This window comes from Marinobacterium sp. MBR-111, assembly GCF_040547585.1.
Lineage (GTDB): Bacteria > Pseudomonadota > Gammaproteobacteria > Pseudomonadales > Balneatricaceae > Marinobacterium > Marinobacterium iners.
Window position 1 is genome coordinate 1 of sequence record NZ_JBEPQA010000009.1, and the last position, 55,617, is coordinate 55,617.

A 55,617-nucleotide genomic window follows, 5' to 3' on the forward strand; every position below is an offset into this window, starting at 1 on the left:
GGTACGGATCTGCGGATGATCACCGGCGAGGATGTCCGCAAGGCAGAAAAACAGTTAAACCTGAGGCCTCGCAAATGCCTCGGGTTCAGGCAGCCTGAAGGTATTCCAGGAATACCTTCAGGCTGCATAGGCGGGTGTCGCACTTCGGAGTTGAATTCGCGCGCCCCTAGCTAGATAGCGGGGCACTTCTTAACATTTTTAAACTTTATCTTGATTCAACAACAGCTGCAGACCTGCCCCTGTATTGGAAATCGGCGCCACATAATTGCGGTGCACTTCCTTCACGTTACCCAGCAAACAGCCGCGCATGGCCAGCCACATGTTCAGCTCGACGCCCTGAGCACCGGCAATCTCGACCAGATCGTCGTTGCTGTACTTGGTCAGAGCTTCTGGATCGCTTACCAGCTTGTCCATACACTCCAGATCGAAATCGGAGTTGATGATACCGGCACGCTCGCCATCCAGCTGATGTGACAGACCACCGGTACCGAATACCACCACCTTCTGATCACCGGCGAAGGACTCAACCGCACGGCCGATAGCCTGACCCAGCGCGAAGCAACGGGAGGGTTTCGGCATAGGATAACGTTCGCAGTTGATGCACACCGGAATCACTTTCAAGTGCTTGTAGTTGTGGCCCGGATACATGATCGACAACGGCACGGTCAGTCCGTGGTCGACTTTAATATCCTGACAGATGGTTGGATCAAAGTCGTTCTCGATCAGTTCGTTGGCGATGTGCCAGGACAGCTCGGTCTCACCGGTTACCGGCGGGATGGTGGCGATACCCCAACCTTCATCGGCATTTTCATACTTAGGCGCACAGCCAAGTGCGAAGGTCGGTTTCTTGTCGAGGAACATTTCCAAACCGTGGTCGTTGTAGAACACGATAGCAATGTCCGGCTGCTGTTCGTTCAGCCACTCACGTACTGGCGGGTAACCGGCAAAAAAATCCTTCCAGTAAGGCGTGTCTTCCAACCCCTTGTCCATGGCGATGCCGATCGCCGGAATATGGGATGTGGTGATGCCGCCGATAACCTTAGCCATTGTTTTTCCCCCTGCCCTGACTGTCCAGGTATGCCTGAAACTCTTCTTTGGTACGTCCGGTCTGCATGCCACCAATATCCTGCATATTCAGGCCCAGAAGACCGGCGAACTTGGCCAGATAATAAACACTGCCACCCAGACGCAGCAGTTCGTTAAGGTCACGCTTGAGAATCGCTTCTTTCTGGGCTTCGGTCAGGCCGAACTTTTCACAGTACCCCGCTTCATCGGCCTTGAAAGCCTCACGGGCGTCAGCGTTGTTGAAGGAGTAGCACATTTTGTTCAGCGGATAGCCCTTGGTGGACATGGGGCCGTCGAAAAAGATCGTACCCGGTATCTCGCGGTGCGTTGAGCTCATGATCAGTTCTCCTGTCAGGACCAGTAAAGTCGCATCGGGTTGTCGACCAGCAGCTTCTGCTGCAGTTCGGCGGTGGTTGCGATCTGCGGGATAACGTCCACCAGTTTGCCGTCATCAGGGGTATGAGACTTCATATTGGGGTGCGGCCAGTCGGTGCCCCACAGGCAACGATCCGGAAACTTTTCGACCAGCGCCTTCATGAACGGCACTACATCGCTGTAATCCGGTGGCGTCTGGGTCAGGCGTTCGGGGCAAGTGGTCTTCACCCATACCTTTTCATTGCCGCCCATGAAATCGATGAAACGTTGGAAATCAGGGTGATCGACGCCCTTGGTCACATCCGGACGCCCCATATGGTCGACTACGATGGTGGTGTCGAGCTGATTCAGGAAGGGGATCAGATCTTCCAAGTCTGGTGCTTCGAAGTAGACCACAATATGCCAGCCCAGTGGCTTGATCTTCTCGGCAATCGACAGGAATACTTCTCTCGGCGTGGTGTCGACCAGACGCTTGACGAAGTTGAAACGCACGGCACGCACCCCGGCCTTATCCATCGCTTTAAGCTCTTCCACGGTGATCGCAGGATCTACGACGGCCACACCGCGCGCCAGCTCACCGGCGCTTTCCAGTGCATCAACCAGCGCAGCGTTGTCGGTTCCGTGGCAGGATGCCTGCACGATGACGTTGCGCTCAAAGCCCAGGTAGTCACGCAGCTCGAACAGCTTTTCCTTAGGCGCATCACAAGGGGTGTACTTGCGCCTGGGGTGGTAAGGGAACCTGTCCGCCGGCCCAAATACGTGGCAGTGCGCATCAACGGCTCCGGCAGGTGCCTTGAACTCAGGCTTGCTCGGGTTGGCGTGGAAAGGAAGGTAGTCAGGATCCATCATCTCATTACACCTGTTTGGAATCAGTTATTGTGGGTAAAGACTTCACCGTCAAAAAGCTTGCGGGCCGTTCTCAGAATCGCGGCGGAGGCAACTTGGCCTCTGGCATCCATGTCCAGGATCACGCTCATCTCGCCGATCGGATGTTCAACCGACAGCATCTTGCGTGCACCTTCCGGCACTTCGGCAATCGCTGAGACGGGTGAACCAGGCAGTACCGCCGCAGTCGCTACGCTGACCGCACCCAGTACACCGATGGAAGCGTGACAGCGGTGCGGAATGAACGTACGCGTTGACAGAGCACCGCCGTTGGTGGCCCGGCTGACCATGCTCATCTTCGGTACCGATTTTGCGCTGACATCACCGAGATTCATCAGCGGACCGGCTTTGAGACGGATGGCTTCCAGCTTTTCACGCAGCACAATGTTGGCTTCCAGATCTTCACGGGATTCCGTGCCGCTGATGCCCATGTCTTCGGCGCGCATCACCACTACGGGCATGCCGTTATCGATCAGAGTGACTTCGACACCGTCTATCACATCAACCGTATTACCGGTGGGCAACAAGGCACCGCAACTGGAACCGGCGGTATCTTCAAATGTGATCGGCACAGCCGCGGAACTGCCGGGCACGCCATCAATGCAGGCATCGCCCACATAGCTGACCTGGCCTTCAGGGGTGCTGACACGGGCGCGGGCGATCTGGCCGGTATTTTCCATGAAGATACGCACTTCGGTCTCGCCGTTCTTCGCCTCCACCAGGCCACGCTCGATGGCAAAGGGGCCAACACCGGCAAGGATGTTGCCGCAGTTCTGTGCATCGGTAACGATCGCCTGATCAACGAATACCTGCAGGAACAGATAATCCACATCGGCATCGTCCCGGTCGGACGTTTTGACCACGGCGACCTTGGAGGTCAGCGGATCGCCACCGCCCATGCCGTCGATCTGACGCAGGTCGGGCGAACCCATGACCCGCAGCAGAAAGGCGTCGCGTTCGGCAGTGTCGGCCGGCAAATCAGGCGCGAGGAAGTAACCGCCCTTGGAAGTCCCTCCTCGCATCCACATGCAGCGGACGCCATCAGACATACTTCAGTCCCTTCTCTTTCAAACGCGGGCGCATGTCATAGATGTCCAGGCCCAGTTCTCCGTTGGCCATGCGTACGCGCTTGGACTCCTCCAGCGCCATGCGATTGCGCGACAGTTCCAGCACCTCGGCTGCCTTCTCGCGACGGACCACAACGACACCGTCGTCATCGGCGACAATCACATCACCCGGGTAGATCAGTTGATCGGCACAGGCAAGCGGGATGTTTACTGAGCCCAGAGTTTCCTTGATCGTACCCTCGGCGAAGACGGCTTTCGACCACACCGGGAAGTTCATCTGGCGCAGGTCGCGTGTATCGCGTACACCGCCATCAATGATCAAGCCCACCACACCACGTGACTGAGCCGATGTCGCCAGCAGGTCACCGAAGAAACCATGAACAGAGGGAGAGGTCGGTGCGAACACCATCATGTCGCCCTTCTGACACTGTTCGATCGCCACATGCATCATCCAATTGTCACCGGCAGCGCCGGAAATGGTCACGGCAGAACCGGCCGCAGCCACGTCCTGCTGGATCGGACGCATATAATGCGCCAGCAGACCGACACGGCCCTGAGCCTCGTGAATGGTGGCCACACCACATTCAGCCAGACCATCGATAACCGCCTGATCGGCGCGTTCAATATGTTGAACGACTACATTTTCTCTCATGACAAAAAACTCCTGTCAGGCCGGAATTTTCAGACGGCTGAATACACGACGGCTGTTGTGCTCGAAGATGTCCTGCTTCTGCTCGACGGTCAGCACCTTGTTGCCATCGATGTAACGCTTGGTGTCATCGAAGAAATGACCGGTTTCCGGGTCGATACCCCGCACGGCGCCGATCATTTCAGAGGCGAACAGGATGTTCCTGGTCGGCACGATATCCAGCAGCAGGTCGATACCGCGCTGATGGTAGACACAGGTGTCGAAATAGATGTTGTTCAGTACGCGCTCTTCCAGTTCAAAGCCCTGATCCAGGGCCAGACCGCGGAAACGCCCCCAATGGTAGGGAACGGCACCGCCGCCGTGCGGAATGATGATTTTAAGATCCGGGAAGTCCTTGAACACATCGGACATCATCAACTGCTGGAAGCCAGTGGTGTCGGCGCCCAGATAGTGGGAACCGGTGGTGTGGAAACAGTCGTTGCAGGCGGCACTGACGTGCACCATCGCCGGGATATCGTATTCGACCATTTTTTCGTAGATAGGGTAGAAGGAGCGGTCCGCCAAGGAAGAGCCATTCCAGTGCCCCCCGCTGGGGTCAGGATTCAGGTTGATGCCGATGAAGCCCATCTGCTCAACGGTACGGATAATTTCCGGAACGGACTTGGCCGGATCAACACCCGGAGACTGCGGCAGCTGGGCAACAGGCGCAAAGTTGTTCGGGAACAGATCACACACACGACGGATCAGATCGTTCTGGTGTTCTGTCCAGAACTGGCTGGTGTGTTCATTGCCGATGTGATGACCCATCCAGCTGGCACGCGGAGAGAAGATGGTCAGGTCGGTACCACGCTCCTGCTGCAGACGCAGCTGGTTCTTCTCAATGGTTTCACGGATCTCGTCATCACTGATGATGATCTGGCCTTTTTCACCGATGAAGTTGGGGTCCTTGGCAACGGCTTCTTTCTGCTTTTCGCGGTACTCACCCACCTGCGGAGGCGTGGTGGTGTAGTGACCATGGCAATCGATAATCATCTCGGGCACCTTATAAATCGCTTCTAACGCTCAATTTAAGTGCATCTAGTATTCGCCTGCGTGACAGGACTGGCTATTTCAATTTCACCACAATACTATTGATTTTTGAGAACGCCCTATCAGGACACACCCTTTCTAGGAGGGACCATGCAGTTCACCATGCCCAACTTGAGACACCTGCGGGTATTCATGGAAGTAGCCAGATGCCGAAGTATCAGCAAAGCGGCACCACTGGTTTTCCTGTCTCAGCCCGCAATCACCCAAGCGATAGGAAAACTGGAAACACAGCTTGAAACCGACCTGTTTGAACGCCATTCCAACGGCATGTTTCCCACTCCGTCCGGCGAAGCCTTGTATAACCGTGTCAGCCGCTGCATGGGGTATCTCGAGCGTGGTATCCGAGCCGCTCAAAAAAGCAACCAATCCCAGAATGGCGGCCCATCAAGCCTGCTTCCACTGCTGACAACGACACAGCTGAGGGCCTTGATCGCCATCACCGAAAGCCACAGTTTCAGCGTTGCCAGCCGCAACCTGGACCTGTCGCAATCATCTTTGCACCGCGCCGGGCGCGAGCTGGAACATCTGCTGGGTATCACATTATTCGAAAAGGCCAGGACCGGCATTACTCCCACGCGCGCCGCCGAACTGCTGGCTCGCGCCGCCAAACTCGGATTTGCCGAAATCAAGCAGGGCCATTATGAAATCAGCGCTCTGCAGTTCCGTGAAGTCGGCAGGATCACCATGGGTAGCATGCCCTTGGCCCGTACCTCTATCCTGCCGGATGTTATCAACCGCTTCAGCATGGCTCACCCGGATATCGGCATTAACGTGGTGGATGCACCCTATGACGACCTGCTGTTTCACCTGCGCAATGGTGATCTGGACCTGCTGATCGGTGCACTGCGCTTTCCGCCCCCTGCCGATGACATTATTCAGGAAGAGTTATTGGCCCCACCGCTTGCCATCATCGGCCGCAAAGATCATCCACTTCGGCAACACCGTACGCTTACACTGGAGGATATTGGTCAATACGGTTGGGTTGTGCCTCGTACCGGAACGCCCACACGTGCATTTTTCGACACCCTGTTCAGTGATCGCGGCGCCAAACAACCTACACGACTCGTTGAAACCAGTTCACAAATACTTATTCGAGAGCTACTTAGTGGCAGCGACCGACTGACCCTGATTTCGACCCACCAGGTAGAGCATGAGTTGCGCCAGGGCATTCTCGGGGTTATACCCTACTCTCTAAGCCATACAAGACGGCCCATAGGGCTTACACTACGCCGTGACTGGCAACCCACACCGACACAAAGCCGTTTTATCAAAATGCTGAAAGAAGCGGCCTCACGCTATTCCGACATCTAAAAAACTCATCGCTTTGCAAAAATTGAATAGCACAAGAGGTTATTCAATTACTCAACTGCGTGGGCCGGTGGTAGATTTTGGTACAAATGCAACGCACCGGCGCAGCATTCCCTTATTTGATTTTTGGCTTCAGTATCAGGAGATACATGCATGAGACTGTGTGTAGCGGGCGCAAGCGGCGCCTTTGGCATGAAACATATGGACGCAATTGCTGCTATCGATGGCGCAACTGTTACTTCGGTTGTAGGCACCAAGATCGATGTGATCCGCCAGTTCGCTGAAGAACGCAACGTTCCCCACTACACCACTGATCTGGCCGAAGCTCTGGCGCGTGATGACGTTGACGGCGTCATTCTGGCCACTCCGACTCAGTTGCATGCGTCTCAGGCGATCCAGTGCCTTGAGGCCGGCAAGCACGTCATGGTGGAAATCCCCATGGCTGACAATATTGAAGATGCCCGCAAGTTGGTTGAAGTGCAGAAGAAAACCGGTCTGGTTGCCATGGCAGGCCACACCCGTCGCTTCAACCCGAGCCACCAGTGGATCCACAACAAGATCCAGGCCGGTGAACTGAAAATTCAGCAAATGGATGTGCAAACCTACTTCTTCCGTCGCACCAACACTAATGCCAAGGGTCAGGCCCGTTCCTGGACCGACCACCTGCTGTGGCACCATGCCTGCCACACAGTTGACCTGTTCCAATACCAGACCGGTGAAAAAACCACCAAGGTGCAGGCGATGGAAGGTCCGCACCACCCGGACCTGGGCATCGCGATGGACATGAGCATCGGCATGAAGGCCGAAAACGGTGCGCTCTGCACTCTGTCTTTGTCATTCAACAACGACGGTCCTTTCGGCACGTTCTTCCGCTATATCTGTGACAACGGCACCTACATTGCTCGTTACGACGACCTGTACGACGGCAACGAAAACAAGATCGACCTGACTGGCGTGGCTGTCTCCAACAACGGTATCGAGTTGCAGGATCGGGAGTTCATCGCCGCCATTCGGGAAGGACGTGAGCCGAATTCCAGCGTGGCTCAATGTCTGCCTGCGATGGAAACCCTGCACCAACTGGAACAGTGCCTGCAGGCCAAGAGCTAATCATCCTGATATCGATGGAGATCACCACATGAGCACAACGCTTAACAGCCACTTCAAACAGCCCGGCATCGGCCTTGGCTGTATGAATCTGTCACACGCCTACGGCACGCCGTTGCCTGAAGCGGATGCGATTCAGGCATTACATCAGGCGTTTGACATGGGGTATCGCCATTTCGATACCGCCACCCTTTATGGTGGCGGGCGCAACGAAACAGTGGTCGGCAAGGCTCTGAAGGATCAGCGTCAATCGTTGTTCCTTGCCAGCAAGTGTGGCATGGCGATAAGTCAGGAAAGCGGCAAGAAAGAGATTGACGGTCGGCCCGAAACCCTTCGCACCCAGTGCGAAGCCAGCCTGCGTCGTCTGCAGACCGACCACATCGATCTCTATTATCTGCACCGTCTCGACCCCAATACTCCGATCGAAGACAGTGTCGGCGCCCTGTCAGACCTTGTACGCGAAGGAAAGATCGGCGCCATCGGACTGTCCGAGGTTTCTGCCGTGACATTGAAGCGTGCTCAGAGCATACACCCGATTGCAGCCCTGCAGACCGAGTACTCGCTCTGGTCTCGCAACGCTGAAATTGCGGTTTTGGATGCATGTCGTGAATCGGGCACGGCCTTTGTCGCTTTCAGTCCTTTGGCGCGTGGGTTCCTGACCAACACCCTACTGGACGTTGATACGCTGGTCGAAAAGGATATCCGCAACAACATGCCCCGCTTTCACCGGGAGAACTACAGCCAGAACCTGAGCCTGTTGGAGGGATATGTCGCCATCTCTGAGGAGGTGGGCTGCTCACCGGCACAGTTGGCACTGGCCTGGGTTCGTTCCAAGGGCGACTTTATTGTGCCTATTCCGGGCACCCGTTTTGTTTCACACATGGAAGAAAACCTGGCTGCCGATAGCGTCAGTCTGACTGCAGATGTGGTCGCGCACCTGGATCAATTGATCAACCAGAATACCGTTCACGGCCCTCGCTACAGTGCTGTACAGCAGGTCGAGATCGATACCGAGGAGTTTGTCTGATAAGGCCCCTCCGACACCCTCTACACAATCAATAACAACATCGCAGAGAGCATAATAATGAAAACAACACTCAAGAAAACCGTTGCTGCTTTAACCGCATCCATTGCCATGACATCAGCTGCACAGGCCGCCGATGTTACGCTGCGTTTTGCGCATTTCTGGCCAGCAGTTTCGCCAATTCACAAAGAAGTATTCCAGGGTTGGGCGGATGCCGTAGAGGCTGACTCCAATGGCCGCATTGAAGTTGAAATTTATCCCGGCGCCACTCTGTCGAAGCCACCTGCCCAGTATGATGCTGTCATAAACCGTATTGCCGATATGACGGCTACGGTGCAGGGCTATACCGCCAACCGCTTTCCACTGACTCAGGTTGTCGAGCTGCCGGGGGTCGTCAAGACCGCTGAGCAGGGGTCCTGTGTCATTCAGTCACTCTATGAGGAGGGCCTGATTGCCGATGAGTACAAGGATACCCGTCCACTGTTTCTGTTCACCCACGGTCAGGGGCATCTGCATCTGAAGGGCAAGGAGGTACGTGAACCCGCTGATCTCGCGGGCTTGCGTATCCGTCGCCCCACTTTGGTAGTCGGGTCAATGCTGGAAGGCCTTGAAGCTCAGCCCGTAGGCATGCCTGCGCCGAATTCCTACGAGTCCATGCAGCGCGGTGTAATCAATGGTGTGTCTCTGCCCTGGGAAGGCGTGAACTCTTTCCGCATCAACGAACTGGCAGACTCTCACACCGAAATCGGACTGTATAGCCTGTCGTTTATGGTGACCATGAACAAGTCCGTTTACAACAGCATGCCCGATGACCTCAAACAGGTTATCGATAAGCACTCCGGCCTTGAGCTGGCCAAGCAGTCCGGCAAGATCTTTGATCAGGTTGACGAGTTGGGCCGTGCCGAAGCTGTTGAATTGGGCCACACCATGATCACTATTGAAGGCGGTGCAGAAAACCCGGCATGGAAGCCGGTTTTGGATGCTACCACTGAGAACTACCTGCAAGAGCTCGAAGACAAGGGAATGCCGGCGCGCAATGTTTACAAGCGTGCCCTCGAGCTTTCCGAGCAGTGCCTCTAAACCCTGCGTTCAGGTAGGAGTATGTAATGTCTGGATTTGCCCGTCTGGTTGATACCATCTGTCGAGGCATGCTGTGGATCAGTGCCATGATGCTGACCGTAATGATGCTGGTTGTACTGGCTGACGTTATCACCCGCGCACTGTTCAGGCTCACTGACGGCAGTTTCGATCTCACCTTCAATGGTGGGATCGAACTGGTCCGCTTTGCGCTGTTGTTTGCCATTCTCTACGCCTTGCCCTGGTGCGTTGATCGTTCACAGGTAGTGGTTGACCTGTTCACAGAAAACCTCTCCGATCGTTCTAAGGCAGTGCTCGACACTCTGTGCTTTGCCGGCTACGCACTATTGGCACTGGGCATGAGCATCCGCTTCTGGCATGCGGTCGAATCATCGCACATCAGCGGCGAAACCACTCAGGATCTGATGTTTCCGATGTCCTACATTTTTGTTGCCACCCTGATCGGCACTGCCATGCTGGCATTGCGCTCACTTATGCTGACCGGCTCACAAATCGGTAAGGTAATGGGGTGTAAAGCATGAGCAGCTCCACTATAGGTTTTATCTGTATCGGCCTGATGCTGTTCATGCTGGCGATCCGCATTCCTATTGCCTTGACCATGGCTATTGCAGGATTTGTAGGCTTCGCATGGATCATCGCCTTTGACCCAGCCATGGCCATCCTCGAAAGCGCTCCTTTCGAAACATTAACCAATTACAACTTCAGCCCCATCCCAATGTTCATTCTAATGGGTGTGCTGGCCTCACGCTCGAACATGTCGAATCAGCTGTTCTCGGGGGCCCGGTCACTGTTTGGCGCATGGCGCGGCGGTATTTCGCTGGCGGCCCTGATGTCCTGCGGTATTTTTTCGGCCATATCCGGCTCCTCTGTCGCTACGGCGGCCAGTATGTCTCGTGTGGCACTGCCCGAAATGCGTAAGCACGGTTACGCCGACTCGCTGGCAACCGGCACCCTGGCCGCTGGCGGCACATTGGGCATCATGATTCCTCCTTCTATCGCCCTGCTGCTGTATGCGTTGATTACCGAGCAGTCTGTGGGTGACATGTTTATGGCAGGCCTGATTCCAGGCCTTCTGGGACTTGTGCTGTACTGCGTCACCGTTACCGTTTTGGTGCGTCTAAAACCTGAACTGGCTCAGCCGGGCGAAGCAACCTCCCTGATGCAAAAGCTGGCAGGGCTCAAGGGTCTACTGCCATTTACCAGTGTGTTCGTTATCATCATCGGCGGGATCTATCTTGGCCTTTTCACCCCCACTGAGGCAGCTGCAATAGGTGCGTTCTGTACTCTGATGATTGCCATTCAGCGCGGCATGCGCTGGACTGGTTTTGTCGATGCATTGAAAGAAACACTTGTCACCTCCGCCATGATCTTCTTCATGATTCTAGGCGCAGAGATTTTCGGCTTTTTCCTGAGTGTATCGCGCATCTCGTTTGAGTTGGTGGAGTATGTGGATGCTCTGAACCTTTCTCCCTTTATGGTGTTGTTCGCCGTTCTTGTGCTGTTCATGCTGCTCGGTTGTGTTATGGACAGTATCGCCATGCTGCTGCTGACCGTTCCTGTTGTATTCCCGCTGATACAGGCGGCTGGCTTTGATCCGGTATGGTTCGGTGTGGTTGCTGTCATCACCGTTGAGCTGGGGTTAATCACTCCCCCAGTTGGGATGAATGTGTTCGTAATCAAGGCCTTTGCCAAGGATGTGTCGATCGGATCCATATACAAAGGGGTAATGCCGTTTGTGCTGTCAGATCTCGTTCGCCTTGCCTTGATCATAGCCTTCCCTGTGCTGGCTCTGGGGCTGGTGTAACAGAGCACCCTGGGCTTGAGGCTACCAATAACGGCCTCAAGCCCCTGTACTTTCAACCGGAGGCCTCACATCATGCATACGGCGGCTTCGTCTCGCCTATCCGGCATATCGACCTATTCACTCTACAGCGAGGCGCCCTCTCTCAAAGATCCCGAGTTTTTCCATATCGAGGATATCAAGTCCCGTGCGCGCCTTTTCAACTGGAACATCGGAATTCACAGCCACCCGCGCATGTTCCAACTGGTTTACGTGCACAGCGGTGCTGTTCGCGCTCACCTTGACGGCCAGGAGCATGCCTTTGAAGGCCCCTGTCTCTTTACCATTCCTCCATCGGTCGCACATGGCTTTGAGTTCGAGCATGATGTTACAACCGGCTTTGTAATTACATTATCGCGGCTGTTAATAAGCGAAGACCGTATGGGGCGAAGCTTAAACCTTCAGGAAGAGCTGATGCGCTCTGCACACGCAATACTGTTATGCGATCACCAGGCAGATCAACTGTTCATTGACCAAACACTTGAACAACTCGTGTATGAATACAGTCATAACCAGCCGGGCAAACAGCAGTTGTTCGAGTGTCTGCTATTCTCGATCTTGATCAAGATGGGGCGTCATTTACATGCCGACCGTCGTCAACGCAGTGTTAGCCAATATGAAACCCGTTATCAGCAACTGTGTGAACTGATCGAAAAGCACTACCGGGAACACCAGCCCTGTCAGTTTTATGCAGAGGCTTTATGTACAACCACTATTGGTCTTAACCGGGCATGCAAGGCGGTTGCCGGCAAGAGCGCCGGAGACTTGATTCAGGATCGTTTAGCGCTTGAAGCCCAGCGCATGCTGATCTATTCATCGGCACCTGTGTCATTGATTGCCTATGAGCTGGGCTTTTCTGACCCAGCCTACTTTTCGCGCTTTTTCAAACGTCGTATCGGCACCACTCCATCCGTGTTCCGTGAACACCGCGAACAAAGCTGAAGCGAACTCACCCACACATTGCGACGCTAACTCAGTGTTTGAAATGTACCTGCAAGCGTCGACTTTCTCCATTCATCGAGAGTGCTCTGTATTGAATCATAGTGACTGGGTGAACACCCCTTTCAACATGATCCAATATTATAAGAGAACGCCATGAAAACACTTCAGACTCAGGTAGCTATAATTGGTGCGGGCCCTTCCGGCCTGCTGCTCGGACAACTTCTGGCGCGCAAGGGAATCAGCAATATCATCGTAGAACGTGTAACTGGCGATTACGTCCTTGGCCGTATTCGTGCTGGCATTCTGGAACAGGGGTTTGTCGACCTGGTACGTGAAGCCGGTGTAGCCGAACGGATGGATAGTGAAGGCCATGTGCATGAAGGTGTTGAACTGGTTGTCAACGGCGAACGCACCCGTATAAATCTGAAAGAACTGACCGACGGTGATGTGGTCGTCTGCTACGGTCAGGTCGAGATTACGCAGGACCTGATGGAGGCACGGCAGGCTGCAAAACTGGACACCTACTACGAAGCCAGCGACGTTCAGCCCCATGATGTAAAGGGAGACAAGCCTTTCATTACCTTTACCCACAACGGTGAAGAATATCGTCTGGACTGTGATTTCATCGCTGGCTGTGATGGCTTTCATGGCGTGTCACGTCAGACCATTCCCAAAGATGTGCGCATCGAGCATGAACGTGTATACCCGTTCGGTTGGCTGGGATTGCTGTCCGATACCCCACCTTGCCATGATGAATTGATCTACGCCAAGAGCGAACGAGGTTTTGCACTGGCCAGCCAGCGCTCCGAGACCCGTTCACGCTACTACCTGCAGGTACCGTTGACCGACAAAATCGAGGACTGGTCTGACGAAGCTTTCTGGGATGAGTTGAAGAAGCGCTTGCCAGACGAAATCGCCGCCAACGTAGTCACCGGCCCCAGCATCGAAAAGAGCATCGCTCCTCTGCGCTCTTTCGTCTGCGAACCCATGCAGTATGGCAACCTGTTTCTGGTAGGTGATGCTGCTCACATCGTCCCGCCCACCGGTGCCAAAGGTCTGAACCTGGCGGCATCCGATGTAGCCACTCTCTATAAAATTCTGACACGCGTGTACGAGACCGGTGACCGCCGTTTCATCGAGCAGTACTCTGAAATAGCACTGCGCCGTGTGTGGCATGGGGAGCGTTTCAGCTGGTGGATGACCAACATGATGCACAACTTCGGTGACGAAGTGAGCAACAGCGGTGTTGATGGCCTGATGTTCACACGCTTTATGGAATCCGAGTTTGATTACTACCTGAACTCCGAGAACGGTCGCAGGGTTATTGCCGAACAGTACGTAGGCCTACCCTACGAAGAGCTGAAAGAGTATTAATAACAACGAGCGCATATCTGAAAGCATGCCTTTCAGAACTTATTTTTCATGAAAAAAGGGGGGCAGGATAGTAATGCTATCCTGCCCCCCTTTTTCAATTACCGGCAAGGGTCCTATTGCTGAAATCAGGCCTCCAGCAACACATTGCTGAAGAAATCACAGAACCCCTTGTAGTCATCCAGTGGCAGTACCTCCGCCACATATTGATCCGGGCGTACAATCACTACACACCCCTGCTTTTTGTCGATACCGCGCATATCGTAGATGTTCTTGCCGCCGCCAGAGGATTCCGGACGGTTGTCGACGCAAAAGACCTTCTCGAAGTCGCGCAGACCGTACTTGCCCTTGCGCGGTGCCAGCACCGGGTGCAGGGTGTCGGTTTCAACCGCCTGATGGTGCTGCTGGAACACGGCACGCACATCAATGACGGAATCCGCGTCGGCACCGGCCGGGGTGTACTTCTTCAGCGGCGAATTGGCGTCGTTGGCCAGAAACTCGCACAGCGCCCTGACGCCGCACTGATCGGACATCGGTTCAGCATTGCCGGCAAAGGCGTACACGCGGTAGGCACCATCAGCCAAGTGGCAGTGACCCAGCTGCATCGGCTTGGCATCACCCTGACGCACCACCGGCGCGGAGTGGAAACGCTTGCCGACGGTCAGACCAGTTGCCAATGATTGATGCGCACCTTCGCTGACTATGATCGACGGACGGTACTGAATGGAAACACCTGCGGTGTACTCACCAAACAGCTGGAAGTAGCGCTGGAACTCGGCCGGATCAACACCGTCCGGGTTCTCGGCCGACTTCGGCTTGGCGCTAAACATGCGTGAAAACTCGCGGTCGAAATCGATCAATGCCTGACCGTACTCGCGACGCTCGTCGGAATAGGTTTTGAGGATATCTTCATTGGCCAGACCGGTCAGCACGTGCGCCAGTTTCCAGCCCAGATTCCAGGTATCCATTACCGAGGTGTTCAGACCCTGACCCGCTTTCGGGCTGTGGGTGTGGCAGGCATCGCCGGCCAGGAACACACGCGGCATGTGGCCTTCGTCGGAATCGTCAAACGCGGTGGTGATGCGCTGACCGATTTCGTACACGCTCCACCAGGCGACTTCTTTCACGTCCAGGGTGTAGGGCTTCATCACACGGTTGGCAGCGGCAATAAGCACATCAGCTGTCATCTGATCACGGGCTACACGCTGGTTTTCGTTCAGCTTGTCCAGCTCGATATACAGACGCACCATGTAACCACCCTCACGCGGGATGATCAGCATGTTGCCTTCGTTGTTGGAGTGAATCAGTGACTTGAGACGGATATCCGGGAAATCGGTGTTGAGCAGTACATCCATCACGCCCCAGGCCTGGTTAAGCGCATCGCCGACCAGTTCCTTGCCAATGGCTGTACGCACGCTGGAGCGAGCACCATCACAGCCGACCACGTACTTGGCCTTGACGGTTTCCACCACTTGGCTGTACTGGGAGAAGTTCACCAGACGCTCGACTGTCGCGGTTACCGGATACTCACCGCAGTTGTGATCAATCTCCAGATCCAAAAGGCGACGCTGATAATGCGGCTCAACCTTGCTCGGGCTCTGGCGCATCACATCCAGGAACATGTCGTGCACGCGTGCCTGGTTGATGATCAGATGCGGCATTTCAGACAGATCATCGGCCACATCCTGTACCTTGCTGCTGCGAGCGATCTGATCCGGATTGTCAGCATCCGGTTTCCAGAACGCGGCCTCATTGACCTGATAGGCTTCCTGGATGATCTGATCGGCAAACCCGTAAGCCTGGAACATCTCTACGGTACGGCAGGCGATACCATCAGCCTGACCGACCAGCAGACGATCATCTTTCTGGTCAATAATGGCAATATCGAGGCCGAACCTGGACAGTTGAGCAGCCAGATTCAGACCGGCAGGGCCACAGCCTACGATCAGGACATCAACCTGATCCGGCAGCGGACGCTTGATCGGTGGCGCCACGACTGCATCCTGCGGATCATTGAAACGAGGGTCGCCTGGATGAAAACCATTAAGATGAAACTGCATTGGATGTTCTCCTCTATTTATTGTGCGAATCACTTTAAACAGATTCATCTATCAGTAAAAATAGGTTTTTAATACCAGACTAAAAGAAAACGCATATGAACCCCAATTTGCTGCAGCAACTGGCGATAGTCGTCAAACAGGGCTCTATCAGCCGCGCCTGCGAACAGCTGTACATTACCCAACCTACCCTGACACGCAGCATCAAACAGCTGGAAATGAAAGTGGGCGCCCCTTTACTCATCCGCACCCGCTACGGCGTCGAACCCACTGAGATAGGTGCACGACTGGCTCAGATTGGCGAGCGCATACTGGCGGAGTCGGAACATGGTAAAGAGATAATCAGGCAGTGGCACAGTGGTTACCACCACGAGTTCGTCATCGGCATCGATCCTTTGCTTGAGTTCGCGGCGGTCAGTCGACTGACATCCGAGCTACTGCGTGAGAATCGGTTTGTGTTTCATCTGCGCACCGCTTCCGCAGCAGCTCAGATCGAGATGTTACAGGAAGGCAAGCTTGACTTTCTGATTTCACACGCCCACCTGTCGGTGGCACAAAGCGCACTACAGCGCGAAATTCTGTTTCGCGACCGTACTGGCATCTTTGCCGGAAAGCTGTCAAAGCTGATAGGACGTCAACTGCCGGTCTCTCGTGAAGAAATGGCACAGCACCGCTGGATGATCGCCGGTGCAAGTGCTGGCTTTCTCGATACCCAACGTGCACTGACAGAACCACAGGCCGCAAGAATGGCACTGACCGGAAGTATCCGCTCGCTGCTGCACCTGCTCAACACCACCGATCTGCTGGTGCGTCTGCCAGCACGACTGACGTTGATGACCGGTGAGGTAGCACCGGAACAGATGATCAAGGTAGAAGGCCAACCCGGCCCCCGGCGCGACCTGGCACTCTGGTCACGAGCCGAGCAGGAGGGACGCCCGGAAATGCTCAGGGTTCAGGAGCTACTGAGCCGGCTGATCACTGAGCTGGACCACGATACCCCCTGCTACGGGCTGGACCTTTAACATCATTAATTATCACAGCGTGTTCGATTGGGTTCTGCAGCTCACGAGTATTGCCCGCACCAATATCCTGTCGCGGATCCAGGTACCTTTATCATTTTGCTGCCGCTTTGCCACTCGAACGATTCCTGTTACCCTCAGCACGATATTTCTGCGCGAGCCTACCATGTCTGCCCCCTTTCCCCTTGAACCCCGCAACCCCGAGCAGTTCCGTCAGGAAACCCGCAAGAGCAACCTGATAGTAATGGGCACTTTTGCCGTCACCGCCATGATCCTCGCCACGCTCAGCGTGAAAGTTTTTGGCAGCCCTGAAGGGGGTAACTTCCGCTGGAATCTGGCCGGCGTGATTGCCGGTGTCGTTGTGACCAGTGCGATTTTCAGGCTGGTTTATCTACAACAGCCCTGGATGGAATCAGCCCGCTACAACTGGCAACTCAAGCGTTGCCTGATGAGCCTGACCAACATTATGCACCAGCTTAAGGCGGGCGTTGAGGCACAAGACCCGGTGGCAACGAAAGCGATGCGTTTCTATCACCAGGGTCTGGAGCAGATGTATCGGCTCGAAAACCACGAAAGCGCCTTGGCCGATCTGCTGCCAGAGAGCCGAGCACACGCAACCCGACTTGAAGCGCTGGGTATCGACACCGATCAAAGCACCTTTGATCCCGAGTGGGTCGAACAGCTGAAAGCGGCCTATAAGAAAAAGCCCTGATGCTGGGCTAATGTCATTCAGTTGCCTTTTCACCCACGCGCAAACACCCGTGAGTTGCGTTCGTTGCGGAAGGTGATCGGGGTGTCCTCGCCGCTCTGCTCGGCAGCGGCACGGGCATCGAGGATCGTCTGGTGATGCGGTGATTTGCTGCACACCGGGTCCGCCGAGTTCATGTCACCGGCCAGCATATAGGCCTGACAGCGGCAGCCGCCCAGATCCTGCTCCTTCTCGTCGCAGGAGCGACACGGCTCCTGCATCCAGTCGTCACCGCGGAAGTGGTTAAACCCGAATGACTCGTGCCAGATATGCTGCAGGGTATTGTCCTTCACATTGGGGAATTCGATCGGCAGCATGCGGGCACTGTGGCATGGCAAGGCGGTGCCATCCGGCGTCACGGTGAGGAAGATTTCGCCCCAGCCGTTCATGCACTTCTTCGGCCGTTCTTCGTAGTAATCGGGGGTCACGAAGATCAGCTTGATCGGGTTGCCCTCGGCGGCGAGTTTTTCACGGTATTCGTTGGTGATGCGCTCGGCCCGTTCCAGCTGTGCTTGCGTCGGCAGCAGCGCTTCCTTGTTCTCGTAGGCCCAGCCATAGTACTGACAGGTGGCCAGTTCGACAAAGTCCGCTTCCAGTTCCACACACAGCTCGATGATGCGGTCGATCCGGTCGATGTTGTGCTTGTGGGTAACGAAGTTGAGCACCATGGGATAACCCTGGGCCTTCACTTCGCGGGCCATCTTCAGCTTCTGCTGGAACGCCTTGTCGGAGCCGGCCAGCATGTTGTTGACCGTCTCGTCCGAGGCCTGGAAGCTGATCTGGATATGGTCCAGCCCCGCCTCACGGAAAGCCGCGATACGGTCCGCGTTGAGGCCGATACCCGAGGTGATCAGGTTGGTGTAGTAGCCCAGCTTGCGCCCCTCGGCGATCAGTTGTTCCAGATCCCGCCGTACCAGCGGCTCGCCACCGGAGAAGCCCAGCTGCGCCGCGCCCATCTTGCGGGCCTGACGGAACACCTCGATCCACTGATCGGTGGTGAGTTCTTCGCCATGGGCGGCAAAGTCCAGCGGGTTGCTGCAGTAGGGGCACTGCAGCGGGCATTTGTAAGTCAGTTCCGCCAGCAGCCAGAGCGGTTGGCTCGGGTGCTGGGGCGTCTGCTGTTGTGTGGACGCGTGTTCAGACTTGAGCTCAGACATAGCCGATCCAGTTCTGCTCATGGGCGATGGCCAGAAACTCCAGCACGTCCGGCCCCAGTTCACCGGCGTCGGGGAAGCGGGTTTCCAGGGCCTGGATAATGGCGGCACAGTCCTGCTCGCCATTCACTTCACTGAGGATGGCACCCGCGCTGTCGTTGAGCTTGATCATCCCTTCCGGGTACAGCAGCACATGGCAGTTCTGCGCCTCTTCCCACTGGAAGCGGAACATGGCGTTCAGCTTCGGGATTTGGTCCAGCGCCGGTTTAGTCATTGAACAGGCCTCGGTGGTAGATCTTCTCTTGTGTGACCGTGTGGTATGGCGGGCGTTCCAGTTCGTACGCCATGGTCATGGCATCGAGCATACTCCAAAGCACATCCAGCTTGAACTGCAGGACCTCCAGCATCCGCTCCTGCTGCGCGCGGGTGGTGTAATGATCCAGGGTGATCTGCAGGCCGTGTTCCACATCGCGGCGGGCTTCGGTGAGGCGGTTGCGGAAGTACTGGTAGCCCTCGGCCTTGATCCACGGATAGTGCGTGGGCCAGGTGTCGAGACGCGACTGGTGAATGTGCGGCGCAAACAGCTCGGTCAGCGAGGAGCTGGCCGCTTCCTGCCAGGTGGCACGGCGGGCGAAGTTGACGTAGGCGTCCACTGCGAAGCGTACTCCGGGCAGAACATGCTCCTGCGACAGGATCTCCTCGCGGGACAGCCCCACCGCCTCCCCCAGCTGCAGCCAGGCTTCGATGCCACCGACGGCACCGTCGTACCCGTCATGGTCCATGATGCGCTGCAGCCACTGACGGCGTACATCACGGTGCGGGCAGTTGGCCAGAATGGCGGCATCCTTGAGCGGGATATTGACCTGATAGTAGAAGCGGTTGGCGACCCAGCCACGGATCTGTTCCGGGGTGGAGTGACCGGCATACATGGCCACATGGTAGGGGTGATGAATGTGGTACAGATCGCCTTTGGCGCGCAGGGCCTGTTCGAATTCGCTGCGGCTCATCGGTTCACGGTTGCTCATGTCGGATCTCCTCAGAGTTCAATGCTCATGCCGTCAAAGGCGACCTCGATGCCGTGTTCGTTCAGCACGCCCCGCTCGGGGGAGTCTTCGATCAGGATCGGGTTGGTGTTGTTAATGTGGATGAGCACCTTGCGCGGTTTATCCAGCGTATCCAGGTAGGCGATCATGCCCTCTTCCCCTGACTGCGGCAGGTGCCCCATGTGCACGCCCAGCTTGTCACCGACGCCGGCGTGGATCATCTCGTCCTCGCGCCAGAGGGTGCCATCCACCAGCAGGCAGTCGGCGTCTTCCATAATCGGGCGCAGATGGTCTTCGATCCGGCCCAGACCCGGTGCATAGAACAGGGAACGCCCGGTGGCGTCATCCTTCAGCAGCATACCGATGTTGTCACCGGGGTGCGGGTCGTTGCGGTGCGGCGAGTACGGCGGTGCGCTGGAGCGCAGCGGTACGGCGGTCAAGGTGATGCCCGGTACTTCGGCAATGGTAAATTCGTTGTAGGTCTCGGTGCTGGGGATCTGGTTCCACGCCAGCCCACCGTTCCAGTGCTCCAGCATGTTGAAGACCGGGAAGCCGGTGCTCAGGTCCTGCTTGACCATATCGGTGCAGTAGACCTGATGCGGGCAGCCTTCACGCAGCATCAACAGGCCGGTGGTGTGGTCGATCTGGCTGTCCATCAGTACGACCGCCGCAATGCCGGTATCGCGTTTGCCCTGCTTGGGCTGCAGGGGCTCGAAGCTTTCCAGCTGAGCGCGGATATCCGGTGAGGCGTTGAACAGAATCCAGTCGGTGCCGTTGAGGCTGGCGGCGATGGAGGATTGGGTACGGGCCCTGGCATTGAGGGTGCCGTTGCGCAGGCCTTTGCAGTTGTCGCAGTTGCAGTTCCATTGCGGAAAGCCGCCCCCGGCGGCGGAGCCCAGTATCTGTATTTTCATTATTGTGTGTGTCCGCTGGGGTAAAAAGGATCGGTAAGCAAAAGCGGCCCCGAAGGGCCGCAGGGTGCTCAGCGGTTGGCGAAGTACATGGTGACTTCGAAGCCGATGCGCAGATCAGTGTAGGCAGGTTTGGTCCACTTCATTTGGTTTCTCCCTTGTTGCGTTGTTCAAGCTCTTGCAGAGTTTGGTGTGCACGATGAATCACATAGGATTTGATCGCCTGTGCATCCGTCGCATCGATCACATCATCAAACGGCACCATGCCCCTGTTTTTATAAAGGCCATCCAGCACGATGGATTCCCAGTTTTTGAAGGTCCATTCTGTAGCGTAGCGAAGGTCAGGCAGAACTCCCCCGCTCACCGCCGAATCACCGTGGCAGGTGGTACAGAACTGCTGGTAACGCAGCTTACCCAGCGCCACTGTTTCATCATCAGCCGTGTCAGCCGGCGGACTCAGGGGCTTATCAACCTGTTTGAACTGCGGCAACTGCGCTTTGCCATCCAGGCTGAACACCAGCAAACGGTTGGTTTTGGATGCCAGTGACTCTGACACCAGCTCACCCACTACAAGCGGTACAGCACCGCCCCAGCCGGCCATCACTGCCACATATTGCTGTCCGTCAATACTGTAACTGATGGGCGCAGCGACAACACCGGTCTGGGCAAACCACGACCATTTTTCGTCACCAGTGCGAGCATCAAACGCCTTGAAGTAGCCCTTGCCATCGCCCTGGAACACCAGACCACCCGAAGTACTCAGGGTACCGCCATTCCAGGGAACCGGTTGGTCTACACCCCAAGCCTCTTCCTGTTTCACCGGGTCCCAGGCCACCAGTCTTCCCTTGGTGGCCGCCTTCACGGCTGCCTTGATGTCAGGATCCTGTGGCATCGCGGCAGCGTGCAGGTCAGCCCCAAGGTTCACCTTTTTCGGACCGGGGTCGAAGTTGGTATCCGGTATATAGGGGAAGCCCATCTCGCGGGTCGGGAAGTAGACCAGCCCGGTTTCAGGGTTGAAACTCATCGGCTGCCAGTTATGGCCACCAAAGGGTGATGGTGATGCCATCCAGGGCGTACCGGTCGTGCCATAACGTGCTTCCGGTACGATATTGGGACGACCCTTATCGTCAAAGCCGGTCATCCAGTTGACGGCCACATAGTTTTTTCCGGAGATAAATTCGCCGGTTTCACGGTCCAGCACATAGAAATTGCCGTTTTTCGGCGCCTGCATCAGGACCTTGCGCAGCTGCCCATCAATCTCCAGATCCGCCAGGATCATGTGCTGGGTGGCGGTGTAATCCCACTCTTCGCCGGGTGTTGTCTGATAATGCCAAACGTATTCACCCGTATCCGGGCGCACCGCGACGATGGAAGACAGGAACAGGTTGTCACCCTCGCCATTGCTGCGAATTTCACGGTTCCAGGGCGAGCCGTTGCCAACCCCCACATACAGAAGATCCAGTTCCGGGTCATAGGCCATGGAGTCCCAGGCGGTACCACCGCCACCCAACTTCCACCACTCGCCGCTCCAGGTAGAGGCTACTTCCTTCAGGATCGGACTGGTCTCTTTGGCAGGATCATCCGGCACTGTGTAAAAACGCCAAACCTGATCACCGGTCTCGGCATCGTAGGCGGAGAAGTAGCCGCGCACACCGAACTCACCACCGCCGTTACCGATCAGCACCTTTCCTTGCACCACGCGAGGCGCGCCAGTGATGGAGTAATACTTGTCCGGATCGGTGGTCTGAACGGTCCAGACCGGCTTGCCGGTATCGCGATCCATTGCAATCAGGCGACCATCCAGCGTCCCCATATAGAGGTTGTTGCCCCAAGCCGCCAGACCTCGGTTGACGGCATCACAGCACAGTTTGATCCCGACCGCTCGATCCACTTTCGGATCAAAGTCCCACAACAACTCACCACTGACTGCATCGAACGCATATACATGGTTCCAGTTGCCGGTGGTGTAAAGTACGCCATCAATCACCAGAGGCGTCGCTTCCAGTCCACGGGTAGATTCAAACTCGTGGTACCAGCTCAACCCAAGCTGATCGACGGTTTCAGTATTGATCTGCTGCAAAGGACTGAAACGCTGCTCACGGTAATCACGCCCATGGGTCAGCCAGCTGCCCGTTTCCGAGGCGGCTTCAACCAAGCGATCGGCGGTAACCGGTGCAGCAAACACAGGCTGAAATGAAGCCCCTGCCAATACCGCAACCAAGGGCAGTGTATGTAATACAGAATGAATACTGCGCATAGTCACCTCCTCAGAACGGGATCGCCAGGCGAAGGGTCACGCCATCGGTTTCGAAGCCGTTTTCGACACTCAGATCACGGGTATATTCGGCCTGCAGCTGGAAGTCCTGACCCACCCAATGGGTATAACCGATGCTCATGGTGTCGGTATCCATTTTGTTATCCAGTGACACACCGTCAACAGACTCTTCACCACCAATCTGTTTCACATAGCGGCTCCAGACATAACGCCCCGGCCCCACGTCGTAAGACAGCATGGTATTGAAGCGATAGGCTTCGTCCTTGGACAGGGTAGAGCCACCCAGGTAGTCATCGTTGTCACCATACCATTCCACTTCACCGACCACGTCCAGATACAGTTTGTCAGTCAGCCCCTTGGTATAACCGGCCTGCAACACGTAGCTCCAGCGGTTGGCGCCCACATTCACAGCCTTGTTGGAGTCATATTCACCGGTCGGCATATAGATGAACGGGGTTATGCCGAACCACTGCTTGTTCTCGTTATCTGCCAGCGGCCAGAAGGTAGAGCCGAAAAAGATATCGCCCACACCCTGACTGTCCTGTCCTGCCATACCCACATCAACATCGACTACAGGTACGATGACCTGAGGATCTGCCGGCATGCCCAGCAGCTCGGTATAATGGATGAAACGCTGGATCAGGGCATTGGCCTCAAAGCCCGCGTTATTGGCTACAGTGTTGCCATCCGCATTTACCTTATCGGCACTGCGGTGGTCCAGATAGGTCACTGACAGATTAACCCCTGAAGGTGCAGGGATATAGTCACGAGGATGAACCGTCTCGGCAATGGCCATAACCTGTTGGGAAACGAACAGCGAGCTGGCCAAAACAGCGCCGGACAACAGTGTTTTCTTATAATGAGTCATGCTTTCACTCCAGTATGTTGACTGAAGCAGATTAATGAATCCTTAAGGCCGCTTAAATATTCTGTTTCCAACCTGTTTGTAACAACTTGAAACGCAATGTAACAAAGTATTTACATTTGATTAAGCCTGAAACATGGTATAGCATTGCATCAATAAAACAATGAAAATAAGCCATGACAAAAGATCGCATAATATCTCCCAAAGGGCGACTTGAGCTTATTCCTTTCAGCCCTACCAAAACCAATTATACTCATTCTTCAGGAAAAATTCTGATTGAAGAGTACTCACCCCTGCCTCGCGTTGATCTTACTATTCCCGAGATGGACCATCATGTTCTTATTTTAAATAACCAGCCACCTGCATGCGAAGTGCTGTATAACTGCTCGGGTGAGCACTACAGGGGCGTCTGGCAGAATAATGACTTTGCACTCGTTCCGGCTTTCAGTGAAAACGAATGGGTAATCGATGAAGAGAACTCAACTTGTATCCACTTCCTAATTCCAACAACAGAAATGAAGCTTTTTGCAGAAGAGGAAGCTGAAATAAATAGTGGTAATATCGAGATGGATCTTTTCTTCAATCGCCAGGACGAAGTATTGAAAAGCCTTTCGACACTGCTTTACCATGAAATGCAGCAGAGTTATTACCACGGTACAACCTACGTTGAAAGCCTGGAAAAGGCGCTGATTTCACACCTGATACAGCACTATACGAACACATCTCTGGCACTGACCAACACCCCTGATATCCCATCCCACCGCTACACCAGGGTGACTGAATATATTGATGCCCACCTGGGACAGAAAATCACATTGAACGAACTGGCAGCCCTCTGTCACTGCACACCTCATCACTTTTCGCGTGCATTCAAGCGTGATATGGGCGTCACCCCCCACCGCTTCATTATCAGACGCAGGGTGAACGCTGCCATAAAGCTGATTCGATCACAGGGAAGAAGTGGGTTGTCGCTGTCCGCCATTGCTGATCTGTGTGGCTTTACCGATCAGAGCCACATGACCCGACATATCAAGCAGGAAACCGGAGCGACCCCGATGGAGATCAGGCGCAGTTAGTTAAGTATCAGCGTGTAGCCAACCCCTCTCACATTTTCAATTGCAGGCCCCTGATACTGCTTTTCTTTTCTAAATCGACATCTCAGCTTTGAAACCAACACATCGATTGACTTATCAGTTGGATCCCACTCTCTTTTAAAAACATATTTGGAGATCTCACTTCGCGTGATAATATCACCCTGTCTCTTCAACAACAGCTCCAGAAACCTGTACTCTTTCTGGCTAATTCTGAAAGACCGTCTATCGGGTGATACAACAACACTCATATTCTTCTGAAACACCCAGTTTCCAAATCGAATATTGTTTTTTTCATCATAATTGCCAAAACGATCTATCCAGCGCTTTGCCGATCGAATCTGCAAGCAGAAAAAGGTATCGTATTCCAGACCTTCGTGAAAATCATCCACTCCCGCATTACGCAATATATATTCATCAGCCCTGCTCAGATTATTGGCTGCAAGTATAATTGGCACACTGGAACATGAACGTATTCCAAGAACAGATTCCATACTATCCTTATAACCTGCAGAAGATATCAGAATAACAAGGCTTTCTCGGGTATCCAAAAGCGCCTGATATTTCTTCAACAGGATATTATCAACCTTACCCGTTATTACACACTCAGGCCGGACGCAAAAATCAGTTTCGATCTGATCGCAAGTAGCCATCGCAGGCACATCTGAAAATATAATGATTTTCATACATTCACCAGATCTTATAGTTATAGTCATGGCAAATTTACCCTTGATACGCTCTCTCTGTATTGCACAATCTTGATCGGTTTTAGTAGATTCTTGCAGCCCCTCTTGCTTGCGCATGACCCAGCCTGTGCCATGCTTGGAACACGCGATATTCAACGCTGAACAAACTACGCAAGGAGATCGTCATGAACACACACACGATGGCCCGTTCACTGCTGGGTCTGGCACTGGGTCTGGGCCTCAGTGCATCGGTTTCAGCTCAGGGTTACATGGGGATGGGCGCTGGTCCGCACATGCAGGGACAGGGACTTGGCATGATGGGTTATGGCATGGGAATGGGCATGATGCATGGCGGCCCGATGATGGGTGGTATGGGCATGATGCCCTGTCCGATGATGGGGGGCCTTCAGGGAGGTGCCGGATATGCCGTCGAGCTGGACGAAGCGCAACAGAAACAGATGAGCAAAATACAGGAGCAGCTCTGGCAACAGCAACAATCCCACATGCAGGAGATGCAGGCCCACCAGCAGGAAATGATGAAGCTTTACCAGGACGGTCAGCCAGACAGCAAACAGTTGCTGCAGGCACACAGGCAGATGCAGGAACGTCAGCTGAAACTGTTTGAAGCACGCCTCAAGGCACAGGACGAGATGAATAAAGTGCTGACCGAAGAGCAGCGCCAGCAGATGTGGCAGCTGCAGCGTCAAATGTTCCGTCCGTGGCAGTAACACCCGTTTTGGCAACGGGCGCTAGACCAGCGTCCCGTTGCGATAGTCATTGATCGCCTGATCAATCTCTTCCGGCGTATTCATGACGAAGGGGCCGTATTGTGCAATCGGCTCGTTAATCGGTTGCGCCGCCAGCAGTAACAGCGCTGCCCCTTCCGGACCCGCCTGCAGCTGGATCAGCTCACCGTCACCCAGTTCGGCCGCCTCATGCAGATTCAGCCCTGCATCGTCCAGCTGTGCGCTGCCTTCAAACAGATACACGAATCCGGCTCTGTCATCCTGCAGGGGCACACTGAACGTGGTATTGGCCGGCAACCTCAAATCCAGCATCAAAGGAGCTCGACTGATGCCGCTGACGGGACCCGAATAGGTCTGTCCGTTCAGCGTAATATCGCCCGCGATCAGTTTCACACGCACCCCTGTCTGCGAGTCCTCAACATTGGTGATCTCCTCGGCTGCAAATTCCTGGTATCGCGCCGGAATCATTTTTTCGGCTGCCGGCAGATTGATCCAGAGCTGAAAACCGCGCATCAGGCCCTCCTGCTGCTCCGGCATCTCTTCATGGATAACGCCACGTCCAGCGGTCATCCATTGCACGCCTCCGCTGCCCAGTACAGCCTCATTACCCAGATGGTCTCGATGGCGCATCTGCCCATCAAGCATGTAGGTGACGGTCTCGAAACCGCGATGAGGGTGAGCCGGGAAGCCGGCAATGTAGTCGTCCGGGTTATCGGAGAAAAAACAGTCCAACATCAGAAAAGGATCGATACGCTGGCCGGGAGACTGGCCTACACTGCGCAGCAGACTTACACCGGCACCGTCACGGCTGGGGTGGGCTGTGATACGGCGCTTAATGGTACGGTCGGTCATCTCAAGACTCCTCGTGCACGGGGCAACGCTGATATGAATGGAATGACCCCATTATTGTATCTACCATGCAGATCAGGAATAGCAAAAAACAGCGATTAAAAATCAGTTTTATTGATAATCAGGAATCAACCTTCCCACGCATCGACTTGATATTGCCGCGCTGCTTTTTCTTCTCGATCCGCTTGCGCTGTGAACTTCGAGTGGGTCGTGTCGGGCGTCGCGCTTTCTCCACCCGCGTCACACTGCGAACCAGCTCGACCAGCCGTTGCAGCGCATCTTCACGATTCTGTTCCTGAGTTCGGTACTGCTGCGCCTTTATCACGACCACCCCATCCTGAGTGATGCGGCTGTCGCTGGATGCCAGCAGCCTCTCCTTGTAGAACTCGGGCAGAGATGAGGCATGGATATCAAAACGCAGATGGATCGCACTGGCGACCTTGTTCACATTCTGACCGCCAGCCCCCTGAGATCGAATCGCATTGAGCTCGACTTCACTGTCGGCAATACTGACGGCATTGGATATCTGTAACACTTAACGCTCCTGCTGTTCAGTACGAATTACCGCCAGCGAGACCATGGCCTGAATGGCCGCGTCAGATTCACGGGCCGTCGTCAGAGTCAATTGCAGTTGCTGCAGCGCTGCTGGAGCCGCCCAACGCCAGGCTCGCGTGTATGCCTCTCCGTTGAGTGGAGTATATGTCGATTCATCCAGCACCTGCTGTACTTCCAGCGGCTCCGGTGCCGTTTTGGCCAAAGTGGCAAACCAGCGGCCGGTACTGTCCGGATCAGCTCTGCGCGCCATCACCGCACAGAGATTGTCGCCGGCCGGAAGTGTGAGCACAAACTGGCCGAACTGACCTTCATAGGGCACCGGCCAGGCATCACCTTCACGCCCCTGCAAAAAAGGGGCTGCCTGTTGCACAGACAGTTTGGGCAGCCCCTGCTCTATTAGATTCGCCCTCAACGCACCATAATCATCAAAATGCTTCAGGCAGAACGACATGTACACTTTCTGCAGAAACAGGGCGCGCTCTTCAGCATGAGCTGTAGTCGGTATCAGCATCAGGAGGGTTAGCAGCGCCGAAGGCAATTTCAATGTCACGGGTGTAATCCTTGCTTAAATGTTTGACACCAGTTTGAACGCTGGCAACAGGTCAGGCAAGCCGCATAAATCTGACAACCCTGATGTTATCAACTAGGCTGCAGGGCATAACAATAAAACATGCATTTTGCAGGGATATTAACGCCATGTTCTGGATCAAGGTACTGCTGATACTGACACTGGCCGGGCTTGGCATCGTGGTCAGCTGGGCGGTGACGGATACCGCGCTCAACATGACATCTGACCAGCAGTTCTGTGGCAGCTGTCACAGCATGAAACCGATGCAAGCCTCCTTTCTGCGCGATCCCCATGGTGGCCGCTCCACCACTGGCGTGCAAGCATACTGCTCCGACTGCCACCTGCCCCATGACAACTATGTGAGCTACCTGTTTCAAAAAGCCCGCAGCGGTGCCTGGGACGTGTGGATGGAGTTCGTCATCGGTGCCGAGGACGTGGACTGGCACGCCAAACGGTTACGCGCCAACGAATATGTCTACGATTCCGGCTGCCTGAAATGCCACAACAACCTGCAGTCCGGCTCTGAGCTCGACAACGCCCAATTCGTCGCTCACAAACCTTACTTTCTCGGCACTATTCAGGACCAGTGTGTCGATTGCCACCGCGTCGGTCATACCGACCTGGAACGCTTCCTGCCCCCGCCCCCGCAACTCTCGCCCATGCCCGCGACTGAAGGATGAGGAAACTGTCATGAGACTGATCAGAATACGCTGGTTACTGCTGCTGAGCCTGATACTCGGCCCTGCCACCCTGCTTGCTGAAGAGGGCGGAGGCATCGACATGAATCCGGTACGTAGCATCGTATTCAGCAAAAGCCTGACCGAGCTGGACCAGAAGTGTGTCAGCTGCCACCAGGATGAGCACCCCGGTGTTGTGGCCGACTGGAAGAAGAGTCGCCACAGCCATGTCGGGGTGGGCTGTAATGACTGCCACGCTGCCAACAAGGGAGATGTGGATGCCCAGCTGCATGCCGAGGAAGGTCTCAGCAACGTCTATATCACACCGCTGGTCTCGCCCGACACCTGCGGTCGCTGCCATGCCCAGGAACAGGATGAGTTCAATCACAGCGGTCACTTCCGTGCCTATCGTCAGATTATTCCGAAGAACAGCCTGCACGCGCTGGTGAAGTTCCATGAAGGTCGTGATAACCCCGAACTTGGCAATGCACCGGATGAAACCGGTTGTATGCAGTGCCACGGCACCGAGATCAAACTGATGGCCGATGGCAAGCCTGATCCGTCAACCTGGCCCAACTCCGGTATGGGCAACATCTATCCGGATGGGGCAACCGGCAACTGCGGTGCCTGCCACACCCGCCATCGTTTCTCGCTGGCTGAAGCGCGCAAGCCAGCCGCCTGCGCCAGTTGCCACATGGGGCCTGACCATCCCGATATTGAAGTGTTTGAAAACAGCAAGCACGGCCAGATATACGCGACAGAAGGCCATGAGTGGACCTGGGACAGCCCCGCCGATGGCTGGGAGCCCGGTGACTATCGCGCCCCCACCTGCGCCACCTGCCACATGAGCGGTATTGGCAAACTCGGCTCCACCCACAACATTACCGAACGCTTGTACTGGAACCTCTGGGATGAGCGTTCCGAGAAGCGCAACTCCACTGACGTGATGAGTCCGTTGCTGGGGGATGGGGATCGCGGTCGCAAGCTGATGATGCAGGTCTGCAGCTCCTGTCACGGTGAGTCACACACCAAGGGCTTCTTCGCTCAGGGTGACAAGGCCGTCATGCTCTACAACGTGGAATATTATGACCCTGCCAAGAAGATGCTGGAGGAGCTGAGAGCCAAGGGACTGCTTAAAGAGAATCCATGGACCGATGAGTTCCAGATTACTTTTTACCACCTCTGGCATCACGAAGGCCGTCGCGCCCGTCATGGAGCCATGATGGCAGGCCCGGACTACGCTCATTGGCACGGTTTCTTCGAGCTGCAGCAAGACATGTACAAGCTGGAAGCACTGTATGAGAAACGGATCAAAAGTGGAAAAATAGAGGACTGACCCTCAAGCGGTCGGTGACCGCCCTCAATGACGAGGGCCGGTCACCGAATCCATTAGTTGCTGTACGTCTTCAGCACTGGTCTGTTCAAAATTGTGCCAATCAAGGTAATACTCGCTCAACAATGGGTTGGCCTGCACCTGATCCGATTCATCATGCGCCTTGTGCAACTCGATATGCATCGGTGAAATAACCAGTACACGCTGTTCCTCTTCCCAAAGCACTTGTTGCAAATCATACAACGCATTCATGATGATGAAGTGTTTGCGGTAAAGCGCCAATGCACCGTCCGCGTTCAGTTCATCGAATGCGTGCTGCTGTTCCAGCGTACGCATCAAATGATACTCACTGACCCCTTCTGGGTGTTGTCGCAGTTCATTGAGCACCTGCGGCAGGATAGGATTGATCATGCGACACCTTCTGCACCTGTCTTTCTGTATAGGACCTGTTGCATTATAGTCAATGAGATTCCAGCGCCGGCAATACGGCAGACAAAGGATATGTGCGAGGTCAAGTATGGATGAACTCTGGCTGCTTTTTCTGGCCCTCCCCCTGTTTTTGTTGGTCGGCGCGGCGCTTGGCATTCGGGCCTGGGTAGTGACCCGCCAACTGCGTGAACAGGTAAGCCAGCTGCAACACCAGCTGAAGGCGCTGACGCAACAGGGCTTCCATCCGTCATCAAGCACTTCGCAACCTGATCAGGAAAAACGGCCAGCTTCAGCCGCTCAGGCAGCACCCATACCACCTGTACAGGAGCCCCCGGCAGATGCCAACTGGGGCATCATCACCTCAACTTCTGCAGCTTCAGCTGCACCATCTTCATCGCGCCCAACGCCTGACAGACCGCCATCTCAATCGCAGGCAGGGCTGGTTAGACGCTTAACTGACAGCCTTAAAGAAAACTGGATGATCTGGCTGGGTGGCATCTGTGTCGGCCTTGCCGGAGTGTTCATGGTGCACTACTCCATCGAGCAGGGGCTGATGGGGCCTGAAACGCGGGTCATTCTATCAATGATCGCAGGTATGGGATTGCATGGTCTGGCCGAGTGGCTCAGGCGCAAACGCGGCCAGAGCGATGTATTCGCAGCGCTTGCCGGTGGAGCCAGTATCATCCTGTATGCCGCACTCTTTGCCGCTTTCAAGCTGCTGGAGAGTATTTCACCCGGATTGATCTTCGCGGGCATGGCGCTGGTGTCCTTTGCCACACTGGCACTTGCCCTGAGGCACGGGCCCGTGCTGGCAGCACTGGGCATGTTGGGCGGCTATCTGGTACCCATTCTGGTCAGCACGGGTTCTGGGCAGATCGAACTGGCACTGGTCTACATCAGCATCCTGACACTGTTTTCGCTCTGGTTACTGGCCTATGTGGAGCGCCTTTGGCTCTGGGCAGGTGTCATCATCGGCAGTCTCGGTTGGTGGGGTTTAAGTCTTGCCACTACACCTGCTGACGGGGTGCGCTCGCTTTATCTGCTGGGATTGGCGTATCTGTTTCTTGCCGTCCCCGCTCAGGATTGGCTGCTGCAACAGACAGGGCCCGCTGCCAACCGCTGGCTCGATCTGTTGCATCAGGTTCGTGGCCAACGCCATTGGCCGGTATTGCCAACCCTGATTCTGATCGTATTGGCTCAGGGTTACACACTGGCACTTGAAACCGTCCATGCCAGCAGTTACCTCACTCTGCTGTTACTGCCTGCACTGTTATTGCTGGCCGCAAGCCGGCGCTCACTTTTCAACCCGCTGCCGGCACTGATACTGGCAACAACCGCGCTGGCTGTGGTGATGCCGATGTTGAGTTATTTCGGCGATCAGCTACTGTTTACAGCTCCCGATGCAACCACTCAGGCCGCACTGGTCTCCCGCTTTGTAATGCTGACCATTCTGTTCACGGCAGGCCCTGCATGGCTGGTGTTCAGGCGGGTGCAACATGCCGCCTTCTGGATCGGCCTCGGCTGTTTTACGCCGTTGCTGATGCTGGCACTGAGCTATTACCTGTTTACCGCTTTCAGCAGTGACTGGGGCTGGGGCGGTGCCGCATTAATACTGGGGCTGATCTACCTGGCTCTGTCACGAATCGCCCTGCAGCAGCCCGGCAGCGACCTGGTGCGAGTACTGCTGATCAGCAGTGCCCACCTGGGACTGTCGCTGGCAGCCGTTATCTGGCTGGTGGATGCGACACTGACACTGGCACTGGCCGTTCAGTTGATCAGCCTGTCATTGCTGCAACGTCGCTACCAGCTGCAGTGGTTGCCCTGGGTTATCCGACTGGTGCTCGCCATCGTAGTATGCCGATTGACCTTCAACCCTTGGCTGTTGAGCTATGCCAACGACAGCCACTGGTCACTCTGGACCTACGGTGGCGCCAGCGCCTGTGCTGCCGCCGCTGCCTGGATTCTGCGAAGTGATGTGAAAATGACTGCCTGGCTACAGGGCGGTGCAGCCCACCTGCTGATACTCACGCTGGCAGCCGAAGTCCGCTGGTGGCTGTATGATGGCGATATTTTCCGGCAGGAATACAGTTTTCTGGAAGCCAGCCTCAACACCCTGATCTGGGGCAGTGCCGGTTGCATCTACCTGTGGCGTGCGCGACTCAGCCAGCATCTGACACGTTTCTATCAGGTGATCGCAACACTCCATCTGCTCGCTGCAGCCGCCAATCACCTGATATGGGTTTTACTAATTTTCAACCCGCTCTGGAGTAGTACCGAGATCAGTGACACCCCGCTGTGGAACCTGCTGCTAATCAGTTACGGTGCCCCCTCGTTGTTGCTGGTACTGCTATGGCGACAGCTGCCTGCAGCAATAGGTCGCTGGGCAGGACTGGCCGCCGGGCTGAGCCTGCTGCTGTTCATCTCCATGGAAATCCGCCACCTGTGGCAGGGTGAACTGAGTCTGGCCAGACCGACTCCGGATGGAGAGCTGTACACCTACTCCGCCATCTGGCTGCTATTGGCCTCGGCAGCACTGCTGGGGGGAAGTTGGCTCCACAGTCGGACACTCTACCGCAGTGGAATGGCATTGCTGCTGGTTGTGGTCGCCAAGCTATTCCTGATCGACATGTCAGACCTGACAGGGCTCTGGCGGGTAGCCTCCTTCATGGGGCTAGGGTTGGGACTGCTGGCGTTGGCATGGCTGCATCAACGGCTAACGCCGGCAGAAGACCTGCCGCATGAGCCTGCCCCGGTCGCGGGTCGGACCGGAGCAGGCTCGTGAAGGATCAGTGAGTGCTGACAGGCTCGGGTCGCTTCGCCAGCCGACGCCCGAGTCTGCGCAGATCTTCCAACAGCATGAAGTTGACCGGCACCATGATCAATGTGACGACCGTCGCAAAGATGATGCCGAAGCCCAACGAAACTGCCATCGGGATCAGGAACTGGGCCTGCACCGCCTTTTCAAACAACAATGGCATTAAGCCGATAAAAGTAGTGAGCGAAGTCAGCATCACAGGTCGGAAGCGTGCAACCCCCGCAACCAGCACCGCCTGTCGCGTTGCCTCGAAGTGTGAGTGCTCTCCTCCCGCCTGCAGCTCCTTGCGCCGCTGGTTGGTGAAGTCCACCAGTACCAGGCTGTCGTTCACCACTACGCCAATCAGAGCCATCAACCCCAGCAGGCTCATGATGGTCAGGTCCATCCCCATGATCCAGTGACCAACAATCGCTCCAATGGCGCCAAAAGGAATCACCGACATCACAATCAGCGGTTGCAGGTAGGAGCGGAACGGGATTGCCAACAGGCTGTAGATCACGAAAAACACGAATGCCAGCCCCAGTGCCAGCGAGGCAAAAGACTCCCGCTGCTCTTCGGCCTCCCCTTCAAGGCTGAACTCCGCACCGGGATATTGCAGCACCAGCTCGGTCAGAAATTCGTTTAGATCGCGATTCAGCACCGTGGTATTGGTGTTGACCTTATCCATATCGGCGACCACATTGGCGGTACGATACTGATCAACACGGTAGATGGCCGAAGGGCTTTTGCCCGGCACCAGCTGCGCCACTTCATCCAACGGTACCTGCCCTGCACCCGGGGTGTTGATCAGAATCCCCTTGAGGCCGGCAATCGCCTGACGCTCTTCCAGCGGCAAACGTACCATCACCCTTACATCGTCTCGGCCACGCTGTACCCGCTGCACCTCGATACCGAAAAAGTTCTGCCGCACCTGACGAATGATGTCACTGCGAGTCAGGCCAAGCAGGTGAGCCTGCGGTGTCAGCTCCAACTGCAACTCTTCCTTGCCGTCTGACAGGTTATCGGCGATATCAAACAGAGTGGGGTAGGTTTCAAGTCGCGCTCTCACCTGATCCGCCATGGCACGCAGATCATCCACATCTCCCGAGCGCAACTCGATGCTGACCGGGTCACTGGCTCGCCCTATTTCCGCTCTGAAAGTCAGCGTCTCGGCTCCGGGGATCGGCCCGATTCGCTCACGCCATTCGTTAATGAGTGTCGAAGCGCTCACCTCCTGCTCCCGCTCTTCAGCCGGCTGCAGCTCAAAGCGAATTCGGCCCGTTTCGGCACTGCCACCGGCACCGGTAGTGGAAAATATATTCATGATCACACTTTCACCGGTATTCGGATCCCGGTAGTCCTCCTGCAGTGCCCGAGCCGCTTCGACCATCCGCACGATATGGCGGTCGGTCACTTCAAAGGGGGTACCGCTGGGCATCGTCAGCGAAGCGCGCGCCGTATCCGCTTCAACCCGCGGGAAAAACACGAAGCGTGTCCAGCCCGACAGAATAAAGGCCAGTATCAGAATGAACACGCCGCTGAACAGCGCCAGTGTAGTCAGTCGATGTTTCAGGCTCAGCGCCAGCAACGGCTGATAATACTTGAGAATCATGCGCTCAAAACCATCGGCAAAACGCTGCTGCATCTGCGACAGCCTTCCCTGCTGTTCAACTTCGTTCTGACGCAGCTTGAGGTGCTTCAAGTGGGCCGGCAATACGAACTTGGATTCGATCAGCGAAAACAGCAGCACCGGAATAACAACGACCGGTATCTGGGCGAACAGCGCACCACGGGCACCCTCGATAAAGCCAATTGGCAAGAATGCTGCAACCGTGGTCAGCACACCGAAGGTCACCGGTACCGCTACTTCCTGTGTGCCACGAATGGATGCCTGCAGACCGGACTCGGCATTGCGCAGGTGACTGTAGATGTTCTCACCGGTGACGATGGCATCATCCACCACAATCCCCAGTACCAAAATAAAGCCGAACAGTGACAGCACGTTCAGGGTAACGCCGAACAGTGGCATAACCAGAAAGGCGCCCATAAAACTCACCGGTATACCGATAAACACCCAGAACGCGATGGAGGGGCGCAGGAACAAAGTCAGCAGCAGCAACACCAGGATGCCGCCCTGCAGTGCGTTTGTGGTCAGCGTTTTGATGCGGCTTTTGACCAGCAGTGAACCGTCGCCCCAGTAACTCAGCTCCAGCCCCTGCGGCAGGTTGGCCTGCTGCTTATGAACATAGGCCTTGACCTTGTCGGCCACTTCGATGGCACTTTGATCACCGACACGATAGACATCCAGCATTGCTGCAGGTTTGCCGTTAAACCGGGTACGCAACGCCGACTCTTCAAAGCCATCGGTCACGTTGGCGATATCCCTCAGTCGCAGCAGACTGCCATCGGTGTTGGCCTTGATGACTAACGGCTCAAACTGGTCACGATAGTACGCCTGCCCCTTGGACCGGATCAGAATATCGCCGCCATCGGTGCGGATGTTGCCGGCTGAGAGATCCAGTGAGCTGTTGCCGATCCGCTCGGCCACTTCCGACAGCGTCAGATCGTAGGCGCGCAGCTGATCCTGTGAAAGCTCGATAGCGATCTCGTAGTTGCGTACCCCGTCCAGCTCGACCTGAGTGATCCCCGACGTGCGCAACAGATCATCACGCACCCGCTCGGCATAGCCGCGCAGCTCCTGTTCACTCAGCTCTCCGGCGACGGCGACCGTAATCACGTCACGCTTGAAAGTGGCCAGTGAGATGACCGGTTGATCCGCCTCACTGGGGAAAGTGCCAATTTCATCCACGCGTGACTTCACATCCGCCAACAACTCACGGGCATCGTAGCCGCTGTCGACTTCGATCGTGATCGTCGCCCCCCCTTCCACTGAACGGCTGTTGATCTGTTTCACCCCTTCCAGATCACTGACCGCCTCCTCGACCCGGGTTGCAAGACTCAGCTCGGCATCTTCAGGAGTTGCGCCGCGCAGACTGACATTGACACTGATGGTGTCGGTCTCGAAACTGGGAAAAACCTCCAGCGGAATATTGTATTTGAGTGACATCAAACCGGTGAAGAGAATGGTGACCATCAGCAGGTTGGCGGCCACATGGTTGCGTGCGAACCAGGCGATCATGGCTGTTCTCCTGCTGCACGGCGCTGACCTTGTACTGCAGGCCCTTCGGAGGGTTGTTCCGATTCAGGCTTGGCCGCACCTCGAATTTTGACCTGAGTACCTGAAATCACCTGACCGAGCGACGTCAGCACCAGTTCGTCACCGGGCTCAAGCCCCTCGCCAATCAAGGCCTCGGTCTCATTCTGCCAGTCAATGCGGATCGGCTGACGCTGCAGTACACCGTTCTCAACACGGTAGACATAACTGCCCTGATAGATGGCACGGTTGGGAATCACGATTGCATCCGGAATTTCCCGTCCCTCGATGCGCGCAGTGACGTACTGACCCACTTTCAGCGGAACCCGATCAACTGCCTTCTCACCATAGGGGTCGTCCAGCTGCGCCAGCACATGTAACTGACGGCTGCTGGCATCGATAGCGCCTTCAGTCTGCACAATACGGCCGCTCCAAACTTCACGCTGGACCAGATCAGAGATCAGCTCCACCCGCGGTTGGGTGCCACCTGCCTGTTCAAAGCGATACTCCTCAGGCAGATCCACAAAACCAAGGTCGCGGCTCTGTAACGGCAGGCGCACTTCGAGATAGTCCACTGCGTATATTTCGGCAAGCGTGGTATTGCTGGACACCACCTGTCCCAGGTCAACGCTCTTTTCCAATACGCGCCCGGCATAGGGTGCACGAATGCGGGTCCGCTCCAGGTTAAGCCGTGCCTTGGCCAGTGTCGCTTCGGCCGATGCCAGACCGGCACGGGCACTGGCCAGCTGAGGCTTGCGCAACACCAGTGCCGGTGCCTGTCCGGAGTTCCCCAGACGCTCCCAGTCTGCAGCGGCCTGGTCGGCCCGCGCCTGCTCTTCGGCCAGTTGCTGTCGGGCGCTGATCACACTGGCTTCAGCCTGTGCCACTTCGGCCGCATAGTCACGGCTATCCAGCCGGATCAGCTCATCACCCTTCTCGAAAAAGCCTCCAGCACGGAAATCAGCGGCCAGCCAGACAACCTCACCGTTAACCTGCGGCTGCAGAGTGCTTTGGGTACGCGGTCGAATGCGACCGTAGCTCTCGATCATCACCCGGTAGGGGGCAGCAGCAATGGTTTGAGTATCCACATTAATTCTGGCCGGTTGCGGCGGCTTACCACGGTGCACTTCGGGTGGGTTGCTGTATATAAACCAACCGAGTGTGGCCATTACCAGAATGACGATCAGGGGAAGAATACGTTTGATCATTGTCCGGCAGGCTCCTGCTCAGGCTCTGTTGTTGGAAGGTCGGTTTGAAAAGTGCCGCCCAGCGCACGATACAGCTCGATCCGGTTCTGCAGCAGCTGGCGGCGCAGCCCCAATACACTGGTCTGGGCATCAAAGGAACGTCTCTGAGCTTCCAGAACGGTAGTGTAGCTGGTCAAACCCTTCTGATACTGCTCAAAGGCCAGGTTTTCGGCATGCACGGCATTGCGCTGAGCCTCCAGATACTGAGCATGGCGTTCGAGCAAACTCTGTCGAAGCGACAATGCATTTTCCACCTCGGCCAATGCGGCATACACTGCTTCCAGCCAGCGTTGTTCCAGCTCCTGCCGACGCGCCAGCGCCTGATCCTGCAACGATGCCTTGCGACCGGCATCGAACAGTGTTTGCGTCAGCCTCGCACCTATGCTCCAGCTCAGGTTGCCCAGTGACAACAGATCACTGAGGGCATCACTGCTGCCCCCAAGGCCCGTACTGGTCAGACCAAGGCTGGGAAAGCGATCACGGTGGGCAGCGGCCAGAGCCGCATCGGCTGATAATAGTTCCAGCCACTGCTGCTGCAGATCGGGGCGACGGGTCAACACATCGGCCGGCAAACCTGCCGGTATGTCAGTCTCCAGCCAGGGCAACGCGGCTTCTGCGATCAACCGAGCGGACGGATAGCGCCCGAGCAGCAACTCCAGCTCACGACGAATTTCAGCCAATTGCTGAGTTTGCTGTTCAACACGGGCGTTTTCGGCATGCAGGTTGTTACGCGCCAGATACAGGTCCAACGCCTCATTCAGCCCCTGGCGATAGCCGGATGCAATCACCTCGACATTCTGTGCCAGATTGTCACGACGCTGACGGTACAGGTCGAGCAGCAGCTGGGCTTCCTGCAGAGCAAACCACTGAGTGCCAAGTTTGACCACCAGCGATTGTTCCTGTTGTCGCAACCCGGCTTCAGCCGCAGCCAGATCAAGTCGGGCCTGACGCTGACGCGCACTGAGTCGGCCCCACAGATCCAGATCCAGGCTGATACTGAAATCGAGGGAGTCTACCCGATCACTGTCTTCCCTGCGGGTACTGCCCAGATTAAGTGCCAGCGAAGGCAACCGATCTGCACGGCTTATATCCACAGCTTCACGGCTGCGACTCACATTGTACCGAGCGGCCTGCAGTCCGGGATTGGCCGCCAGGGCTTCCGTCGCCAGTTCCTGCAAACGTGGATCATTCAGTTGCACCAGCCAGCCACGCAGCTCTTCCGAAACCGGTTCCGTGTCGCTCCCTTCAGCGCTGGTCCAGTTGTCGGGCAGTTCGGGTTGCGGCGACATCAATTTTGGCGGGCTGCTGCAGGCGCTCAGCACCAGCAGCATGGGTAAAAGGAGTAGGATTCGCACATCGGTTCCCTGTTTCGTACGGATACAAACCGGCAGCGCGCATCATAGAGTGCGCCAGCCAGTCCCGTGAGAGCCTTATATTAGAGGATTGTTCCTTTAGCGGCAGCGGCTTTTACAGATCTTTACATGCTCAGCCGCCGGAGCGGAGCAGTTCGTAGGCACGGCGAACTTCAATGAACGCCTCACTGTCTCCCCCTTTGTCAGGGTGAAGCTGAGCGGCCAGTTGGCGGTAACGACTGCGAATTTTTTCCTGGCTGGCACCGGCGTCAAGCTCTAGTGTTTCCAGAGCCTTGTGCCGCGCACCGGGATGATCGAGTTGCTCCATGAAGCCGGCCAGCAGGCGCTGTACATCTCGTGCACTGGTGTGTTGCAGCTGCGTCCAGTCAAGATAGTAGTCACGCAGAGGATCGGCCGCTCCGGGGACGGATGCCTGCTCGGTGATACTGTCTACCGGTTCAGCATGGCAGCGTACACTAAGCGGAGAAATTTCAAGTCTCAGTTGTTCTTCGTACCAGAGGCGGGTCTGCAAAGTATAAAGACCGTGCATGATCATGAAGTGTTTCTGAAACAGGCGTAGCTGATAGTCATCGGCCAGTTCGGCAAAGGCAGGATGCGCTTCCAGCCCTTTCATCAGCCTGAACTCGCTGATCCCGTCCGGATGGGCCCTCAGCAGGGCCAGCAGTTCAGGGATCAGGGGGTTTGAAGCTATGTCAGGGCTCATTTCGACTCCGTTCAGCGCTGTATTTGTTCAGTGGCGGTCTGGCACAATGCACCTATTATTCGATTCAACTCCCCAGCTCAAACAAAAGGCAGACTCACCATGCTGTTGCGACTTTTTATCCTGCTGTTACTGGCGCCTGTTGTCCATGCTCAGGAGTGGAAAAAAATTCTTGATCTGGCACCTGAAGGCAGTCAGATGGCACTTGTGGTGGCACCCTTGAGTACAACGGGTGCCCTGGAGATCGATTACCGCGGCGACACTCTGCTGCCTCCGGCCAGCACGTTGAAACTGTTTACCGCCACAGCCGCCGAGCTGACACTGGGGCCGGACTACCGCTTTCCCACTCGCCTTTGGCAACGCGGCCAACAGCAGGGTGGTCGCTGGCAGGGTGACCTGCTGTTTGAATTCACCGGCGCACCGGACCTGAGCGTGGCCCAGCTGGGTGAATTACTGACACAACTGCGCCAACAAGGCGTACGCGAAATAGAGGGAGACATTCTGCTCGATACCAGCCGTTTCAGCGGTTACGACCGTGCCCACGGCTGGCCCTGGAATAATCTGGGCGTGTGTTACAGCGCACCCGTGACGGCATTGACCCTCGAAGGCAACTGTATTCAGGCAAGCCTGAATAGCCGCGGCAGCGGTAAGCCCGCACGCTTCTTTGTGCCGGCCCATCAGCCGATCGAAGTCACGTCCAGCGTAATGGTGCTGCCAGAAGAACAGATCGAACAACAGCTGTGCGAACTGGAAGCTCACTTGGGTCCTGGCAACCGTTACCATCTCAGCGGCTGCATCAGTGATCAGCGTGATGTACTGCCGCTCAAGTTTGCCATCAACGACCCTGTTGCCCACGGCAAGGCACGTATTCGTCAGGAACTCAGCCGACAGGGTATCGTACTAAGAGGCGATATTGTGCCGGGGGCTCTGGGTTCGGGTTGGCAGCTGCTGGCGCAGGTACAGTCAGCGCCGTTGGCTGAACTGTTGCAACAGACCCTGCAGCGTTCCGACAACCTGATTGCAGACTTGTTGCTTAAAACCCTGCCGATCCACTCCGGTGAAGCCGGCAGCTTTGCAAGCGGCGTCCGCGCCATGAAAACGATTATCCAGCAGCATACCGGTGTTGACCTGCATCTGGCGGCCCTCAGTGACGGCTCAGGCCTGTCACGGGACAATTTGATTCAGGCCCGCCAGCTGGCCAACCTGCTGCGCTGGCTGGCTGCCCACTCCGAACTTCACAGCTACCAGTCACTGCCGGTCTCGGGTGCCAGCGGCACCCTGAAATACCGTGCCAGCACACGACAACCCCCGCTACAGGGAGCGATCAAGGCGAAAACGGGCACCGTCAACGGAAGCCGCAATCTGGCCGGATACATCGATACGGCCTCAGGTGAACGCTATGTATTTGTACTGCTGCTGAGCAGTATCAGCCTGCCGGAAAAATTCCACGGCCCCAGCCCGATCACGGCATTTGAACGTGAGCTGCTGGAATGGATTTACCACAACGGCTGAAAAAACAAACCCGCCAAGTTCGGCGGGTTTGTTTTTATGTCCCGTTGGCGGCCAGAAAGATTATTTCTGTTTTTTGCCGTCTTCATTCATCAGCTTGCGAACCTTGATGAAGGCCCACACCATCACTGCAGCCATACCCACAATACCCAGCAGGCTCGGCGCCAATACCTCGAAGCTGTACAGATCAATCCCGAACATCACAATCACCTTTACGTTCGTTACCCTAGTTGGGAACAGATTACCTCTTAAGCCTGGAGCACATATTGACTCAGCTCAACGAGTCCTCCTCTCGACTTTTCAGCATAGCTCATCAGTACAATCCAACTTGAAAAACGCTCACATCTGGCGCATATCTAAATCAGAACATTCAAAAAGGAGATTACCATGTACTCACACAAGAACTGGACGCCAGAACAGATCAGCAAGATGAACGAAGAGAAGTTCCTGGTCGAGATGCTGGACATGTTCCGTTTTTCACCCTCCAACGATGACAACAGCGCTGTTGAGCAGATGCGTAAGCAGCTCGATGCAGTTGAGCAAATCCTGCAGACCAGGCTCGAGACCAAGCGCTCAAGCTGATCCGCTCACCGGGCAGCCGTTCAGGCTGCCTGCTTTTCCTGTCTCCCCCACTTCATCTTGCCCCCTCCCACTGCCAGCACCTGAGTTGACTCACAATCTGCTTTTACACTCTCCCAGGCAGCCATCAATCATGTCCAGCGATGATAAATCAAAAAACACTTAATGATTTATCATAAATTCCACTACGAATACTCAAAACAATCCTAAATAACAAAAAGATCTAAGTAGAAAATACTGAATTTTCCTTTATAAACAATAGGTTATAAAACTGCATATCCAGCCGCGATAAATCCAGAATAAAATCTTAAAAATCCTTTATTTTCAATTACTTATATAGGAATAAACAGGCCAGTTTTTTTGCCATTCATCATCATTGCATTTATAATTATCATTAATTGATAAATGATCAATCAAAAAAGGATTAAGAGGATGCAAGAGAAGGAAATTAAATTGCTTTTCAAGGCGGGGGTATTTGATTCCTGCCAGGCGATTCCAGTCTCGATGTCACGCGGTTGGACCCTGAAATTCATCACGCGTGATCAGGAGGTGGTGACACTCAACCTGCAGCGCTCAAAAGGGGAACGGGAGTTCAAAAGCCTGGATGGTGCAGCAGCGGTTGCCCGTCGAATCGGGTTCGACTGGCTCAACGTACAGATTGGCGACTTGCAGTGGCGTGAAAAGGTATCTTGAGGAGGAGTCGGCAGGTCAACAACCAGCCAACTCCCGTGTAGCGGTTTGATCAGGGCTGCAGACGTTCTATCTGCCAGCCGGTGTCATTGTACTGGTAGCGGAAGCGATCATGCAGGCGGTTCTCCCGTCCCTGCCAAAATTCGTACAGCTCGGGTATCAGCCGATAACCACCCCAGGTTAACGGACAGGGAATGACGGCTCCCTCAAAGGTTTGATCCAGTTCGGCTACGCGCTGTTCCAGCGTGATACGATGATCAATCGGGAAGCTTTGATGCGAAGCTGCCGCACTCAGCTGACTGCCGCGCGGCCGTTCGTGAAAGTAGGTCTCGCCCATTGCGTGATCAAGCTGCTCGACACGTCCACGGATCCGCACCTGACGCTCAAGTCCGCGCCAGTAAAACAGCAACTCGGCTTTCGGGTTCTGCTGCAACTGCTCCCCCTTCTCGGAGCGAAAATCAGTGAACCAACAGAAACCATCCGCATCGAAACGCTTGAGCAGCACAATACGTGCGGCTGGCCAGCCATCCGCACCGGCCGTGGCAAGAGTCATTGAGGTTGCATCGTCGGGATAGGCCTCCAGCGCCTGCTGCATCCAGTAACCAAACTGCTCCAGCGGGTCAGCCGCCAGCTCGGCACGACTCAGTCCCGCCGCCACATATTCGCGGCGCAGGGCACTGATTTCGGGGGTATCACTCATAGATTTCTCCAGTCGAATGGGCTCAAGCGGTTACTATAACCGAAACAATCAGGGTTATACTGCCCGGGATCACGCGGGGTGCAGTTCAGATCAAGGAGATTGAAATCGATGCATGGACCAAAACAGACAAGACGGATACTTGGGTTATTTCTGACAGGCTTGCTGCTTGGCGGCTGTGCAGCCAGTGGCAATGAGCGTCCGTTCCAGTTTAAAAACCTGGGCAAGTCCGAGATCGATATGGTCGCCGATCTGCATGTTGAAACAGTTACTCATCTGGCGCGAGAACTGGCTATCAAGCTGTACAAGCGCAACCCGCGGGAGCTGGCGAAAGTACCCGGTATGACCATCGAAAGACGCCTGGAATTGCTGCTGAACTCCCCTCGACTGATCACCCACCCAGAACTGAACAACCTGTATGCAGAGAAAGCCGTGCCACTGGCGTTTGATCCCGCGTTTCAGGGCGACCGGGTATTTGCACTGATGGTCGGCATTACCGGGATGCTGCACGCTTCGTACAGTTATCGTGACGAGTTTTACATGCTCAACGAGATGGATCAGCAAAAACTGTACAACTGCGCCCGTAATCTGGAAGCCGTGGCCTGGCGACTCAATACCTACCGGCAGGAAAACGGTGAGCCTTTCCTGTACGCCAACAGCCCAACCAATCTAAGCTACGAGCGCATTATGTCCAAGTTGATCGCCCATCAGGACATGATGGCAAAAATTGTCTCTGACTCATCCAACCGGGCGATCAATACCGTGGTGCATGGCATCGCATCAACCACCTTGCTGCCGATCTAGCTGCCACACAACGGCTTAAGTACGCGAATATCCGCGATTTTGTGGTTTTCGTTCAGGAACAGGGTGACATCAGCCTGATCAGGCATTTCGTCCAGCATGGCCCGGGTCAGGCGTTCATAGTGCTGAATGAAACGTTTGATCTCGTTACCATCCATGATTCGCAGATGGTCAGTCGGCTGCTGAGTGTCATAGATGTACTGGATCCGCTCGGCCAGTTTTTTCTCCTGCAGCGAACGCCACTCATACACCGCATCCATACTCGGTACGCAGAGCATCAGCAATACATCCAAACGTGAAAACAGCTCTCGATAGGGCCCTTTCAGCTGTTCATTGACATGACGCCGCCAAATTCCATGCGGGTCTTCGTTGCGCTCAAGAATATTCACCGGCTCAACCAGCGTTTCCTCCTGCTGCGGCTGCGCGCCGACGCACCAGCCCTCCAGCACGATCAGATCCGCGCCGCCGATCCATTCCTGCCACACCGAGTCGGGGCAGCGATCATCGATCGACTTGTCGAACACCGGAATTTTGGTCACCCGTTCGGGATCATCGGCGCACAGGCTGTCGATAATCTCCATGCCCAGCTCTACATCATGTGTGCCGGGTACGCCCCGGGTGACAAACAGGGGATGAATGCTGCGCGCCAGAGCCTCGCGGTCGGCACGGGTCTTGTAGATATCATCGATGGAGAAACCCACCACTCGCAGATCAAACCCTTCACCCAGAATCACTTCCAACAGATTGAACAGGGTCGACTTGCCGGCACCCTGCGCACCGTTGATGCCCAGCACCAGTGGCCCTTCCTGCTGTCGCTTGCGCGCCAGAATCCAGGCTGCCAGCGGCACATAGATTTCCTCGAACATCTCCTTCAGGCCAATATCCACCTTCAATGATTCCAGGGTGGCAGCGAACGCCTGCTCCACCGCCTGCACGGCATGACGACGTTCTTCAACACTGAGGCAGAGCTGGTCGCGCGGCCAGCGAGTAAGCAAACTCATGGGTGATCACTCTTGAAGCAGGGAACAGATGAAAGGAACAAGAGTCTACCTCATATTCTCCAAACACCGATACTTTGCACTCCGGGGTGATCCTGCACCCATCAAACGGTATTTGACGCTATGCGCATCCGCCCCGGATTGTGTATAAACTGATTGTACAACACCCGGTTCGGGACCATTTAAAAACGCACAGGGAGCCAAGCATGAATCCGGAATTTCGCACCGAGCATGACAGCATGGGTGAGGTACAGGTACCCCGTGATGCCCTGTACGCCGCACAGACCCAACGGGCTGTGGATAACTTTCAAATCAGTGATCTGTGCCTGCCGGCTTCGTTCATCACAACGCTGGCCCAGATCAAGGCAGCCTGCGCACGTGCCAATGCGGAGCTGGGCCTGCTGGAAAAAGAGCAGGCAGATGCCATTGTGGACGCAGCCGACCAGCTGATCGCTGGTGAACATCTCGACCAATTCCCGGTGGACGTATTCCAGACCGGCTCCGGCACCAGCAGCAACATGAACATGAACGAAGTGCTCAGTGCGCTCATCAAGCAGCGCACTGGCCTTGAGCTGCACCCGAATGATCACATCAACATGAGCCAAAGCTCGAACGATGTGATCCCCACCTGCATCCATGTCAGCGCACTGCTGCAGCTGGAAAACAGCCTGATCCCGGCACTGCGCCATCTGGTCGGCATTCTGACGCGCAAGCGCTCTGAGCTGTCCCAGATCGTCAAGACCGGTCGTACCCATCTGATGGATGCCATGCCGATCCGCATGGATCAGGAGGTATCAGGCTGGCTGACACAGATACAGGACTGCATCGCACGACTGGAAAGCGTGCGCCCGCGACTGTTGCAGGTGGCTCAAGGCGGAACGGCGGTGGGTACCGGGGTCAACGCCCCGCGCGCCTTCTCACGCCTGTTCTGCCGTCAGCTCAGTATTCGTACCGGCTTGACCCTGCAGCCTGCACAGAACCATTTTACGGCTCAGGCCTGTCAGGATACGGCTGTTGAGTTGTCCGGCCAGCTCAAGACCTGCGCCACGGCATTGATGAAAATTGCCAATGATCTGCGCTGGATGAACTCAGGCCCACTGGCGGGTCTTGGCGAAATCGCCCTGCCTGCCCTGCAGCCTGGCTCCTCCATCATGCCCGGCAAGGTCAACCCGGTGATCTCCGAGGCAGTCATGATGGCGGCTGCGCAGGTGTGCGGCAACGATGTCAGCATCAGCATCTGTGGCCAGCACGGCAACTTTCAGCTCAATACCATGCTGCCGCTGATTGCCTACAACCTGTTGCAGAGCGAGATGCTGGTCGCCAACGCTGCCGTCACACTGGCCGACAAGGCGATCGAAGGCTTTACGGTCAACAGCAACAATATCGAGGCGGCCCTGTCGCGCAACCCGGTTCTGGTCACGGCACTCAACCCGGTTCTGGGCTATGAGCAGGCGGCCACCCTTGCCAAACAGGCCTATACCGAAGGTCGACCCATCGTCGACGTGGTCGTGGAACAGACCGACCTTGAGCGCGAAGAGGTGGAAGGTCTGCTCGATCCGCTGCGCTTAACTGGCATCGAATAGGCCGCTTCCGCTATACTTTTGCGCCTGAAATCTGGCCTAAAACCCTGCACTTTGCAGGGTATGACAGGAAACTTGCATGAACCGCGATCTCGACCGACTGCAGCCCTACCCGTTTGAGAAACTGGCCGTCCTCAAGGCCGGTGTTCAGCCCCCCAAAAGCCTTGAGCACATCTCGCTCGGCATTGGAGAGCCCAAACATCCGGCTCCGCCCTTCGTAACCGATGTACTGGCGGAAAACCTCGGCGGTGTTTCCACCTACCCGACCACCAAGGGGATGCCGGAACTGCGTCAGGCGATGGCGAGCTGGTGCGAACGCCGCTTCGGTCTGCAGACCGACAGCATGGACCCTGAGCGCAACATTCTGCCGGTCAACGGTACCCGTGAAGCGATCTTTGCTTTCACTCAGGCGGCGGTCGAGCGCAAGCCCGATGCTCTGGTCATGTCCCCTAACCCCTTCTATCAGATCTATGAAGGGGCCACCTATCTGTCCGGGGCCGAACCTTACTACCTCAACTGCCTGGCCGAAAACGGCTTTATCCCCGATTATGATGCTGTTCCAGCGGATATCTGGCAGCGAACCCAGCTGCTGTTTGTCTGCTCACCGGGTAACCCAACCGGGGCCGTGCACAGTGTCGAGACCCTGAAAAAGCTGATCGCCCTGGCCGATGAACATGACTTCATCATCTGCTCGGATGAGTGCTATTCCGAGCTGTACCCGGACGAGGACAACAAGCCGGCCGGATTACTGCAGGCCTGTGCCGAGCTGGGCCGGAACGACTATGCCCGCTGCATCGTGTTCCACAGCCTCTCCAAGCGCTCCAACCTGCCCGGCATGCGCTCCGGTTTTATCGCCGGTGATGCCAGCCTGCTGGAACCCTTCCTGCTCTATCGCACCTATCACGGCTGCTCCATGCCGGTTCAACACCAGTTGGCCTCCATCGCCGCCTGGAATGACGAAGGCCACGTATATGAAAACCGCTGCCAGTATCGACACAAGTTCGACGCGGTATTGCGTGTACTGCAGCCGGTGATGGATGTGAAACAGTCCGATGCCAGCTTCTATCTTTGGGCCCCCACACCAATGGCCGATGATGAATTTGCCAAGGGTCTGTTCGCACAGCAGAATCTGACCGTGCTGCCGGGCCGCTACCTGTCCCGCGAAGTGGACGGCGTGCTGCCGGGGGCCGGCTTTGTGCGCATGGCACTGGTGGCAACGGTGTCCGAGTGTGTTGAAGCGGCCGAACGCATTCGCCACTATATTGAATCCCTGTAAGGAGTTGCCCGTGACCACCCTGTACGGCATCAGCAACTGCGACACCGTGCGCAAGGCACGCAAATGGCTGGAAGCCCGTGGTGTTACGTTTGAATTTCACGACTTCCGCAAACAAGGCCTTGAAGCCGACAAGGTTGCCCATTGGTGCAACAGAGTCGGACTGGACAAAGTGCTGAACAAGCGCGGCACCACCTGGCGTCAGCTGCCGGATGAGGTCAAGGCCACTACCGATGAGCAAGCCCTGCAGGCCTTGATGGTCGAACAGCCGACTCTGATCAAGCGTCCGGTGCTGGAACTGGACGACGGTCGGGTTGAAGTCGGCTTTAAAGACACCGATTACGCGGCCCTGTTCGACTGAACAGCGCCTCTCTTTTTGATGAATTGAACAACGGAGTTAACAATGGCGAATTTCGCATTTGGTTTGGGTGTAGGTACAAAATCGTCTGCCGGCGACTGGCTGGAGGTGTACTACAACGCACCGCTGCTGAACGCGGATGACACGCTGATTGCCGCCGTGGCCGACAAGGTGGGTTACGCCGGTGGCAACCAGACCATCGAACTGAACGCCTCCCAGCTGAAGGCACTGGAAGCGGCCTTCCTGTCCGTGGACGCCGAAGCTCAGGCTGAAGTGGTTGAAATTTTGGAAGGCACTCAGCAGCCGCTGGTGCTCTGCATCCTAGAAACCGACGCTGCGCCACAAACTACCGCCGAGGTGTACCTGAAGCTGTCGCTGTTGTCGCACCGTCTGGTCAAACCGCACGGCATCGACCTGAGCGGCATGTTCCCGCTGCTGCCTAACGTAGCCTGGACCAATGAAGGCGCCGTTGCACTGGACGACCTGCCGCGCCGTCAGCTCTCGGCTCGTGCTCAGGGCAAGGTGCTGGACGTGTTCTCCGTCGACAAGTTCCCGAAAATGGCCAACTACGCGGTACCGGCCAGTATTCGTATCGGTGACGCTGCCCGTATCCGTCTGGGCGCCCACGTGGGCGAAGGCACCACCGTGATGCATGAAGGTTTCATCAACTTCAACGCCGGCACCCTGGGCGTGAGCATGGTTGAAGGCCGTATCTCCGCTGGTGTTGTCGTGGGCAACGGCTCCGATATCGGTGGCGGCGCGTCCACCATGGGCACGCTGTCCGGTGGCAACAACGTGGTGATCTCTGTGGGTGAGAACTGCCTGCTGGGCGCCAACGCCGGTCTCGGCCTGCCGCTGGGTGATCGTTGCACCATTGAAGCGGGCCTGTACGTTACCGGTGGTTCCAAGGTCACCCTTCTGGACGAGCACAACCAGGAAGTGGGCGTAGTCAAGGCTGGCGAACTGGCCGGCACCCCGGACCTGCTGTTCCGCCGCAACTCGCAGAATGGTCGCATCGAGGTGAAAACCAACAAGAGCGCCATCGAGCTGAACGCCGAGCTGCACAAGCACAACTGAGCGTAACAGCGCTGACCGACCCCGTTCACCCGATGGTGTACGGGGTTTTATTGTTTTCAAGCCGCAGGATTCAACATGACTTCGACCTCCCCTACGCTGGATCTGGCCATGGAGCTGATCAGCCGCCGCTCCGTCACCCCCGAGGATGATGGCTGTCAGGAACTGATGATCAGCCGACTGGAAAAGCTCGGTTTCCGCATCGAGCGCCTGCCGTTTGAAGAGGTGACCAACCTCTGGGCGCGCCGTGGCGACTCCGGTCCATTGTTCTGCTTCGCTGGTCACACCGATGTAGTGCCCTCCGGCCCCGAAGAGCAGTGGCAGTTCCCGCCCTTCGAGCCCTGTATCGAAGAAGGCTATCTTTGCGGTCGCGGCGCTGCCGATATGAAAGGCAGCATTGCCGCCTTCGTCACCGCTGTCGAACGTTTTCTCGCCAACCACCCGGACCATCAGGGCTCCATCTCCCTGCTGATCACCAGCGACGAAGAAGGCCCCTTCATTAACGGTACCACCCGCGTGATCGACCATCTGGAAGCACGCAACGAGAAGATCGACTGGTGCATCGTCGGCGAGCCTTCCAGCACGGAAAAAGTGGGTGATGTGATCAAAAACGGTCGCCGCGGCTCACTCAGCGGCACGTTGAAGGTACGTGGCATTCAGGGCCATGTGGCCTACCCGCATCTTGTGCGCAATCCGATCCACGAAGCCGCTCCGGCATTGGCTGAACTGGCGGCCACCGTTTGGGACGAAGGCAATGAATTCTTCCCGCCCACCAGTTTCCAGATCTCAAATATCAATGCCGGCACCGGTGCCACCAACGTGGTTCCCGGCCATGTGGATATTGCTTTCAACTTCCGCTTCTCAACTGAAGTGACCGCCGATGAACTGAAGGTGCGTGTGCGCGAGATCCTCGACCGGCATGGCCTTGAGTGGGATATCGACTGGATTCTGTCCGGCAATCCCTTCCTGACGGCGGCCGGCAGTCTGGTGGATGCGGCACGGGAGTCAATCCGCTCTGTAATGGGTTACGAAACCGAGCTGTCCACCTCCGGCGGCACCTCTGATGGTCGTTTTATTGCACCCACCGGGGCTCAGGTACTGGAGTTGGGGCCCTGCAACGCCACCATCCACAAGATCAACGAGCGTGTACGCGCCAGCGACCTGGATGATCTGTCGCACCTGTACGAAAACATTCTGGCTCGGCTGCTGGTTCAGGCATGAGTACATTTGCGCTGATCTGTCCGGTATGCAAGTCGCCCCTGCAACAGCAGGAGCAACGGCTTGGCTGTGAACACAACCACAGCTTTGACCGCGCCCGTCAGGGGTACTGGAACTTGCTGCTGCCGCAGCGCAAACGCAGCAAGGAGCCGGGCGACAGTGCCGACATGGTGCAGGCACGACAGCGCTTCCTGCAGGCGGGGCACTATGCACCGCTGGCACAGGCCATTATTGATCTGCTGCAGCCTTATGTGCAGACAACTCAGGCCGGAAACCTTCTGGATCTTGGTTGTGGCGAGGGCTGGTACACCGATCAGCTGCAGCGCCAGTTGAAACTGAACGTGGCCGGGCTGGATATTTCCAAACCGGCGGTACGCACCGCCAGCCGACGCAACCCCGATATTCTCTGGCTGGTCGCCACTGGCGCGGATATCCCGCTGGCCGATGAATCGGTCGACATGGCCAGTCTGATCTTCGGCCGCCTGCTGCCTGAACCCACCGCTCGTGTTCTCAAACCGGGTGGTCTCATGTTGGTGGTCTACCCCGGCCCTGAGCACCTGCGTGCTCTGCGCGGTTTGATCTATGAACAGGTACGTGACAGTTCGGGCTTCAGCCCTGAGCAGGCACTGGCGCAACAGTTCGAGCCCGTCGCACTGGAAAGGCTGGCGTTCGAGTTCAGGCTCGACAACGCCGAGGCGGTGCAGGACCTGCTGGCGATGACACCACACGGCCAGCGCCTGAACAGCGCCGCCCGTGAGCGCATTGCCGCCTGCTCCGCCCTGACCGAACAGGCCGATTTCAGACTGAGCCTGTTACGCAAGCGATGAGCCGACTCAAGGACTGGCTTCGCCAGCAGGCACAGAACCCCCGAGGCAACCTGCGCCTGCTGCTCAGTGGAGCCGGGCTGTTCTTTTGTGGCGTCGGTGGCATCAGCATGGCCCAATACAGCCTGCCACCCGGGCTCAAGGCAGAATTGCTGGCACTGGCCGGCTTGATCCTAACCATCGCTGGCAGCATACTCGCCCTTATTGGTTACCTAAGCCTGAGCGTTCTGCGCATCTGGCACATTCTGGACGACGACGATGAGCAGCACCGAGATCCGCCACCCTGACATTGAGATCTATATCAAGAACCGTTCCCTGGAACAGATACTGCAGTGGCTGCGCGATCGGGCCGACAATGTTGAATCACACAACAGTGTCGGCGGCACGCACTCACTCACAGCCATTTTCAGCGGTCAGCGCATTCCGGTCATGATCCATGAAAAGGCGGTTGGCAAAGCCTGGATCAGCGTCTGGTTCCGCTCCGATGCCACCCCCTGGAGACGTGACGTTGACTGTGCCCATGAAGTCGCCGCCGCACTGGACACCCAGGTTCGTTGCATCGTTTCTGGATGGCAGGATGGTGACGACCCGGACGAATGGTGGAAAATCGAAGGGGGTGAAATAAACAAAATTACCTGGCGCACCGACTGACAGGAAAACAGCCATGACACCCGCCCGCGAAACACTGCACGCACTGATCCTCGATGGACAGGGCGGTGCCCGTTCTCTTTCCTTCGAGGAGCTGGAACGTTGGCAACCGGAAGATGGTATTCTCTGGTTGCATCTGGACTACACCCTCGACTCCACACGCCAGTGGCTGGAACAGGACAGTGGCCTGCCGGAGCTGGCCATCGACGCCCTGCTGGCCGAAAACACCCGCCCCCGCGCCGCCATTCTGGATGAACACCTTCTGCTCGCGCTGCGCGGTGTAAATACCAACCCGGGGGCCGATCCCGAAGATATGGTTTCGATTCGCCTCTGCGTCGGGGCGCGACTGGTGGTATCAACCCGCAAACGCCGTTTGATGTCCGTTGCTAAGCTGCTGGCGCTGTTCGAGCAGGGGGAGGGCCCTCGCAGCAGCGCCGAGTTGGTCATTCGCCTCAGCGAACTGCTGGTGGAGCGGATGGGAGTGACGGTTGAAGAACTTGAAGAGCAACTGTCAGACCTTGAGCTGGACCTGCTGACCCAACCCGGCAGCGAGATGCGCCAGGCCGTGCGCAGTCTGCGCCGCCAGACCGTTACCCTGCGGCGTTACTTTGCCCCGCAGCGGGACGCCTTCAACCAGATGCTCAGCGAACGCCTGAGCTGGTTTACCACTGAAATGAAGCTGGAACTGCGTGAAATCAGTGATCAGCTGCTGCGCCACATCGAGGATCTGGACATCATTCGTGAGCGTGCCGCCATGGCACAGGAAGAGCTGGCCAGCCAGCAGGGCGAACAGCTCAACCAGCGCATGTACGTACTGTCGATCATCTCAGCCGTCTTCCTGCCTCTGGGCTTTCTCACCGGGTTGCTGGGGATCAACGTGGGCGGTATTCCAGGTGCCGATAACGATTATGCCTTCCTGATTTTCCTGCTGTTGCTGGGCCTGCTGGTTGGCGGCCTGTTAATCCTGTTCCGGCGTTGGAGCTGGCTCTGAACGCCGGGCGCGCTGCTGCACCACCACTGCCGTAACGATCAGCCCCAGGCCAATGAAGGTTGCCGGGGCAATAGGCTCGTGTAACAGCAAGTAGATAAACACCAGCGACAGAAAGGGCGACAGGAATATCAGGTTGGACACACGGCTGACATGAGTCGCGGCACGCAGTGCGCCCAGCCAGAGCATGAACGTCAGCCCCATCTCGAACACCCCGACCCAAAGCGCCCCGAGAATGCCCTGAGTGCCGGGCCACTGCACTTCGCCTTGCCACAGCATCAAGCCCCATACCAGCGGCGTTCCGCAGAGAAAGCAGAGCAACAAGCTGACCGCAGGAGAACTCTCGGCCCGCGCATTGAGAATCCAGTACAGTGCCCAGACCAGAGTGCTGCCCAATGCCAGCGCCACTCCGAGCGTACTGTCAAACTGAAGTGCCAACAGCTGCCCTCGGGTCGCGATCACCAGTGCGCCAAAGTATCCCAGTGTCATGGCCAGCAGATCTAAACGCTGCAGCTTCTGCTTCAGTAGCGGCACAGCCAGCAGTGACAGGGTCAGCGCCCAGGTGTAATTCAGGGCCTGAGCTTGTTGCGCCGGCAATAGATCATAGGCCTTAAACAGCACCAGATAGTACAGTGCCGGATTCAGTGCCCCCAACAGCAGATAGAGGCCGGGACGCTTGCGCCACTGCTGCAGCAACTCACGCCAGCGCTTCTGCCAGCTTACGCAGGCTGCCAGTACCAATGTGGAGAACAGGCCGGACCAGGCCAGCAGCTGCAACGGCGTCATGACCTGTAACGAGAGCTTGAACGCCGTCGCCACCGTGGACCAGAGCAAAACGGCACTGAGTCCAAGCAGCATGGCCCGCGACTGTGATTTTTCCGACATGGGTTATGATCCTTGCAGACACAAACCGACTAGGAAAACATATTGCGCTTGGCCTGTCAGGCCGTTGCGGTCAAAGTATGGCGTGCGGTCTCGATGGTATCGGCCAGTTCACTGGCGGCATACAGGGCGACTTGCTCAAAACGGTCTGACCGCAGTGCCTGCGCACGGGGTGTCCGGGCCTGAGTGTCCAGTCGGCTCACCAGATAGGCGTAGTCGCCGGGAATATGATCATTGATGGAATGATTAAGCCTCGACACCACTTCCGGCGTGTGCAGCTCATTCAGATCGGGATAGCTCAACGGCGCTGCCGGGGGCAGCTCGAAGCCGCTGCCGGGCTGAACCGGTGCCTGCGGGCGATAGATTTCCTGGTTGGATGCAATCAGACTGAGCAGAAACGCAAACTGGGCACCATTGGGCGACTGCACTGCCTGTGGCAGTGAGGCCGTATAGTTCTCAATTCGTGTCTGGATAGGATCTGTCTGCATCATGCCTCCGCCTGAGCTGGTATTATCGGCAAGCGACTGTAATCCTTTACCTTTTCTTCAATATCAGGGAAAAAACATGGCACGCTGGCGTCCGGCACAACCCAAAAGCTCGCCCTACATCACGCTGGAGGGCTATGAGCGCCTTAATAACGAGCTGAAATACCTGTGGAAGGTCAAACGCCCCGAGGTTACACAGGCCGTAAAAGAGGCTGCGGCCCAAGGTGACCGTTCCGAAAACGCTGAATACATCTACGGCAAGAAACAGCTGCGCGAGATCGACCGTCGCGTCCGCTACCTGTCGAAGCGGCTGGAACACATCAAGGTGGTGGATCGCGCCCCTGACGACACCAGCCGAATTTTCTTCGGCGCCTGGGTCACGTTGGCCGATGAGGATGACAACACGCGTCGCTACCGTATTGTCGGCGCAGATGAAATCGACCCGGCCAAAGGTTATATCAGCATTGATGCACCACTGGCACGGCAGCTGCTCAAGAAACAGGTGGGCGATGACGTGACCATCGAGCGGGTTGATCAGGATGAACTCTGGCTGGAGGTCGTAGCGATTGAGTATAAGTGAGCCAAAAAACGCCTACACTTCAAACACACATCAGGCGTGTAAACCCAGCTAAAACAGACTGTGATTACATCGTGTACCAGGCAAGCTCATACCCAAGCACAGCGACCTTCGGTCACAATGGCAAACAGTTGATTCTGCGTTCCAATACCCAGCTTTTCATAGAGGTTCTTGCGGTGTGAGAGCACTGTATTTACGCTCACGCCCAAATCCAGTCCAATGGCTTCAGAGCTATAGCCCAACACTATTCTGCAGGCCACATCCATCTCTCTCTGGGTTAGGCGATCACCGCAGCTGCGCGACAGCCGTGCTCTCACCCACGGCAGATCAAACCTGACCTGGGCC

The 55,617-nt window shown here is 56.1% G+C and carries 58 protein-coding genes and 1 pseudogene (1 of these 59 only partly in view); 30 read left to right on the plus strand and 29 right to left on the minus strand.

The annotated features are described in order from the left end of the window. Positions 1 to 130, plus strand: a pseudogene (locus ABIE61_RS08180) (IS30 family transposase); the annotation flags it as partial. Positions 131 to 198: 68 nt separating this feature from the next. Here the strand turns inward: ABIE61_RS08180 and ABIE61_RS08185 are convergent. From ABIE61_RS08185 to ABIE61_RS08210, 6 genes are read right to left on the minus strand one after another with little or no spacing between them, the layout of a single operon-like run. Then, complete coding sequence (locus ABIE61_RS08185) at positions 199 to 1,047, minus strand: class III extradiol dioxygenase family protein (RefSeq protein WP_354408410.1); 849 nt, start codon at positions 1,045 to 1,047, stop codon at positions 199 to 201. Continuing rightward, entirely contained in the window at positions 1,040 to 1,402 is a 363-nt protein-coding gene (locus tag ABIE61_RS08190) for a protocatechuate 4,5-dioxygenase subunit alpha (RefSeq protein ID WP_354408412.1), read from the minus strand. The genes ABIE61_RS08185 and ABIE61_RS08190 overlap by 8 nt, the downstream gene beginning before the upstream one ends. Before the next feature lie 14 nt (positions 1,403 to 1,416). Next, the gene (locus ABIE61_RS08195) at positions 1,417 to 2,289 is read right to left on the minus strand and encodes an amidohydrolase family protein (RefSeq protein ID WP_354408414.1); all 873 of its coding nucleotides are present in this window, start codon (positions 2,287 to 2,289) and stop codon (positions 1,417 to 1,419) included. 20 nt (positions 2,290 to 2,309) lie between these two features. Next, on the minus strand, positions 2,310 to 3,374 hold the full coding sequence (locus tag ABIE61_RS08200) for a 4-oxalomesaconate tautomerase (protein ID WP_354408417.1): 1,065 nt from the start codon (positions 3,372 to 3,374) through the stop codon (positions 2,310 to 2,312). Beyond that, positions 3,367 to 4,044 carry a 4-carboxy-4-hydroxy-2-oxoadipate aldolase/oxaloacetate decarboxylase gene (locus tag ABIE61_RS08205; protein ID WP_354408420.1) on the minus strand — a complete coding sequence of 226 codons (678 nt, stop codon included), beginning with the start codon at positions 4,042 to 4,044 and terminating at the stop codon, positions 3,367 to 3,369. Before ABIE61_RS08205 ends, ABIE61_RS08200 begins: the two co-directional genes overlap by 8 nt. 15 nt (positions 4,045 to 4,059) lie before the next feature. Next, the gene (locus ABIE61_RS08210) at positions 4,060 to 5,073 is read right to left on the minus strand and encodes an amidohydrolase family protein (RefSeq protein WP_354408422.1); all 1,014 of its coding nucleotides are present in this window, start codon (positions 5,071 to 5,073) and stop codon (positions 4,060 to 4,062) included. Between the two features lie 147 nt (positions 5,074 to 5,220). On the opposite strand from ABIE61_RS08210, the gene ABIE61_RS08215 reads away from it, so the two are divergent. From ABIE61_RS08215 to pobA, 8 genes are all read left to right on the plus strand, one after another. Continuing rightward, positions 5,221 to 6,441, plus strand: coding sequence for a LysR family transcriptional regulator (locus ABIE61_RS08215; protein ID WP_354408425.1), 1,221 nt, complete (start codon positions 5,221 to 5,223; stop codon positions 6,439 to 6,441). A 150-nt stretch (positions 6,442 to 6,591) separates the two neighbouring features. Then, positions 6,592 to 7,545, plus strand: a complete 954-nt coding sequence (locus tag ABIE61_RS08220; protein ID WP_354408428.1) for a Gfo/Idh/MocA family oxidoreductase — start codon at positions 6,592 to 6,594, stop codon at positions 7,543 to 7,545. A gap of 28 nt (positions 7,546 to 7,573) precedes the next feature. Beyond that, positions 7,574 to 8,569, plus strand: a complete 996-nt coding sequence (locus ABIE61_RS08225; protein WP_354408431.1) for an aldo/keto reductase — start codon at positions 7,574 to 7,576, stop codon at positions 8,567 to 8,569. A 57-nt stretch (positions 8,570 to 8,626) separates the two neighbouring features. Beyond that, positions 8,627 to 9,646, plus strand: coding sequence for a TRAP transporter substrate-binding protein (locus ABIE61_RS08230; RefSeq protein WP_354408434.1), 1,020 nt, complete (start codon positions 8,627 to 8,629; stop codon positions 9,644 to 9,646). Between the two features lie 26 nt (positions 9,647 to 9,672). Next, positions 9,673 to 10,185, plus strand: coding sequence for a TRAP transporter small permease (locus tag ABIE61_RS08235; protein WP_354408437.1), 513 nt, complete (start codon positions 9,673 to 9,675; stop codon positions 10,183 to 10,185). After that, positions 10,182 to 11,468, plus strand: a complete 1,287-nt coding sequence (locus tag ABIE61_RS08240; protein WP_354408439.1) for a TRAP transporter large permease — start codon at positions 10,182 to 10,184, stop codon at positions 11,466 to 11,468. Before ABIE61_RS08235 ends, ABIE61_RS08240 begins: the two co-directional genes overlap by 4 nt. 72 nt (positions 11,469 to 11,540) lie before the next feature. After that, positions 11,541 to 12,446 (plus strand): helix-turn-helix domain-containing protein, encoded by a 906-nt coding sequence (locus ABIE61_RS08245; protein ID WP_354408441.1) that lies wholly within the window; start codon positions 11,541 to 11,543, stop codon positions 12,444 to 12,446. Between the two features lie 153 nt (positions 12,447 to 12,599). Beyond that, positions 12,600 to 13,820: a 4-hydroxybenzoate 3-monooxygenase gene (gene pobA, locus ABIE61_RS08250; protein WP_354408443.1), complete on the plus strand. Its 1,221-nt coding sequence runs from the start codon at positions 12,600 to 12,602 to the stop codon at positions 13,818 to 13,820. A gap of 125 nt (positions 13,821 to 13,945) precedes the next feature. Here the strand turns inward: pobA and ABIE61_RS08255 are convergent, their stop codons facing one another. Beyond that, entirely contained in the window at positions 13,946 to 15,877 is a 1,932-nt protein-coding gene (locus ABIE61_RS08255) for an FAD-dependent monooxygenase (RefSeq protein ID WP_354408445.1), read from the minus strand. Between the two features lie 95 nt (positions 15,878 to 15,972). On the opposite strand from ABIE61_RS08255, the gene ABIE61_RS08260 reads away from it, so the two are divergent. After that, the gene (locus ABIE61_RS08260; RefSeq protein WP_354408447.1) at positions 15,973 to 16,896 is read left to right on the plus strand and encodes a LysR family transcriptional regulator; all 924 of its coding nucleotides are present in this window, start codon (positions 15,973 to 15,975) and stop codon (positions 16,894 to 16,896) included. A gap of 163 nt (positions 16,897 to 17,059) precedes the next feature. Next, positions 17,060 to 17,605: a DUF3087 family protein gene (locus ABIE61_RS08265; RefSeq protein WP_354408450.1), complete on the plus strand. Its 546-nt coding sequence runs from the start codon at positions 17,060 to 17,062 to the stop codon at positions 17,603 to 17,605. Between the two features lie 29 nt (positions 17,606 to 17,634). Here the strand turns inward: ABIE61_RS08265 and pqqE are convergent, their stop codons facing one another. From pqqE to ABIE61_RS08300, 7 genes are all read right to left on the minus strand, one after another. Next, entirely contained in the window at positions 17,635 to 18,798 is a 1,164-nt protein-coding gene (gene pqqE / locus ABIE61_RS08270) for a pyrroloquinoline quinone biosynthesis protein PqqE (RefSeq protein WP_354408452.1), read from the minus strand. Further along, positions 18,791 to 19,069 (minus strand): pyrroloquinoline quinone biosynthesis peptide chaperone PqqD, encoded by a 279-nt coding sequence (gene pqqD / locus ABIE61_RS08275; protein ID WP_091827333.1) that lies wholly within the window; start codon positions 19,067 to 19,069, stop codon positions 18,791 to 18,793. The genes pqqE and pqqD overlap by 8 nt, the downstream gene beginning before the upstream one ends. Beyond that, positions 19,062 to 19,820 (minus strand): pyrroloquinoline-quinone synthase PqqC, encoded by a 759-nt coding sequence (gene pqqC, locus ABIE61_RS08280; protein WP_354408455.1) that lies wholly within the window; start codon positions 19,818 to 19,820, stop codon positions 19,062 to 19,064. Before pqqC ends, pqqD begins: the two co-directional genes overlap by 8 nt. A gap of 11 nt (positions 19,821 to 19,831) precedes the next feature. Next, positions 19,832 to 20,752 (minus strand): pyrroloquinoline quinone biosynthesis protein PqqB, encoded by a 921-nt coding sequence (gene pqqB / locus ABIE61_RS08285; RefSeq protein WP_354408458.1) that lies wholly within the window; start codon positions 20,750 to 20,752, stop codon positions 19,832 to 19,834. Between the two features lie 68 nt (positions 20,753 to 20,820). Continuing rightward, on the minus strand, positions 20,821 to 20,895 hold the full coding sequence (gene pqqA / locus ABIE61_RS08290) for a pyrroloquinoline quinone precursor peptide PqqA (RefSeq protein ID WP_091827356.1): 75 nt from the start codon (positions 20,893 to 20,895) through the stop codon (positions 20,821 to 20,823). After that, on the minus strand, positions 20,892 to 23,006 hold the full coding sequence (locus ABIE61_RS08295) for a PQQ-dependent dehydrogenase, methanol/ethanol family (RefSeq protein WP_354408461.1): 2,115 nt from the start codon (positions 23,004 to 23,006) through the stop codon (positions 20,892 to 20,894). The genes pqqA and ABIE61_RS08295 overlap by 4 nt, the downstream gene beginning before the upstream one ends. Positions 23,007 to 23,016: 10 nt before the next feature. After that, positions 23,017 to 23,892 carry a transporter gene (locus ABIE61_RS08300; protein ID WP_354408464.1) on the minus strand — a complete coding sequence of 292 codons (876 nt, stop codon included), beginning with the start codon at positions 23,890 to 23,892 and terminating at the stop codon, positions 23,017 to 23,019. Positions 23,893 to 24,065: 173 nt separating this feature from the next. On the opposite strand from ABIE61_RS08300, the gene ABIE61_RS08305 reads away from it, so the two are divergent. Further along, entirely contained in the window at positions 24,066 to 24,965 is a 900-nt protein-coding gene (locus ABIE61_RS08305) for a helix-turn-helix domain-containing protein (protein ID WP_354408467.1), read from the plus strand. Here ABIE61_RS08305 and ABIE61_RS08310 read toward each other — a convergent pair. After that, positions 24,962 to 25,783, minus strand: a complete 822-nt coding sequence (locus ABIE61_RS08310) for a winged helix family transcriptional regulator (RefSeq protein WP_354408469.1) — start codon at positions 25,781 to 25,783, stop codon at positions 24,962 to 24,964. The two genes, ABIE61_RS08305 and ABIE61_RS08310, sit on opposite strands and share 4 nt — an antisense overlap. Positions 25,784 to 25,851: 68 nt before the next feature. Here ABIE61_RS08310 and ABIE61_RS08315 point away from each other — a divergent pair, with 68 nt between their 5' ends. Then, on the plus strand, positions 25,852 to 26,394 hold the full coding sequence (locus tag ABIE61_RS08315; RefSeq protein WP_354408472.1) for a Spy/CpxP family protein refolding chaperone: 543 nt from the start codon (positions 25,852 to 25,854) through the stop codon (positions 26,392 to 26,394). A gap of 21 nt (positions 26,395 to 26,415) precedes the next feature. On the opposite strand, the gene ABIE61_RS08320 is transcribed toward ABIE61_RS08315, so the two are convergent. The 3 genes from ABIE61_RS08320 to ABIE61_RS08330 form a co-directional block, all read right to left on the minus strand. Beyond that, entirely contained in the window at positions 26,416 to 27,264 is an 849-nt protein-coding gene (locus ABIE61_RS08320; RefSeq protein WP_354408475.1) for a pirin family protein, read from the minus strand. A gap of 118 nt (positions 27,265 to 27,382) precedes the next feature. Next, complete coding sequence (gene arfB, locus ABIE61_RS08325) at positions 27,383 to 27,796, minus strand: alternative ribosome rescue aminoacyl-tRNA hydrolase ArfB (RefSeq protein ID WP_354408478.1); 414 nt, start codon at positions 27,794 to 27,796, stop codon at positions 27,383 to 27,385. Continuing rightward, positions 27,797 to 28,366 (minus strand): NMCC_0638 family (lipo)protein, encoded by a 570-nt coding sequence (locus tag ABIE61_RS08330; RefSeq protein ID WP_206835884.1) that lies wholly within the window; start codon positions 28,364 to 28,366, stop codon positions 27,797 to 27,799. It abuts the gene before it with no gap. A 146-nt stretch (positions 28,367 to 28,512) separates the two neighbouring features. Between ABIE61_RS08330 and ABIE61_RS08335 the strand changes: the two genes are divergently transcribed. Then, a complete protein-coding gene (locus tag ABIE61_RS08335; RefSeq protein ID WP_091827322.1) occupies positions 28,513 to 29,064 on the plus strand; it encodes a cytochrome c3 family protein in 552 nt (183 codons plus the stop codon). Positions 29,065 to 29,074: 10 nt separating this feature from the next. Next, a complete protein-coding gene (locus ABIE61_RS08340) occupies positions 29,075 to 30,397 on the plus strand; it encodes a multiheme c-type cytochrome (RefSeq protein ID WP_354408482.1) in 1,323 nt (440 codons plus the stop codon). Positions 30,398 to 30,421: 24 nt separating this feature from the next. Here the strand turns inward: ABIE61_RS08340 and ABIE61_RS08345 are convergent, their stop codons facing one another. After that, positions 30,422 to 30,805: a DNA-J related domain-containing protein gene (locus ABIE61_RS08345; protein ID WP_206835892.1), complete on the minus strand. Its 384-nt coding sequence runs from the start codon at positions 30,803 to 30,805 to the stop codon at positions 30,422 to 30,424. 106 nt (positions 30,806 to 30,911) lie between these two features. Between ABIE61_RS08345 and ABIE61_RS08350 the strand changes: the two genes are divergently transcribed. After that, positions 30,912 to 33,605 (plus strand): DUF2339 domain-containing protein, encoded by a 2,694-nt coding sequence (locus ABIE61_RS08350; RefSeq protein ID WP_354408485.1) that lies wholly within the window; start codon positions 30,912 to 30,914, stop codon positions 33,603 to 33,605. Between the two features lie 4 nt (positions 33,606 to 33,609). Here the strand turns inward: ABIE61_RS08350 and ABIE61_RS08355 are convergent, their stop codons facing one another. From ABIE61_RS08355 to ABIE61_RS08370, 4 genes are all read right to left on the minus strand, one after another. Further along, complete coding sequence (locus ABIE61_RS08355; RefSeq protein WP_354408488.1) at positions 33,610 to 36,756, minus strand: efflux RND transporter permease subunit; 3,147 nt, start codon at positions 36,754 to 36,756, stop codon at positions 33,610 to 33,612. After that, the gene (locus ABIE61_RS08360; protein WP_354408491.1) at positions 36,753 to 37,979 is read right to left on the minus strand and encodes an efflux RND transporter periplasmic adaptor subunit; all 1,227 of its coding nucleotides are present in this window, start codon (positions 37,977 to 37,979) and stop codon (positions 36,753 to 36,755) included. The genes ABIE61_RS08355 and ABIE61_RS08360 overlap by 4 nt, the downstream gene beginning before the upstream one ends. Beyond that, positions 37,976 to 39,373, minus strand: coding sequence for an efflux transporter outer membrane subunit (locus ABIE61_RS08365; protein ID WP_354408494.1), 1,398 nt, complete (start codon positions 39,371 to 39,373; stop codon positions 37,976 to 37,978). Before ABIE61_RS08365 ends, ABIE61_RS08360 begins: the two co-directional genes overlap by 4 nt. Positions 39,374 to 39,503: 130 nt before the next feature. Next, complete coding sequence (locus ABIE61_RS08370) at positions 39,504 to 40,094, minus strand: DNA-J related domain-containing protein (protein ID WP_091827316.1); 591 nt, start codon at positions 40,092 to 40,094, stop codon at positions 39,504 to 39,506. A gap of 99 nt (positions 40,095 to 40,193) precedes the next feature. Between ABIE61_RS08370 and dacB the strand changes: the two genes are divergently transcribed. After that, positions 40,194 to 41,603, plus strand: coding sequence for a D-alanyl-D-alanine carboxypeptidase/D-alanyl-D-alanine endopeptidase (gene dacB, locus ABIE61_RS08375; RefSeq protein WP_354408497.1), 1,410 nt, complete (start codon positions 40,194 to 40,196; stop codon positions 41,601 to 41,603). A 60-nt stretch (positions 41,604 to 41,663) separates the two neighbouring features. Here dacB and ABIE61_RS08380 read toward each other — a convergent pair whose 3' ends face one another. Beyond that, complete coding sequence (locus ABIE61_RS08380) at positions 41,664 to 41,801, minus strand: hypothetical protein (RefSeq protein WP_175527677.1); 138 nt, start codon at positions 41,799 to 41,801, stop codon at positions 41,664 to 41,666. Between the two features lie 186 nt (positions 41,802 to 41,987). Here ABIE61_RS08380 and ABIE61_RS08385 point away from each other — a divergent pair, with 186 nt between their 5' ends. Next, positions 41,988 to 42,182: a hypothetical protein gene (locus ABIE61_RS08385; protein ID WP_354408500.1), complete on the plus strand. Its 195-nt coding sequence runs from the start codon at positions 41,988 to 41,990 to the stop codon at positions 42,180 to 42,182. Between the two features lie 429 nt (positions 42,183 to 42,611). Continuing rightward, positions 42,612 to 42,872: a hypothetical protein gene (locus tag ABIE61_RS08390; protein WP_091827313.1), complete on the plus strand. Its 261-nt coding sequence runs from the start codon at positions 42,612 to 42,614 to the stop codon at positions 42,870 to 42,872. A gap of 49 nt (positions 42,873 to 42,921) precedes the next feature. On the opposite strand, the gene pdxH is transcribed toward ABIE61_RS08390, so the two are convergent. Further along, positions 42,922 to 43,569 carry a pyridoxamine 5'-phosphate oxidase gene (gene pdxH, locus ABIE61_RS08395; protein WP_354408502.1) on the minus strand — a complete coding sequence of 216 codons (648 nt, stop codon included), beginning with the start codon at positions 43,567 to 43,569 and terminating at the stop codon, positions 42,922 to 42,924. A 108-nt stretch (positions 43,570 to 43,677) separates the two neighbouring features. Between pdxH and ABIE61_RS08400 the strand changes: the two genes are divergently transcribed. After that, entirely contained in the window at positions 43,678 to 44,370 is a 693-nt protein-coding gene (locus tag ABIE61_RS08400) for a hypothetical protein (protein WP_354408505.1), read from the plus strand. On the opposite strand, the gene ABIE61_RS08405 is transcribed toward ABIE61_RS08400, so the two are convergent. Next, positions 44,367 to 45,368: a hypothetical protein gene (locus ABIE61_RS08405; RefSeq protein ID WP_206835916.1), complete on the minus strand. Its 1,002-nt coding sequence runs from the start codon at positions 45,366 to 45,368 to the stop codon at positions 44,367 to 44,369. The genes ABIE61_RS08400 and ABIE61_RS08405 overlap by 4 nt on opposite strands. Before the next feature lie 203 nt (positions 45,369 to 45,571). Between ABIE61_RS08405 and ABIE61_RS08410 the strand changes: the two genes are divergently transcribed. The 9 genes from ABIE61_RS08410 (at position 45,572) to ABIE61_RS08450 (ending at position 53,331) form a co-directional block, all read left to right on the plus strand. After that, positions 45,572 to 46,948 carry a class II fumarate hydratase gene (locus tag ABIE61_RS08410; RefSeq protein ID WP_091827309.1) on the plus strand — a complete coding sequence of 459 codons (1,377 nt, stop codon included), beginning with the start codon at positions 45,572 to 45,574 and terminating at the stop codon, positions 46,946 to 46,948. A gap of 76 nt (positions 46,949 to 47,024) precedes the next feature. Next, positions 47,025 to 48,221 carry a succinyldiaminopimelate transaminase gene (gene dapC, locus ABIE61_RS08415; protein WP_354408508.1) on the plus strand — a complete coding sequence of 399 codons (1,197 nt, stop codon included), beginning with the start codon at positions 47,025 to 47,027 and terminating at the stop codon, positions 48,219 to 48,221. 10 nt (positions 48,222 to 48,231) lie between these two features. Beyond that, positions 48,232 to 48,579, plus strand: a complete 348-nt coding sequence (locus ABIE61_RS08420) for an ArsC family reductase (protein WP_354408510.1) — start codon at positions 48,232 to 48,234, stop codon at positions 48,577 to 48,579. 42 nt (positions 48,580 to 48,621) lie between these two features. Then, the gene (dapD, locus tag ABIE61_RS08425; protein ID WP_354408513.1) at positions 48,622 to 49,653 is read left to right on the plus strand and encodes a 2,3,4,5-tetrahydropyridine-2,6-dicarboxylate N-succinyltransferase; all 1,032 of its coding nucleotides are present in this window, start codon (positions 48,622 to 48,624) and stop codon (positions 49,651 to 49,653) included. A 75-nt stretch (positions 49,654 to 49,728) separates the two neighbouring features. Next, positions 49,729 to 50,871 carry a succinyl-diaminopimelate desuccinylase gene (gene dapE, locus ABIE61_RS08430; protein WP_354408516.1) on the plus strand — a complete coding sequence of 381 codons (1,143 nt, stop codon included), beginning with the start codon at positions 49,729 to 49,731 and terminating at the stop codon, positions 50,869 to 50,871. Then, on the plus strand, positions 50,868 to 51,695 hold the full coding sequence (locus tag ABIE61_RS08435) for a putative RNA methyltransferase (RefSeq protein WP_354408519.1): 828 nt from the start codon (positions 50,868 to 50,870) through the stop codon (positions 51,693 to 51,695). Before dapE ends, ABIE61_RS08435 begins: the two co-directional genes overlap by 4 nt. Further along, positions 51,692 to 51,979 carry a hypothetical protein gene (locus ABIE61_RS08440; RefSeq protein WP_091827303.1) on the plus strand — a complete coding sequence of 96 codons (288 nt, stop codon included), beginning with the start codon at positions 51,692 to 51,694 and terminating at the stop codon, positions 51,977 to 51,979. Before ABIE61_RS08435 ends, ABIE61_RS08440 begins: the two co-directional genes overlap by 4 nt. After that, positions 51,951 to 52,343 (plus strand): hypothetical protein, encoded by a 393-nt coding sequence (locus tag ABIE61_RS08445; protein ID WP_354408522.1) that lies wholly within the window; start codon positions 51,951 to 51,953, stop codon positions 52,341 to 52,343. The genes ABIE61_RS08440 and ABIE61_RS08445 overlap by 29 nt, the downstream gene beginning before the upstream one ends. Positions 52,344 to 52,356: 13 nt before the next feature. Beyond that, positions 52,357 to 53,331 (plus strand): zinc transporter ZntB, encoded by a 975-nt coding sequence (locus ABIE61_RS08450; RefSeq protein ID WP_354408525.1) that lies wholly within the window; start codon positions 52,357 to 52,359, stop codon positions 53,329 to 53,331. Here ABIE61_RS08450 and ABIE61_RS08455 read toward each other — a convergent pair. Together ABIE61_RS08455 and ABIE61_RS08460 are read right to left on the minus strand one after the other, a co-directional pair. Beyond that, complete coding sequence (locus tag ABIE61_RS08455; RefSeq protein ID WP_354408528.1) at positions 53,299 to 54,213, minus strand: DMT family transporter; 915 nt, start codon at positions 54,211 to 54,213, stop codon at positions 53,299 to 53,301. The two genes, ABIE61_RS08450 and ABIE61_RS08455, sit on opposite strands and share 33 nt — an antisense overlap. Positions 54,214 to 54,269: 56 nt before the next feature. Beyond that, positions 54,270 to 54,698, minus strand: coding sequence for a hypothetical protein (locus ABIE61_RS08460; protein WP_354408530.1), 429 nt, complete (start codon positions 54,696 to 54,698; stop codon positions 54,270 to 54,272). Between the two features lie 76 nt (positions 54,699 to 54,774). Between ABIE61_RS08460 and greB the strand changes: the two genes are divergently transcribed. Continuing rightward, entirely contained in the window at positions 54,775 to 55,275 is a 501-nt protein-coding gene (gene greB / locus ABIE61_RS08465; protein ID WP_354408532.1) for a transcription elongation factor GreB, read from the plus strand. Between the two features lie 86 nt (positions 55,276 to 55,361). Here greB and ABIE61_RS08470 read toward each other — a convergent pair whose 3' ends face one another. After that, a protein-coding gene (locus ABIE61_RS08470) for a helix-turn-helix transcriptional regulator (RefSeq protein ID WP_091827297.1) crosses the window boundary here: on the minus strand, positions 55,362 to 55,617 show its 3' portion. It continues 524 nt past the right edge of the window; 256 of the gene's 780 nt are visible here — the last part of the coding sequence; the start codon falls outside the window, past its right edge; it ends in the stop codon at positions 55,362 to 55,364.

What these genes read in the sequence shown, in the direction of transcription:
- ABIE61_RS08295 (WP_354408461.1), bottom strand. Translation starts at nt 23,006, where the DNA reads ATGCGCAGTATTCATTCTGTATTACATACACTGCCCTTGGTTGCGGTA.
- ABIE61_RS08260 (WP_354408447.1), top strand. Translation starts at nt 15,973, where the DNA reads ATGAACCCCAATTTGCTGCAGCAACTGGCGATAGTCGTCAAACAGGGC.
- ABIE61_RS08445 (WP_354408522.1), top strand. Translation starts at nt 51,951, where the DNA reads ATGAGCAGCACCGAGATCCGCCACCCTGACATTGAGATCTATATCAAG.
- ABIE61_RS08320 (WP_354408475.1), bottom strand. Translation starts at nt 27,264, where the DNA reads ATGACCGACCGTACCATTAAGCGCCGTATCACAGCCCACCCCAGCCGT.
- ABIE61_RS08400 (WP_354408505.1), top strand. Translation starts at nt 43,678, where the DNA reads ATGCATGGACCAAAACAGACAAGACGGATACTTGGGTTATTTCTGACA.
- ABIE61_RS08460 (WP_354408530.1), bottom strand. Translation starts at nt 54,698, where the DNA reads ATGCAGACAGATCCTATCCAGACACGAATTGAGAACTATACGGCCTCA.
- ABIE61_RS08410 (WP_091827309.1), top strand. Translation starts at nt 45,572, where the DNA reads ATGAATCCGGAATTTCGCACCGAGCATGACAGCATGGGTGAGGTACAG.
- pqqD (WP_091827333.1), bottom strand. Translation starts at nt 19,069, where the DNA reads ATGACTAAACCGGCGCTGGACCAAATCCCGAAGCTGAACGCCATGTTC.
- greB (WP_354408532.1), top strand. Translation starts at nt 54,775, where the DNA reads ATGGCACGCTGGCGTCCGGCACAACCCAAAAGCTCGCCCTACATCACG.
- ABIE61_RS08245 (WP_354408441.1), top strand. Translation starts at nt 11,541, where the DNA reads ATGCATACGGCGGCTTCGTCTCGCCTATCCGGCATATCGACCTATTCA.
- ABIE61_RS08300 (WP_354408464.1), bottom strand. Translation starts at nt 23,892, where the DNA reads ATGACTCATTATAAGAAAACACTGTTGTCCGGCGCTGTTTTGGCCAGC.
- ABIE61_RS08220 (WP_354408428.1), top strand. Translation starts at nt 6,592, where the DNA reads ATGAGACTGTGTGTAGCGGGCGCAAGCGGCGCCTTTGGCATGAAACAT.
- ABIE61_RS08370 (WP_091827316.1), bottom strand. Translation starts at nt 40,094, where the DNA reads ATGAGCCCTGACATAGCTTCAAACCCCCTGATCCCTGAACTGCTGGCC.
- ABIE61_RS08355 (WP_354408488.1), bottom strand. Translation starts at nt 36,756, where the DNA reads ATGATCGCCTGGTTCGCACGCAACCATGTGGCCGCCAACCTGCTGATG.
- dapE (WP_354408516.1), top strand. Translation starts at nt 49,729, where the DNA reads ATGACTTCGACCTCCCCTACGCTGGATCTGGCCATGGAGCTGATCAGC.
- ABIE61_RS08195 (WP_354408414.1), bottom strand. Translation starts at nt 2,289, where the DNA reads ATGATGGATCCTGACTACCTTCCTTTCCACGCCAACCCGAGCAAGCCT.
- pobA (WP_354408443.1), top strand. Translation starts at nt 12,600, where the DNA reads ATGAAAACACTTCAGACTCAGGTAGCTATAATTGGTGCGGGCCCTTCC.
- ABIE61_RS08350 (WP_354408485.1), top strand. Translation starts at nt 30,912, where the DNA reads ATGGATGAACTCTGGCTGCTTTTTCTGGCCCTCCCCCTGTTTTTGTTG.
- ABIE61_RS08440 (WP_091827303.1), top strand. Translation starts at nt 51,692, where the DNA reads ATGAGCCGACTCAAGGACTGGCTTCGCCAGCAGGCACAGAACCCCCGA.
- pqqB (WP_354408458.1), bottom strand. Translation starts at nt 20,752, where the DNA reads ATGAAAATACAGATACTGGGCTCCGCCGCCGGGGGCGGCTTTCCGCAA.
- dapC (WP_354408508.1), top strand. Translation starts at nt 47,025, where the DNA reads ATGAACCGCGATCTCGACCGACTGCAGCCCTACCCGTTTGAGAAACTG.
- ABIE61_RS08345 (WP_206835892.1), bottom strand. Translation starts at nt 30,805, where the DNA reads ATGATCAATCCTATCCTGCCGCAGGTGCTCAATGAACTGCGACAACAC.
- ABIE61_RS08340 (WP_354408482.1), top strand. Translation starts at nt 29,075, where the DNA reads ATGAGACTGATCAGAATACGCTGGTTACTGCTGCTGAGCCTGATACTC.
- ABIE61_RS08225 (WP_354408431.1), top strand. Translation starts at nt 7,574, where the DNA reads ATGAGCACAACGCTTAACAGCCACTTCAAACAGCCCGGCATCGGCCTT.
- ABIE61_RS08240 (WP_354408439.1), top strand. Translation starts at nt 10,182, where the DNA reads ATGAGCAGCTCCACTATAGGTTTTATCTGTATCGGCCTGATGCTGTTC.
- ABIE61_RS08210 (WP_354408422.1), bottom strand. Translation starts at nt 5,073, where the DNA reads ATGATTATCGATTGCCATGGTCACTACACCACCACGCCTCCGCAGGTG.
- ABIE61_RS08385 (WP_354408500.1), top strand. Translation starts at nt 41,988, where the DNA reads ATGTACTCACACAAGAACTGGACGCCAGAACAGATCAGCAAGATGAAC.
- ABIE61_RS08390 (WP_091827313.1), top strand. Translation starts at nt 42,612, where the DNA reads ATGCAAGAGAAGGAAATTAAATTGCTTTTCAAGGCGGGGGTATTTGAT.
- ABIE61_RS08215 (WP_354408425.1), top strand. Translation starts at nt 5,221, where the DNA reads ATGCAGTTCACCATGCCCAACTTGAGACACCTGCGGGTATTCATGGAA.
- pqqC (WP_354408455.1), bottom strand. Translation starts at nt 19,820, where the DNA reads ATGAGCAACCGTGAACCGATGAGCCGCAGCGAATTCGAACAGGCCCTG.
- dacB (WP_354408497.1), top strand. Translation starts at nt 40,194, where the DNA reads ATGCTGTTGCGACTTTTTATCCTGCTGTTACTGGCGCCTGTTGTCCAT.
- ABIE61_RS08315 (WP_354408472.1), top strand. Translation starts at nt 25,852, where the DNA reads ATGAACACACACACGATGGCCCGTTCACTGCTGGGTCTGGCACTGGGT.
- pdxH (WP_354408502.1), bottom strand. Translation starts at nt 43,569, where the DNA reads ATGAGTGATACCCCCGAAATCAGTGCCCTGCGCCGCGAATATGTGGCG.
- pqqE (WP_354408452.1), bottom strand. Translation starts at nt 18,798, where the DNA reads ATGTCTGAGCTCAAGTCTGAACACGCGTCCACACAACAGCAGACGCCC.
- ABIE61_RS08450 (WP_354408525.1), top strand. Translation starts at nt 52,357, where the DNA reads ATGACACCCGCCCGCGAAACACTGCACGCACTGATCCTCGATGGACAG.
- ABIE61_RS08360 (WP_354408491.1), bottom strand. Translation starts at nt 37,979, where the DNA reads ATGATCAAACGTATTCTTCCCCTGATCGTCATTCTGGTAATGGCCACA.
- ABIE61_RS08230 (WP_354408434.1), top strand. Translation starts at nt 8,627, where the DNA reads ATGAAAACAACACTCAAGAAAACCGTTGCTGCTTTAACCGCATCCATT.
- ABIE61_RS08190 (WP_354408412.1), bottom strand. Translation starts at nt 1,402, where the DNA reads ATGAGCTCAACGCACCGCGAGATACCGGGTACGATCTTTTTCGACGGC.
- ABIE61_RS08205 (WP_354408420.1), bottom strand. Translation starts at nt 4,044, where the DNA reads ATGAGAGAAAATGTAGTCGTTCAACATATTGAACGCGCCGATCAGGCG.
- ABIE61_RS08265 (WP_354408450.1), top strand. Translation starts at nt 17,060, where the DNA reads ATGTCTGCCCCCTTTCCCCTTGAACCCCGCAACCCCGAGCAGTTCCGT.
- ABIE61_RS08185 (WP_354408410.1), bottom strand. Translation starts at nt 1,047, where the DNA reads ATGGCTAAGGTTATCGGCGGCATCACCACATCCCATATTCCGGCGATC.
- dapD (WP_354408513.1), top strand. Translation starts at nt 48,622, where the DNA reads ATGGCGAATTTCGCATTTGGTTTGGGTGTAGGTACAAAATCGTCTGCC.
- ABIE61_RS08310 (WP_354408469.1), bottom strand. Translation starts at nt 25,783, where the DNA reads ATGCGCAAGCAAGAGGGGCTGCAAGAATCTACTAAAACCGATCAAGAT.
- ABIE61_RS08335 (WP_091827322.1), top strand. Translation starts at nt 28,513, where the DNA reads ATGTTCTGGATCAAGGTACTGCTGATACTGACACTGGCCGGGCTTGGC.
- ABIE61_RS08235 (WP_354408437.1), top strand. Translation starts at nt 9,673, where the DNA reads ATGTCTGGATTTGCCCGTCTGGTTGATACCATCTGTCGAGGCATGCTG.
- ABIE61_RS08305 (WP_354408467.1), top strand. Translation starts at nt 24,066, where the DNA reads ATGACAAAAGATCGCATAATATCTCCCAAAGGGCGACTTGAGCTTATT.
- ABIE61_RS08255 (WP_354408445.1), bottom strand. Translation starts at nt 15,877, where the DNA reads ATGCAGTTTCATCTTAATGGTTTTCATCCAGGCGACCCTCGTTTCAAT.
- ABIE61_RS08435 (WP_354408519.1), top strand. Translation starts at nt 50,868, where the DNA reads ATGAGTACATTTGCGCTGATCTGTCCGGTATGCAAGTCGCCCCTGCAA.
- ABIE61_RS08455 (WP_354408528.1), bottom strand. Translation starts at nt 54,213, where the DNA reads ATGTCGGAAAAATCACAGTCGCGGGCCATGCTGCTTGGACTCAGTGCC.
- ABIE61_RS08380 (WP_175527677.1), bottom strand. Translation starts at nt 41,801, where the DNA reads ATGTTCGGGATTGATCTGTACAGCTTCGAGGTATTGGCGCCGAGCCTG.
- ABIE61_RS08405 (WP_206835916.1), bottom strand. Translation starts at nt 45,368, where the DNA reads ATGAGTTTGCTTACTCGCTGGCCGCGCGACCAGCTCTGCCTCAGTGTT.
- ABIE61_RS08200 (WP_354408417.1), bottom strand. Translation starts at nt 3,374, where the DNA reads ATGTCTGATGGCGTCCGCTGCATGTGGATGCGAGGAGGGACTTCCAAG.